Source organism: Nocardioides ureilyticus (assembly GCF_051280745.1).
Lineage (GTDB): Bacteria > Actinomycetota > Actinomycetes > Propionibacteriales > Nocardioidaceae > Nocardioides.
On sequence record NZ_JBNCOG010000008.1, the window covers coordinates 1 to 55,799 of the forward strand.

Sequence of the window (55,799 nt, forward strand, 5' to 3'; positions counted from 1 at the left end):
GCGGCCGGCATCTCCTGATGGACGCCACGACACAGGTGCCGGCCGGGGACGAGGTCGTCCTCTCCCTGGCCGGCATCACCAAGCGGTTCGGAGCCGTGCAGGCCCTCTCCGACGTCTCGATCGACGTCCGGGCCGGCGAGATCGTCGCCCTCGTCGGTGACAACGGAGCCGGCAAGTCGACGCTGGTCAAGGTGATGGCGGGGGTCTACCAGCCCGACGCCGGCGACATCACCTTCGACGGCCGGAAGGTGAGCATCGCCGGTCCGGGCGCGGCCAAGGAGCTGGGCATCGCCACCGTCTTCCAGGACCTGGCGCTGTGCGACAACCTCGACGTCGTCGCCAACCTCTTCCTCGGCCAGGAGCGCCGTCACGGTCCGGTGCTCGACGAGATCGCGATGGAGAAGGAGGCGTGGCGGCTGCTGCGCAGCCTCTCGGCCAAGATCCCGTCGGTGCGGATCCCGATCGCGGCGCTCTCGGGCGGCCAGCGCCAGACCGTCGCCATCGCCCGGTCCCTGGTCGGCAAGCCCAAGGTCGTGATGCTCGACGAGCCGACCGCCGCCCTCGGCGTCGCGCAGACCGCCGAGGTGCTCAACCTCGTCGAGCGGCTGCGGGAGACCGGGCTGGGCGTCGTCCTGATCACCCACAACATGGCCGACGTCCAGGCGGTCGCCGACCGGATCGTCGTCCTCCGGCTGGGCCGCAACGCTGCGGAGTTCCACGCCCAGGACGTCACCAGCGAGGACCTGGTGGCCGCGATCACCGGCGCCTCCGAGAACGCCGTGACCGCCCGGGCCCAGCGGGCGAGCGCTGCAGCCGCGAGCGCCGGAGCAGCACGGGGAGGGAGTTCTTCATGAGCGAGCGCACACTCGAGGGCACGCCGCCGCAGGTGGCCGCCGACGCGGAGGACGAGCGCCTCATCCGCGACGTCGGCCTGTCCGGCCAGCTGCGTGCCTTCTGGGGCCGGGTCAAGAGCGGAGAGCTCGGCATGCTCCCCGTGATCCTGGGGCTGATCGTCATCTGCGTCGTCTTCCAGCTCAACGAACCGACCTTCCTCTCCAGCAAGAACCTGGTGTCGATCACCCAGTTCGCCGCGCCGACCGGCGTCATCGCGCTCGGGATCGTGCTGGTCCTGCTGCTCGGCGAGATCGACCTGTCCGTGGGCTCGGTCTCCGGGTTCGCCGCGGCATCGATGGCGGTGCTCGTCGTCAACGAGGGTGTCCCCCTGGCGCTGGCGATGCTCGCGGGCACCGGCATCGGCCTGGCGATCGGCTGCTTCTACGCGTTCCTCTACGTGAAGCTGGGCGTCCCGAGCTTCGTCTTCACCCTGGCGGGGCTGCTGGCCTTCCAGGGAGCGCTGCTCTACGTGCTGGGGCGCCAGGGCACGATCGTGCTGCCGCAGGACTCCGGGCTGCGGGAGTTCGCCCGCAACAGCTTCCTCACCGACGCCCAGGCGTACGCCCTCGTGGCACTGGTGGTGCTCGTGTACGTCGCGAGCCAGCTGGTCGGCATCCGCCGGCGTGCCGCTGCCGGCCTGACGCCGGGCAGCCCGGTCGCGGTCGCGGTGAAGGCGGTGCTGCTCGCCGCCGGCCTGGGGTTCCTCACCTACTACCTGGGCATCGACCGGGGGTGGAGCTACCTGCCGGTGCTCTTCGTGCTGCTGGTGGTGGTGATGGACTTCGCGCTGCGCCGCACCCGCTGGGGACGGCACGTGTTCGCCACCGGTGGGAACGAGGAGGCCGCGCGCCGCTCGGGCATCAAGGTGACCCGCGTCTACGTCTCGGTCTTCGCGCTGACCTCGTCGTTCGCGGCGCTCGGCGGCATCCTCCTGGCCGGGCAGCTGACGTCGGTCTCGCAGAGCAGCGGCACCACCGACACCAACCTGACCGCCATCGCGGCAGCCGTGATCGGCGGGACCAGCCTCTTCGGCGGTCGCGGCTCGGCGTACTCCGCGCTGCTCGGCATCATCGTGCTCCAGGCCATCCAGAGCGGACTGAACCTGATGAACGTCGACTCCTCGGTGCGGTTCATCGTCACCGGGCTGGTGCTGCTGCTGGCGGTGGCGATCGACTCGGTCTCGCGCCGGCTCCGCTCCTCCAGTGGTCGGGGTTAGCGCCCGGGCCGGCTCAAGACGACGAGACCCCCGCAGGCACCAGCCTGCGGGGGTCTCGCCGTGTGAGGTCGATCGTCAGGCAGGAGCCTGCGTGCCGACCGGGCCGTCCAGCTTCTTCTTGCCGATGAAGCCGAGCGCGAGCATCGCGGCGGCCAGGAAGAAGTGCAGCCAGTTGTCAGCGGTGTTGAGCGGCACGAAGTTCGCCGTGCTCTCGTGTCCGATGACGAGGCCGTAGATCCACAGCAGGGCGTAGATGGCCCCGCCCCAGATCAGGTAGTGGGCGGCAGCCCGGGGGTTCTTCGCGACGGCGAGGCCGACGATGCCGAAGAGCAGGTGGACGATGTTGTGCAGGATCGAGACCTGGAAGAGGCCGATGAGCATGGCCTCGCTCTCGTGGCCCGCGAACTGCATCTGGTCGTAGTTCGTGGTGATGCCGGGGATGAAGCCGGCGATGCCGACCAGCAGGAAGACAGCGCCGAACAGCATGGCGACGGTCTTCAGGAAGCGGGCGGCGTCGTCGTTGTGGCCGCGTCCGGTGTGAGTGGCGTCCATCGCGGTTCCTTTCGTGAGGGAGCAGTGCACTCCGGGTACCCACTTCCGGGGATGAGAGCCCTCTGGCTCGTCCAATTGGGCGAGGCAGTCCTCACGCGGATGCCGGTCGCCGATCGTGGGCACTACGTGGAGGTACGGGAACGCAACGCGACGACCGTCCCCTCGACGGTGCAAGGAGAACGGCATGCCACAGCTGGTCCTCTGGCTCTGGGCGGCGACCGCCTTCGTCGGCGCCTACATGTTCAGCTTCACGCTCGGCGCCGCCCGGTCGCGTGCTGAGGCGGAGCCGGGCCAGCCGACGAGCAAGCTGCCTCCGCTCGTGCTCTTCGTGCACCCGTTCTTCGGCCTCACCGGCCTCGCGACCTGGATCGGCTACCTCGCCACCGGTGACCGGGCCCTGGCCTGGACCACCCTGGGCGTGCTCGTCGCGGGCGCGGGCATCGGCGACGTGCTGCTGGCCAAGACGGTGCGGTCGCGCAAGGAGGCCGGGGTCACGGTCGAGGACCGCATCCCCACGGTGGCGATGGTGAGCCACGGCCTGCTCGCCACGGCCACCATCGGCGTCGTCCTCCTGGTCTGCCTCGGTGTCGGCAACGGGCCGGAGGTCGCCGACCACGACTACGGCGAGGGCGCCGCGGTGGGCTCGGTGCGCTGAGACGGCGCTGAGACGGTCCCGACGGCTGAGACGGCTCAGGCGCCGGGGGCCCCGGCGCCCACCTCCTCCAGGGCGGCGGCCACCGCGTCGATCCCACGCTCGACCTCCGCGAAGCCGGTGCTCAGCGGCGAGAGGCCGATGCGCAGGCCGGCCGGCGGGCGGAAGTCCGGGATCACGCCGTCGCGCCACAGCACCGCGGTGACCTCCCGGAAGGCCGGGTGCTCGAGCATCACGTGCGCGCCCCGCGCGGCGGGGTCCCGCGGGCTCGCCAGCCGGACGCCGTACGCCGCGAGCCGCTCGTCGGCCAGCGCGACCGCGTGCGCGGTCAGCGCCATGCCCTTGGCCCGGACCGCCGCGATCCCCGCCTCCTCGAGGAGGTCGAGCATCGCCTGCATCGGCTGCATGGCCAGCACAGGTGGCGTGCCGGTCAGCAGTCGCCGGACCGTCGGCGCCGGCTCGTAGGACGGACCCATCGCGAACGGGTCGGCGTGGCCCATCCACCCCCACAGCGGCTGCTGGAGGTGGGGCAGCAGCGCCGCGCGGACGTAGGCGAACGCCGGTGAGCCCGGCCCGCCGTTGAGGTACTTGTAGGTGCAGCCCACGGCCAGGTCGACGCGCCAGGCGTCGAGCTCGACCGGCACCGAGCCGACGGAGTGGCTGAGGTCCCAGACCACGAGTGCCCCGGCCTCGTGGACGAGGGCCGTCAGTCCCTCGACGTCGGCCACGTGCCCGGAGCGGAAGGCGACGTGGCTGAGCAGCACCAGCGCCGTCTCCTCGCCGAGCGCCGGTGCCAGGTCGTCGGCGGTCACGCCGCCCTCGGGATCCGCCTCCACCCACCGGACGTCGAGGCCGCACTCGGCGGCCACGCCCTCGACGAGGTACCGGTCGGTCGGGAAGTTGTCGCGGTCGACGACCACCTCGCGGCGGCCCGGTCGCGCCGCGACGCCGGCGCGCAGCAGCTTGTAGAGCAGCACCGACGTGGAGTCGCCGACCACCACCTGGCCGGGTCCGGCGCCCAGCACCACCCGGCCCAGGCGGTCACCGACCCTGGTCGGCTCGTCCATCCAGGCCTCGTCCCAGCTGCGGATCAGCCGGTCGCCCCACGGTCCGGCGACGAAGTCGCCGAGCCGCCCGGCGACGTCCGCGACCGGCCGGCCCAGCGAGTTCCCGTCGAGGTAGGCGACGACGGCCGGGTCGTCCGAGCCCACGAAGCGCGAGCGGTACGACGCGAGCGGGTCGGCCGCGTCGAGCTCGGCGGAGCGGGACCGGGCCGGGCCGCTCACGAGCCGACCTCGCCGCGCACGGCGTACAGCTCGGGGAAGAAGGTGAGGTCGAGCGCCCGGCGGAGGAAGTCGACGCCGGAGGAGCCGCCGGTGCCGCGCTTGAAGCCGATGGTGCGCTGCACGGTGCGCAGGTGGCGGAAGCGCCACTCCTGGAAGTTGTCCTCCAGGTCGACGAGGTCCTCGCAAGCCTCGTAGAGACCCCACGGCAGGTCGCGCTCCTCGTAGATCCGGCGGAAGACCGGGACCAGGTCGGGGCGGTACTCCCACGGCTGGCGGACGTCGCGCTCGAGCACGTCGGCGGGCACCTCGAGCCCGGCGCGGGCGAGCAGCCGCAGGAACGCGTCGTAGAGGGTGGGCTCCTCCAGCAGCCCGCCGAGCAGGGCGTGCGCCTCCGGCTCGGACTCGAAGACCTTGAGCATGGCCGGGGCCTTGTTGCCGAGCACGAACTCCACGGCGCGGTACTGCGCGGACTGGAAGCCCGAGCTGCTGCCCAGCGCGCCGCGGAACTCGGCGTACTCGCGGGGGGTGAGGGTGGCCAGCACCGACCACTGCTGGATGAGGGTCCGCTGGATGGCCTTGACCCGGGCGAGGCACTTCAGGGCGGGTGCGAGGTCGTCGCGGTCCATGAGCGCGCGGGCCTCGCGGAGCTCGTGGAGCACCAGCTTGAGCCAGAGCTCGCTGGTCTGGTGCTGCACGATGAAGAGCAGCTCGTCGTGGTGCTCGGGGTCGCTGAGCGGGTGCTGGGCCGAGAGCAGCCGGTCGAGGTCGAGGTAGCGCCCGTAGCTCATGGCGGCGCGGAAGTCGGTCCGGACCCCCTCCTCGAGCGGGCGGTGCGACGGTGGGCGGCTCATGGCCCGACGGTAGCGCGGCCGGAGACCTGCTCAGGCGTGGCCGCGGGCCGCCCAGCCGTCCAGCTCGGGGTCGTGCACGACGTCCGCCCGCAGGCCGGCCGCCTCGAGCAGGGCGCGGCTCCCGGCGGCCTGCTGACGGCTGGTCTCGAGCAGGACCGTCGCGCCCGGCGAGAGCCACGGCGACAGGGCCGCGGCGATCCTGCGCTGCACGTCGAGGCCGTCCGGTCCGCCGTCCAGCGCGATCCGGTCCTCGTAGTCGCGGGCCTCGGGCGGCATCAGGGCCACCTGCCCGCTCGGGACGTACGGCGCGTTGGCCACCAGCACGGCGACCCGGCCCCGCAGCGTGGCGGGCAGCGCGTCGAGCAGGTCACCCTCGTGGACCCGCTGCGGATCGAGGTTGCGCCGGGCGCACCGGACGGCGGCCGGGTCCACGTCGGCCGCGTGCACCTCCAGGTCCGGGCGCGCCGCCACCACGGCCGCCGCCACCGCGCCGGAGCCGCAGCACAGGTCGACGACCACGGCGCCGTGCTCGTCGGGGGCGGCCTCGAGCGCCAGCCGCACCAGCAGCCCGGTGCGGCGCCGTGGGACGAAGACCCCGGGGTCCAGGCGGACCCGCACCCCGCCGAGGTCGGCCCAGCCGAGCACGTGCTCCAGCGGCAGGCCGCGGGTCCGGGCGGCGACGAGGCGCTCGAGGTGCTCGGCGTCGGTGGCGGCCTCGACCAGGAGCGCCGCCTCCTGCTCGGCGTACACACAGCCGGCCGCACGCAGCCGCTCGACGGTTCCCACGGGACAGGATGATCGCGGACGGCGGTCCCGGCGGGTGGCTACGGTGCGCCGATGGCCGCCCCCGACGTCTTCTCGCCGACCACGCTCGGCCCGGTCCGCCTGCGCAACCGCACGGTCAAGGCCGCCACCTTCGAGGGACGCACGCCGTACGGGCAGGTGACCGACGAGCTCGTCGACTACCACCTGGCACCCGTGCGGGGCGGGGTCGGGCTGACGACGGTGGCCTACCTCGCGGTGGCGCCCGAGGGGCGGACCCACCGGGAGGTGATCGTCGTCGGCGACGACACGCTGCCCGGGCTGGCCCGGCTGGCCGACGCGGTCCACGCCGAGGGAGCCGCGATCGCCGGCCAGGTCGGCCACGCCGGTCCGGTCGCGAACGGCCGCTCCAACGGCGTCCCCGCGATCGCCGCCAGCCGGATGCCGAGCCCGCTGTCGATGCAGCTGGTGCGCCCGGCGAGCGAGGCGGACCTCACCCGGGTGACCAAGGCGTACGTCGCGGCGTCGCGCACCCTGGTCCGCGCCGGCTTCGACGTGCTCGAGCTGCACATGGCGCACAGCTACCTGATCTCCTCCTTCCTCGCGCCGGGGCTCAACCGGCGCCGGGACCGCTGGGGCGGTTCGCTGGAGAATCGCGCCCGGCTGGCCCGCCAGGTCGCCCGTGCCGTGCGTGAGGAGGTCGGCGACGAGGCGGCCGTGACCGCGAAGGTCTCCCTCTCCGACGGGTTCAAGGGCGGCGTCACCACCGATGCGGGGCTCGAGGTCGCCCGGCTGCTCGAGGCCGACGGCCACCTCGACGCCCTCCAGCTCTCCGGCGGCAGCTCGCTGATGAACCCGATGTACCTGTTCCGCGGCGGCACCCCGGTCGAGGAGTTCGCCGCCGCGATGCCGCTGCCGGTGCGGCTGGGCATGCGCACGCCGGTGGGCCGCGGCTTCATGAAGTCCTACGACTTCACGGAGGCCTACTTCCGCGACAAGGCGCTGCGGTTCCGCGAGGAGCTCTCGATCCCGCTGATGCTGCTCGGCGGCATCACCAAGCTGGAGACGATGGAGCAGGCGATGGCCGACGGCTTCCAGTACGTCGCGATGGGCCGCGCCCTGCTCCGCGAGCCCGACCTCCTCAACCGGCTGCAGGCCGGTCGTTCGGTGGAGGGCGTCTGCATCCACTGCAACCGGTGCATGCCGACGATCTACGCCGGCCCCGGCACCCACTGCCCCGTCGCGCTCGAGGTGACGGCGGGGCGGGACGCGACCCTTCCGCAAACCTAGAACGTGTTCTAGGTTGACCGGCATGTCCCAGGTCATCCCCGAGAAGCCCCTGCGCGTCGTCGTCTGGTCCACCGGCACCATCGGCCGCCACGCGATCGCCGGCATCGACGCCCACCCGGACCTCGAGCTGGTCGGCGTCTGGGTCTCGAACCCCGCCAAGGACGGCAAGGACGCCGGCGAGCTGGCCGAGCTCGGTCGGGAGCTGGGCATCCCGGCGACCACCGACCGGGAGGCCCTCGTCGCCCTCGCGCCCGACGCCATCGTGCACACCGCGATGGCCGACGACCGGGTCTTCGAGTGCATCGAGGACCTGATCGCCTTCGTCGAGGCCGGGATCAACGTCACCAGCAGCGGCCCGGTGCTGCTGCAGTGGCCCGAGGGGATCCTCCCGCCGGAGTTCATCGACCGGATCGAGGACGCCTGCCGCCGCGGCGGCGCGAGCATGCACGTCAACGGGATCGACCCCGGCTTCGCCAACGACGTGCTGCCGCTGGTGATGACCAGCCTGTCGCGGCGCATCGACGAGGTGCGGGTGATGGAGATCTGCGACTACTCCACCTACTACCAGCCGGTGGTGATGAACGAGCTGTTCGGCTTCGGCAAGCCGATGGACGAGCCCGGCATGCTCTGGGCGCCCGGCATCCTCGGCATGGCCTGGGGCAGCGTCGTCCGGCAGATCGCCGCGGGCCTCGACCTCACCCTCGACGAGCCGCTCACCGAGGAGGTCGACCGGCGGCCCGCCGCCCGCGACACCGCCTCGGTCTCCGGCGACATCGCCGCGGGGACGATGGGTGCGGTCCGGTTCCAGGTGATCGGCAAGGTCGACGGTGTGCCGCGGGTCGTCCTCGAGCACGTCACCCGCACCGACGCCTCCGAGCACGACGACTGGGAGCGCCCGCCGGCGGGCACCGACGGCTGCTACCGGGTGCGAATCGCCGGCGAGCCGATGATGCAGGTCGACTTCCTCCACCACGGCGAGCACGGCGACCACAACGTCAGCGGCATGATCACCACCGCGCAGCGGATCGTGAACGCCGTGCCCGCGGTCGTCGCGGCCGAGCCGGGCATCGTCCGTGCGCTCGACCTTCCGCTCGTCACCGGGCGCGGCCTGGTCTCCACCGCGCCCCGGCAGGCGGTCGACGCATGATCCTCGACCGGTTCCGCACCACCGACCAGGTCGCGGTGGTCACCGGTGCCGGCCGCGGCATCGGAGCCGCCACCGCGATCGCCCTTGCGGAGTCCGGCTCGGACGTGGTGATCTCCTCGCGCACCGCCGGCCAGCTCGAGGAGGTCGCCGAGCGGGTCCGCGCCACGGGACGCCGGGCGCTCGTCGTACCTGCCGACCTCAGCGACACCGAGGCGGTCGCAGGCCTGGCGCACGCGGCGTACGACGAGTTCGGGCGGCTCGACACGGTCGTCAACAACGTCGGTGGCACCATCCCGAACGCGTTCCTCGACACCACCGTCGACTACCTGGAGGAGGCCTTCCACTTCAACGTCTCCACCGCCCACGCGCTGAGCGCCGCCGCCGTGCCGCTGATGCTCAAGGGGCCGGACCCTTCGACAGGCTCAGGACAGCGGGGGCAGAAGAGCATCACCTGCATCAGCTCGATGATGGGCCGCTCCGCCGGCCGTGGCTACCTCGCGTACGGCACCGCGAAGGCCGCGCTCGCGCACTGGACCCGGCTCGCCGCCACCGACCTCGCCCCCCGCATCCGGGTCAACGGCATCTACGTCGGCTCGGTGATGACCAGCGCGCTGGAGTTCGTCGCGGGCGTGCCGGAGATGATGGACCAGCTGGAGACCAAGACGCCCCTGGGGCGCGTCGGCGAGGCCGAGGACATCGCGGCGGCCGTGGTCTACCTCAGCTCGCGCGCGGGGCAGTACGTCACCGGCAAGATGCTCGAGGTCGACGGCGGCATCCAGGCGCCCAACCTCGAGCTCGGTCTCCCCGACGTCACCGCCTGAGGCCGGCCGTAGAGTCCGCTCGGTGATCCCTCCCAGCGCCTCCGTCTCCACCGCGCACGCCGTCTCGCCGGACTCCGGTGAGCACTGGACCGCGGAGGGCGCGTGGCCGGTGGCCGAGGGCATCCACCGGATCCCCCTGCCCCTGCCCATGGACGGGCTCAAGGCGGTCAACGTGTACGTCGTCGTGGCCGACGACGGGCTGACGCTGGTCGACGGCGGCTGGGCCATCCCGGCGGCCCGGGACCTGCTCGACCGGTGCCTGCGCTCGGTCGGCGCGGGCTTCGGCGACATCCGGCGCTTCCTGGTCACCCACGTCCACCGTGACCACTACACGCTGGCGCGGGTGCTCGGCACCGAGCTCGGCGTGGACGTCACCCTCGGGCGGGACGAGCAGCCGGCGCTGGCGCTGCTCAACGACGTCGACTCGCTGGAGGAGAACCCGTTCGTCGCGACCCTGCGCACCGCCGGCGCGGCCGAGATCGCCGAGGAGTGGCAGGCCGGCGACGACGGCGAGCGGCCGGACCCGGCGCTGTGGGCGTTCCCCGACACGTGGCTCGAGGGCGACCAGCGGCTGACGGTCGGCGCTCGGACGCTGGACGCCGTGCACACGCCCGGCCACACGCCCGGCCACTACGTCTTCGCCGAGCGCGACGCCGGCCTGCTCTTCGCCGGCGACCACGTGCTGCCGACGATCACGCCGTCGATCGGCTTCACGATGCCGGCGGTCGACCAGCCGCTCGGGGACTTCCTGGCCTCGCTCACCAAGGTGCGTGCGCTGCCCGACCTCACGATCCTGCCCGCCCACGGCCCCGTCGCGCCGTCCTCCCACGCCCGGGTCGACGAGCTGCTCGCCCACCACGAGCAGCGCCTCGCCGACAGCCTGGCCGCGCTGGCCTCGGGGCCGTCGACGGCCCACCAGGTCGCCGGCCACCTCGGCTGGACCCGCCACGAGCACGCCTACGACACCCTCGACGTCTTCAGTCGGGGCATGGCGGCGATGGAGACCAAGGCCCACCTCGAGCTGCTCGTCGCCCGCGGCCAGGCGACCCGCGCCGAGACCTCTGACGGGGTCGCCTTCGGGGCAGTGTGAGGGTTGTCAGCATCCCAAGTTCACTTGGGATGCTGACGCCTCTCGGCTGTTGCGATGGCAGGGAAGCGTCAGGATCCCAGGTTAACTTGGGATCCCCCGCGTCACACAGGCACCACCAGCCACACCAGTCACACGAGTCGTCGCATCGGCACGTGGGGGATGCCGTCCTCCAGGAACTCCGGCCCGTCGACGACGAACCCGAACGTGGCGTACCACCCGGCGAGGGGCGCCTGGGCGTCCAGCACGATGTCGCGGCCGGGGCAGGCCGACAGTGCCGCCTGCATCACCGGGTCGGCCAGGCCGCGGCCGCGGGCCGGGACGTCGAGCAGCACTCGACCGATCCGCCACAGCTCCCCGTCGTCGAGCACCCGGGCGTAGCCCAGGAGCGTGTCGCCGTCGCGGAGCAGCACGTGGCGGGTGCCCGGCTCGAGGTCGCGCCCGTCGAGGTCGGGGTAGGGGCAGGCCTGCTCGACGACGAAGACCTGCTGCCGCAGCTGCCACAGCCAGTACGCCGTGCGCGGGTCGAGCTCGTCGAAGGTGTGCACCGTCGTGTGGGTCATCGCAGGAACTCCTCGGTACGCCGCCACGCGGCGCGCGCCTCCGGCACGAGCGGCAGGAGGGGGTAGACGTGGAGCAGGTCCGGCTCCTCCACGTAGGTCAGGTCCCAGCCGGCCTCGGCCGCCCGCCGGACCAGCAGCCGGGTGCCGGGCGCGAGCAGGTCGAGCGTGCCCTGGAAGACCAGGGCGGGGGGCAGGCCGGCCAGCTCGGCCAGCGCGGGGGAGACCTCGGGGCGGCCGAGGTCGTCGGCCGAGCCGGCCCACCACGCGGCGTAGGCCTCGAGCTTGCCCGGGAAGAGCCACGGGTCGCGCTCGGCGAACTCCGCGGTCTCGGGCGTGCTCGTCGTGAGGTCCACCCATGGCGCATGCAGCACCATCCGCGCCGGCTGCGGCAGGCCGCGGTCGCGCAGCGAGAGCGCCACGGCCAGGGCCAGCCCGCCGCCGGCGGAGTCGCCCCCGAGCACCAGCCCGCCGGGCGAACGGTCGGCCCAGCCGGCGACGAGGTCGACCAGGGCGTCGTGGGAGTCGCGCCAGGTGTGCTCGGGCGCGAGCGGGTAGTCGGGCAGCACGACCCGCGCACCCAGCCGCGACGCCAGCCTCGCGGCGTACCGCACGTGGAACGGGTCGAAACCGGCGACGAAGCCACCGCCGTGCACCCACACCACCGTCCGGGTCGGCGCGACGCCCCGCGCCGTCAGCTCGTACGACGGGAACGGTGCCGTGCCGGCGCCGCGGACCTCCGTGCGCACCACCGAGAAGCGCCGGCCGAACCGCGGCACCGCGGCCGTCGGCAGCCCGGCGTCGCCCACCCGCGCGTGCCAGCGCTCGAGGCGCGCCCGCTCGGCCTCGACCGAGTCGAGCTCGCGGGAGCGACGCAGGCGGGGGAGGGCACAGGCGAGGAGCCGGTGGCGACGGGACGGCACCGGCCCACTCTCACACGAGACGCCGGCGACCTGTCACAGCCGTCCTGTCACACGGGCTTGTCACACGGGCCCTGTCACAGCCGGGGGCCGGCCGGTGTCTTCATGGTCGACAACCCGACCCGTCCCCAGGAGCACGCCATGCCCAGCACCTTCCGCATCCCCCGCGCCACCGTCACCGGTCTCTACGGCCGGCTGCTCGAGGCCTACGCCCGCCGGACCTACGGGCAGGTCCCCGACACCGCCTACGTCCTCTGGCACCACCGCCGGGCGCTCAGGGCGGTGCTCTCCTTCGAGTCCAAGGTGGCCCGCTTCGACTCCCTCGACCCGCACCTGAAGTCCTACGCCCTGCTCGCCAGCGCCGCCACGATCGGCTGCAGCTGGTGCCTGGACTTCGGCTACTTCCTCGCCCACGACGAGGGGCTGGACACCGCGAAGGTCCGGGAGGTGCCCCGCTGGCGGGAGTCCGACGCCTTCACGCCGCTCGAGCGGGCGGTCATGGACTACGCCGAGGCGATGAGCGAGACGCCGCTGCGGGTGACTGACGAGATGACGGCCGGCCTGCTGGAGCAGCTCGGCGTCGAGGCGGTCGTCGAGCTCACCGAGATGGTGGCGATCGAGAACCTGCGCTCGCGGTTCAACGCGGCCGCCGGCCTGCAGAGCCAGGGGTTTTCCGACGTGTGCGGCCTGCCCCTGGCCGTAGCCTCCGACGCGTGAGCCACACCGACCCCTTCGTGCGCCACCGCGACCTGCTCTTCACGGTGGCCTACGAGATGCTCGGCTCCGCCGCCGACGCCGAGGACGTCCTCCAGGAGGCGTGGCTGCGCTGGGCGGAGGTCGACCTCGCCGGCGTCCGCGACCACCGCGCCTACCTCGTGCGCGTGGTCACCCGGGTCGGCCTCAACCGGCTCCGGACCCTCGCCCGCCGCCGCGAGACCTACGTCGGCCCGTGGCTGCCCGAGCCGCTGCTGACGGCCCCCGACGTCGCCGAGGACGTCGAGCTCGCCGACAGCGTCTCGACCGCCATGCTGCTGGTGCTCGAGACGCTGTCGCCGACCGAGCGGACGGTCTTCGTGCTCCGCGAGGTCTTCGACGTGCCGTACGACGAGATCGCGGCGGCCGTGGACAAGTCACCGGCGGCGGTGCGGCAGGTCGCGCACCGGGCTCGAGGGCACGTCGAGGCGCGGCGGCCGCGGGTGCAGGTGAGCCGCGACGAGCAGCGTGCGGTCGTCGAGCGGTTCCTCGCGGCGGCGGCCACCGGCGACCTCGGCTCGCTGCTCGAGGCGCTCGCCCCGGACGTCGTGCTCACCAGCGACGGTGGCGGCCTGCGCTCGGCGGCGCTGCGCCCCATCACCGGGCGCGACAAGGTGCTGCGCTTCCTGCTCGGCGTGATGCCCACCGAGGGCGACGTGCAGGTGGACGCCGTCGAGGTCAACGGGGCTCCCGCCCTGCGCTTCGTGATCGACGCCGTGCTCGACACGGTCGCGACGGTCAGCGTCGAGGACGGCTCGGTGACCGGCATCTACGTCGTCCGCAACCCCGAGAAGCTCGGACACCTCGACGGGCCGGTGCGACTGGCGCGCTAGGGTCGGACCCACATGACAGGGGAGCACGCGTCGGCGTGCTGAGAGTGCGGACCAGCCGCAGACCCTCCGAACCTGCTCCGGCTAGCACCGGCGAAGGGAGTCCGACGATGACCGTGCGCGCGCGCACCACCGCCCTCCTCACCATGGGCCTCGCAGGCCTCGCCGTCACCACGGTGTCCTGCTCCCTGACCGGGGGAGGTGAGGACGAGCCGACCGTGGCCGGGGAGCCGGGGGAGGTCGTCCTCGTCACCCACGAGTCGTTCAGCCTGCCCGAGGAGGTGCTGACCGGCTTCGAGGAGGAGACCGGCCACCGCCTCGAGGTCCGCAGCGCGGGCGACGCCGGCTCGCTCACCAACCGGCTGGTGCTCACCAAGGACGACCCGATCGGTGACGCCGTCTTCGGGATCGACAACACCTTCGCCTCCCGCGCGGTCGAGGAGGGCGTGCTCGCCGACGTCGACGTCGAGCGCCCGGCCGGCGCCGCGGCGTACGACCTGCCGGCCGAGGCCGGCGAGGGCAGCGACGACCTGGTCCCGGTCGACACCGGGAACGTGTGCGTCAACGTCGACACCACCTGGTTCGAGCGCGAGGGGCTCGCCCCGCCGGAGACGCTCGAGGACCTCACCGAGCCCGCGTACGAGGACCTGCTCGTGGTCCCCGGTGCGACGACCAGCTCGCCGGGCCTGGCGTTCCTGCTGGCCACCGTCGCCGAGTACGGCGAGGAGTGGCCGGCGTACTGGGAGCGGCTGATGGCCAACGGCGCCAAGCTGACCGACGGCTGGTCGGACGCCTACCAGGTCGACTTCACCCAGGGTGGCGGCGAGGGCGACCGGCCGATCGTCGTCTCCTACGACTCCTCGCCGGCCTTCACCGTCGACGGCGAGGGCGGCACGACGACCAGCGCCCTGCTGGACACCTGCTTCCGGCAGGTCGAGTACGCCGGGGTGCTGGCCGGCGCCGCGAACCCCGAGGGCGCCGAGGAGCTGGTGGAGTACCTCCTCTCGCCCGAGGTGCAGGCGGCCCTGCCGGAGTCGATGTACGTCTTCCCGGTCCGCGACGACGTCGAGCTGCCCGCCGACTGGGCGAGCTTCGCCGAGCAGCCGGAGTCGCCGTACACGGTCGACCCGGCGGAGATCGCCGAGAACCGTGACGACTGGCTGCGCGAGTGGAGCGACATCACGACCCGATGAGCGGGTCCCCCCGGCGGTCGAGCTCGTCCCCTCGGTGGTCGAGCTTGTCGAGACCACTCGCGCTGCTGGCGCTGGCCCTCGGGCCGGTGCTGGTGCTCGGCGTCTTCTTCGTGCTGCCGGTGGCGGGGATGATCGCCCGTGGGTTCTGGCCCGACGGCTCGTTCGACCCCGGGGGCGTCTTGGAGGTCCTGACCCGGCCGCGCACCGGTCGGGTCGTGTGGTTCACCGTCTGGTCGGCCGCGGTGGCCACGGTGGTCTCGGTGCTGCTCGGCCTGCCGGCGGCCTACAGCCTGCACCGGCTCGCGCTGCCCTGGCGCCGGGGGATCCGGGCCGCGCTGCTGGTGCCGTTCGTGCTGCCGACGGTGGTGGTGGGCGTGGCCTTCCGCGAGCTCCTCGGCGAGGCCGGCCCGCTGGGGTTCCTCGGACTCGACGGGACCCCCGTGGCGATCGTGGCGGGCCTCGCCTTCTTCAACGTCGCGGTCGTGGTGCGCACCGTCGGCGCGGCGTGGGAGTCGCTCGACGTGCGGCCGGCCGAGGCCGCGGCGGCCCTCGGCGCCTCGCCGGCGCAGGTGCTGCGGACCGTGACCCTGCCCGCCCTGCGGCCGGCGATCGTCTCCGCGGCGAGCGTGGTCTTCCTGTTCTGTGCCACGTCCTTCGGCGTGGTGCTGACCCTCGGCGGCCTGCGGTACTCCTCGGTGGAGACCGAGATCTACCTGCTCACCACCAACCTGCTCGACCTCCAGGCCGCCGCGGCGCTCTCGATCGTCCAGCTGACGGCGATCACCGTCCTCCTCGCCCTGGCCGCCCGGCTCCGTGCCGTGCCGGACCCCACCGTCGCGCGGCGTACGGCGCCCGCGCGGCCGCTGCGGCGCTCGGACTGGCCCCAGGTCGCCGCCACCGTGCTCCTGCTCGTCCTCGTCGCCACCCCGATGCTGACCCTCCTGCTGGGCTCGTTGCGGGTGGGGGACACGTGGAGCCTGGCCAACTACCGGGCGCTCGACTCCACCGGCGACCACCGGGCGCTCGCCGCCCCCGTGACCGAGGCGCTGGTGGTCTCGCTGCGCACCGCGGTCGACGCGACGTGGATGTCGCTCCTGCTCGGCGGCCTCGTCGCCGTCGTCGTCACCCGCCGGTCCCGCACGCCGGCGGAGCGCCGGGTGCGCTCGGCCCTCGACGGCTTCTTCATGCTGCCGCTGGGCGTCTCGGCGGTCACCCTCGGCTTCGGCTTCCTCATCACCCTGGACCGGCCGCCGGTGGACCTGCGCGACACCGCGCTCCTGGTGCCGGTGGCCCAGGCGTTGGTCGCGCTGCCCCTGGTGGTGCGCACCCTCGTGCCGGTGCTCGCCGGCATCGACGACCGGCAGCGGCAGGCCGCGGCCTCGCTGGGCGCCGGACCGCTCCGGGCGATGCTCACCGTCGACCTGCCGGCGGTGTGGCGACCCCTGCTCGCCGCGGCCGGCTTCGCCTTCGCCGCCTCGCTCGGCGAGTTCGGCGCGACCGCCTTCCTCGCCCGGGACGAGCGGACGACGGTGCCGGTCGTGATCTTCCGGCTCATCGGCAGCCCCGGGGAGATGAACTACGGCATGGCGCTGGCCGCCTCCGTCGTCCTGGCCGCGACCACCGCGCTGGTCATGCTGGCCGTGGAGCGGCTCCGCGTGCCGTCGCTGGGCGTCGTCTGATGGAGTGGCGCTGATGTTGTCCCTGACCGGCGTCTCGGTGGCCTACGACGGCGTGCCCGCCGTCCGCGAGGTCTCCCTCGAGCTGCCCGACGGCGAGGTCCTGGCCGTGCTCGGCCCCTCCGGCTGCGGGAAGTCCACGCTGCTCCGCGGGGTCGCCGGCCTCGAGCCGACCGCCGGCACCGTCGCCTGGGACGGCGAGGACGTCTCGCGGGTCCCGACGCACCGGCGCGGCTTCGCGCTGATGTTCCAGGACGGCCAGCTCTTCGGCCACCTCACCGTCGAGCGGAACATCGCCTACCCGCTGCGCCTGCGCCGCCGCCCCGCCGCCGAGCGCGCAGCGCGGGTCGCCGAGCTGCTGGCGCTGGTCGGCCTCGAGGGGTACGGCGACCGGCTGCCGGCCACCCTCTCCGGCGGGGAGCGCCAGCGGGTCGCCCTGGCCCGCTCGCTGGCCGTCCAGCCGCGGCTGCTGCTCCTCGACGAGCCGCTCTCCGCCCTCGACGCCGGCCTGCGCGAGCGGCTCGCCGGTGAGCTCCGCGACATCCTCCGCGCCGCCGGCACGACCGCCCTGATGGTCACCCACGACCACGAGGAGGCGTTCACGGTCGCCGACCGGCTCGCGGTGATGCGCGCGGGCCGGGTGGTCCAGCAGGGGCCGATCGGCGAGGTGTGGCGGCGGCCGGTCGACCGCGAGACCGCGCTCTTCCTCGGCTACGCCCGCGTGCTGGAGGGGCCGGCCGCCGCGCTGGTGCTGGGGCAGGCGGCGCCCGCGGGACCGGCGCCGGCGGTCGCCGTACGCCGCTCCGCGCTCGTGGTCGACGACGCCGGCCCGCTCACCGCGACGGTGCGGTCCGCGCGGGCCACACCGACCCAGGTGCGCCTGGTGGTCGACGTCCCCGGCCTGGGTGAGGTGGATGCCGTCTCTCCGCTCGACCGGCACCCCGGGCCCGGCACCGCGGTGCGGCTGCGGGTCGACGCCTCGCGGCTCGCCGTGGTGGGCGCGGCATAGGGGGGCGTCCTACCTACACTGGCCCCCATGCATCGCCGCGCCTACGCCCTCCTTCTCGCGACGGCGCTGGTGATCGGCACCTGGGCGGTGGTCACCGCCCTCATCATCGACCGGCCGCTGATCGACCCCGAGGGCAGCTTCCTCGGCCCGTCGTGGCTCCGGCTGCCCTTGCTCTGCATCGGCGCGCTCCTGGCCGACCTCCTGCCCCGGGCGCTGTGGTTCTCCCGCGGGCGGGTCCGGGAGATGCCCGGCATCGTCCGCGAGCGGCTGCGCAGCCACTGGAACCGGGACCGGGTGCTGCTGGTGATGCTCGGCATCACCGCCTTCTACGTGATCTACGTCTGCTACCGGAACCTCAAGTCGTTCCTGCCGCTGGTCAGCGACCGGATGTACGACCGCGAGCTGCACATGCTCGACCGGGTGCTGTTCTTCGGCCACGAGCCGGCCATCGTCCTCCACGCCGTGCTGGGGGACACCGTCGTCGCGCACCTGCTCTCGACGTTCTACCTGCTCTTCATCCCGATGGTCGCGATCCTCGTGACCGTGTGGCTGGTGTGGTCGCGCAACATCAGCTTCGGCTGGTGGTTCGTCACCTCCCAGGGCCTGGCCTGGACGCTGGGGACGGTCTCCTACTACGCGCTGCCGACGCTCGGGCCCGGGCTGGAGTACTACTGGCTCTACGAGGGCCTGGCGCCGACCGGCACCACCGACCTGATGAACTCCCTGGTCAACGCACGGCAGGGCGTGCTCTGGAGCGACGGGCAGGCGCAGACGGTGGCCGGGTTCGCCAGCCTGCACACCGCCATCACGCTGCTGTGGGCCCTGATGGTGCAGTACACCGTGCGGAGCCGGGTGCTGCGGATCCTGTTCTGGGTCAACTTCGGGCTGACCGTGGTCGCCACGCTCTACTTCGGCTGGCACTACGTGGCCGACGACGTGGCCGGCGTGCTCATCGCCCTGGTCTCCTTCTACGTCGCCGGCGTGGCGACGGGGCAGAAGTTCGACCACCACGGGCTCGCCTCGCACCCGACGACCACGACGTCCGCGGTGCCCGTCGACCGCGAGTGACCGAGGCCCGCCCCCGCCCCGGGAGCCGGGTGGTCCGGACCGGCGCGTGAGCCTGCTCCCACGACGACTGGCCATCGTCCCCGCGGGTAACTTGGCAGGCATGGCGACCGACACCGTCCCGCCCTCCTCCGCCGACGACGTGCCCGGCGAGCCCGGCGCCGCGCCGGAGACCGACACCGACGCGCGCGTCGACTCGCGGTCCGGCTACCGCCGGCCCGAGGTCGACGTCGCCGCCCTCACCCGGCTCCTCGACGGCCGGTACGCCGAGATCCGCAACCTCGTGCGCACCAACCTCGCCGAGTCGGCCTCGATCCTCGAGGACGCCGAGACCATGTCGACCGCGGACTTCCGCGAGCGGGTCAAGGAGGTCGTCGTGGAGATGGCCTCCACCGGCCAGACCGGCATGGGCTTCCCGGAGGAGTACGGCGGCGGCGGTGACCTCGGCGCCTCCATCGCGGCCTTCGAGACCCTCGCGTACGGCGACCTCTCGGTGCTGGTGAAGGTCGGCGTCCAGTTCGGCCTCTTCGGCGGCGCGATCCTGCAGCTCGGCACCGAGCGCCACCACGACGCCTACCTCGCCGACCTGATCACCGGGCGGCTGATGGGCTGCTTCGCGATGACCGAGTCCGGCCACGGCTCGAACGTCCAGGCGCTCGGCACCGTCGCCACCTACGACCTCGCCACCCAGGAGTTCGTCATCACGACGACCCGCGAGGAGGCGCGCAAGGACTACATCGGCAACGCCGCCGCCCACGCCCGGCTGGCCGTCGTCTTCGCCCAGCTCGAGGTCGGCGGCGAGGGCCGGGGCGTGCACGCCTTCGTGGTGCCCGTCCGTGACGAGGACGGCGCCGTGCTGCCCGGCGTACGGATCGAGGACGACGGGCTCAAGATGGGGCTGAACGGCGTCGACAACGGCCGGATCTGGTTCGACGAGGTGCGGGTCCCGCGCGAGAACCTGCTCAACCGGTTCGCCGACGTCACGCCCTCCGGCGTCTACGAGAGCGCGATCGAGAACCCGAACCGGCGCTTCTTCACGATGCTCGGCACCCTGATCCAGGGCCGGGTGTGCGTGGGTGGGGCCGGCATCAACGCGGCGAAGGTCGCGCTCACGATCGCGGTGAAGTACGCCCTGCGCCGCCGGCAGTTCGAGGCCACCGACGACGGCCAGGAGGAGCTGCTCCTCGACTACGGCCTGCACCAGCGCCGGCTGCTGCCGCTGCTCGCCCGGACCTACGCGCTGCACTTCGCCCAGGAGGAGCTCGCCCTCCAGCTGCACGACGTGCTCTCCGGCAGCCTCGCGGAGGGCGAGGAGGGGGAGCGCGCCCAGCGCGAGCTCGAGGCGCGGGCCGCGGGGACCAAGGCGCTCGGCACCTGGCACGCCACCCGGACGATCCAGGAGTGCCGCGAGGCGTGCGGCGGCGCCGGCTACCTGGCGGAGAACCGGTTCGCCGCGCTCAAGGCCGACACCGACGTCTTCACCACCTTCGAGGGCGACAACCACGTCCTGCTCCAGCTGGTGGCCAAGGGGCTGCTCACCGACTACGCCAGCGAGTTCCAGGACATGGACCAGCTCGGCATGGTCCGCTTCGTCACCGGCCTCGCCGTCGAGACCGTCATCGAGAAGACCGCGGTCAACAAGCTGGTCGAGCGCATCCGTGACGCGCTCCCCGGAGGGGACGAGTGGGACCAGGAGGCCGGCCTGCTCGACCCCGACTACCAGATCGCGATGCTCCGCTTCCGCGAGGAGCACACCGTCTCGGGGGCGGCCCGCCGGCTCAAGCGGGGGATCGACCGGGGGATGAACCCCGGCGAGGTCTTCTCCCGGGTGCAGGACCACGTCATCGCCGGGGCGCGGGCGCACGTCGAGCGGCTGGTGCTCGAGGCGTTCGTCGCCAAGCTCGCGACCCTGCCCGACGGCGACGAGAAGGTCGCGCTCACCCTGTTGTGCGACCTGCACGCGCTCTCGACGATCGAGGCCGACCGGGCGTGGTTCATGGAGCACGGCCGGCTCTCGGTCTCGCGGTCGAAGGCGATCAGCCGCGAGATCGGCAGCCTGTGCCGCAAGGTCCGCCCACTCGCCGACGACCTCGTGGACGCGTTCGCCGTGCCGCCGGAGATGCTCCGCTCGCCCGGCCTCCTCGGCTGGCCGCCGGCGTGAGCCGCTGACCGGCCCAGCCGACCGCCCCAGCCCGGAGCCCCCCAGCCCCGACGCACGAACCGCCCGCACCCCTCGCGGGGACGGGCGGTTCGTCGTACGTCGGGAGCGGTGCAGGACCGCAGGGGCTCAGTGGCCCCCGTTCTCCTTGTGCCGGGCGAACGAGGCGTGCACCTCGGCCTCGGCCTCGGCGCGGCCGACCCACTCGGCACCCTCGACGGACTTGCCGGGCTCGAGGTCCTTGTAGACCTCGAAGAAGTGCTGGATCTCCAGGCGGTCGAACTTGGAGACGTGGCTGATGTCGCGCAGGTGCTCCAGGCGCGGGTCGGTCGAGGGCACGCAGAGGACCTTGTCGTCACCGCCCGCCTCGTCGGTCATGCGGAACATGCCGATCGCGCGGCACTTGATGAGGCACCCGGGGAACGTCGGCTCCTGGAGGATGACCAGCGCATCGAGCGGGTCGCCGTCCATGCCGAGGGTGTCCTCGATGTAGCCGTAGTCGGCCGGGTACTGCGTCGAGGTGAACAGGGTCCGGTCGAGCCGGAGCCGCCCGGACTCGTGGTCGACCTCGTACTTGTTGCGTTCACCCTTCGGTATCTCGACCAGGACGTCGAACTCGAGCACGCTGTCTCCTCCGCAGGCTCCGGGGCTGTTGTGTTCAGCTGGGAAGGCCCACGACGGGGCCGATGCGCCAGTGTCCCGCACAATGGCGGCCCACGCTCATCCGGATGGGGGGAACATGGCGCGACGTGACGCACGCCACTCCCGTGTGCTCGTGGTGCTGGTGCTCCTCGTGGCGGTCGCCGCGGGTACGGCGGGCGCCTGGCGGTACGGCGCGCTGGACCCCTGGCTCGGCCCGGCGACGCCGACCGACCCCGCACGGGTGGCTCCGCCCGAGGGCCTCGACCTGCCCGCCGTGGTGGACCCCCCGGAGGTGGCCGGCCCGCCGTCGGCGCCCGGGCCGGCCACCGCCCGCGCGGTCCGGCGGGCGCTGGCGCCGTACCTCTCCGACGAGGACCTCGGCCCGCACGTCCTCGCCGCCGTGGCGCCGCTCGACGGGGCCGGCGTGCTGCTCCGCAGCGGCCGCGGGAGAGGCGAGCTCGCCATCCCGGCGTCCACCACGAAGGTGGTGACCGGTGCCGCCGCGCTCCTCGCGATGGATCCGGGGACCCGGTTCGAGACCAGCGTGGTCACCGACGGGCGCGGCGCGGTGAGCGGGGTCGTGCTCGTCGGTGGCGGCGACCCGTTCCTGGCCCGGCGTCCCGCCGCGCCCGACGAGCCCACCTGGCCCGAGCGCGCCGACGTGGCGACGCTCGCCCGGGAGACCGCCGCCGCGCTGGTGGCCGAGGGGCGGCGCCGGGTGCGCGTGGGGTACGACGCCTCGCTCTTCACCGGTCCGGCGGAGAGCCCGCGCTGGCGCGCCGACTACGTGCCCGACGGGATCGTGTCGCCGGTCAGCGCGCTCTGGGTCGACGAGGGACGGCCGACCGAGGGCTCGGGCCGCGTGGCCGACCCCGCCCGTGCGGCCGCCGGCGCCTTCGCCGCCGCCCTGCGCCGTAGCGGGATCGAGGTGGCCGGCGCCCCGCAGCCGCGCGAGGCGCCCGCGGACGCCGAGCAGCTGGCCGTGGTGCGCAGCGCCCCGCTCGGGCAGGTCGTCGAGCAGGTCCTCGCGGTCAGCGACAACGAGGCGGCCGAGGTCCTGCTGCGCCACGTCGGCCTCGCGGTCGAGGGCGAGGGCTCCTTCGCGGCCGGCCGGCGCGGCGTCGAGCGGGTGCTGGCGGGGGCGGGGGTCGACCTCGGTCGCAGCGTGCTCTGGGACGGCAGCGGGCTCTCCCGGGAGAGCCGGCTCGACCCGGTGGCCCTGCTCGACGTGCTCCGGCTGGCCGGGTCGGAGGAGGAGCTGCGCCCGGTGCTCACCGGGCTCCCGGTTGCCGCGTTCACGGGGTCGCTCGCCGACCGGTTCCAGACCGCGCCGCCGGCCGGGCGCGGCCGGGTGCGGGCGAAGACCGGGACGCTGACCGGCGTCACCTCCCTCGCGGGCACCGCCACCGACCTCGCCGGCCACACCTTCGTCTTCGCGCTGATGGCCGACCGGGTCCGCGAGGAGGACACGCTCGAGGCCCGGGACGCGATGGATGCCGCTGCGGGCGCGCTGGGCGCTTGCCGCTGCGGCTAGTTTCGCCCCATGGGTGAGCGCGTGGAGACCATGGTCGACTGGGGACTCGCGGTCTCGCTGGGCGCGCGGATCGCGGGTGAGGGTCCGGAGGTACCCCGCGAGCAGGCGGCCGCCGCGGTCGCCGAGCTGCGCGCCGGTGCCGACCGCTCGACGGGCCTGGTCCGCGACTTCACCGGCCTGGTGGCGCAGGAGCGCACCGCCCCCGTGCTGGTCGTCGACCGCGCCGGGTGGGTCCAGGCGAACGCCGACGGGTTCCGGACCGTGCTGGCGCCGGTCGTCGACAAGCTCACCGAGAAGAAGCCACCGGGCGCCCTCGCGCAGGCGGTCGGCTCCAAGGTCACGGGCGCGGAGGTCGGCGGCCTGCTGGGCTTCCTCGGCAGCAAGGTCCTCGGCCAGTTCGACCCCTTCCACGCCCCCCACGGCCGGCTGCTGCTCGTCGCGCCGAACATCGTCCACGTCGAGCAGGAGCTGGGCGCGGACCCCAGCGACTTCCGGCTCTGGGTCTGCCTGCACGAGGAGACCCACCGGGTGCAGTTCACCGCGGTGCCGTGGATGCGGGACCACCTCTTCTCGCAGGTCGAGGCGCTCGCCGACACCATGGAGCCCACCAAGCTGCTCGACGACGGCCTGCGCCGGGTCACCGACGCGCTGCGCCAGGGGGTGGGCCAGGGCGCGGGCGGCAGCCTGCTCGACATCGTCGGCAGCCCCGAGCAGAAGGAGATCCTCGACCGGGTGACCGCGGTGATGTCGCTCCTCGAGGGCCACGCGGACGTCGTCATGGACGGCGTCGGACCGACCGTGATCCCGAGCGTCGCCCGGATCCGGGCGAAGTTCGACGAGCGGCGCAAGGGGGTCGGCACGCTCGACCGGATCCTGCGCCGGCTGCTCGGCCTGGACGCCAAGATGGCGCAGTACCGCGACGGCGCCCGCTTCGTCCGCGGGGTCGTCGACCAGGTCGGCATGGCGCAGTTCAACGCGGTCTGGGAGCGGCCGGAGAACCTCCCGACGCCGGCTGAGGTCGCCGACCCGGCCCTCTGGGTCGCCCGCGTCCTGTGAGGCCCTGAGTGGCGCTGCACCCCTCCGTGGCCGCCGTACGCCGCGGCGTCCGCGCCGCGCTCGCCCGGGTGGAGCCGGGCGCGCCGGTGGTCGTCGCCTGCTCCGGCGGCGCCGACTCGCTGGCACTGCTGGCGGCCACGGTGTTCGAGGCCCGGGCCGGCAGCCACCGGGTCGTCGGTGCCGTCGTCGACCACGGCTTGCAGCCCGACTCCGCCGCCCACACCGCCCGCGTGGTCGACCAGATGGCCGGGCTCGGCGCCGACGAGACGCTCTCGGCGCGGGTCCAGGTCGAGCCTGCGGGGCTCGGGGTGGAGGCGGCCGCGCGCCGGGCCCGGTACGCCGTCCTCGAGCAGGTCTCGGCGCACGTCGGCCGGGCCGGAGGGGAGACCGGGGACGCCACCGTGCTCCTCGGCCACACCCGCGACGACCAGGCCGAGACCGTCCTGCTCGGCCTCGCCCGCGGGTCGGGCGGCCGCTCGCTGGCCGGGATGCGCCGCGCCTTCGGGCCGTTCGTCCGCCCCCTGCTCGACGTCGGCCGGGTCGACACCGTCACCGCCTGCCAGGTCGAGGGCATCACGCCGTGGGAGGACCCGCACAACACCGACCCCGGCTACACGCGGGTGCGCGTGCGGCAGGCCGTGCTGCCGGTGCTCGAGGAGCAGCTCGGCCCGGGCGTGGCCAGGACGCTGGCCCGGACCGCGGACCAGGTCCGCCTCGACGTCGACCACCTCGACGACCTCGCCGAGGCCCGGTACGCCGGGCTCGCCGGCCGGGCCGAGGGTGGGGACGAGGGGCGGGACGAGGACCAGGACGAGGGCCGGGACGGCGCGCTGCCGGTCGACGCGCTGGTGGCCGACCACCCCGCCGTACGCCTCCGGGTGCTGCGCCTGGCCGCCCTCGCGGCGGGCTCGCCGGCCTCGGAGCTCTTCCACGAGCACGTGCTGGCCGTCGACGCGCTCCTGACCGACTGGCACGGCCAGAAGTGGGTGGACCTGCCGGGCCACGTGCGGGCCCGCCGGGAAGGGGGACGGCTCGCCCTGGCGCGGGTCGCCCCGGGCGAGGGCCCTCGGGAGGCGCGGCCCCCGGGGTAGCCCACCGAGTAGCCCGTCCGGGCAGTCCTGCGCGCCGGACGTACGGTTCCGCGCCGTTCGACGGCCGGGCGGTCGGCGGCGGTCCTACCGTCATCGGGTGCTGACCCCCCGCCGCGGCCTCGCCGCCCTCGCCGCCACCGGTTCGCTGCTCGCCGCCCTGCCGCTCGGCGCAGGCGCCGGCACGAGCGCCACGGCCGTCCCCTCCACCGCCGCCCCCGCCGGGGCGTCGTCCGCCGCGGCGGACGCCCAGCCGCCCGCGGGGAAGGCCTGGCTCGAAGGCTGGGTCCTCGACCGCGCCGGTGACCCGCAGCTCGACGTGGTGGTCGCGGCCTACCGGCCCTCCGACCTCGGCAAGCCGGTGGCCACCGCGCTCACCTACGCCGGTCCGAACGTCCACGGCGACGAGGTCGACGGGTACTTCCGCCTGCAGGTGCCGAAGGGTCGCTACGTGATCCGGTTCGGGAGCCTCCCCGACGCCGACGACCCGTTCCGGTCCACGTGGGCCGACGGGAAGGCGCCGGTCCGGGTTTCCGGCGGCACCGTCGAGGTCGTCGGCGACGTCGCCCTGACCCGGGTCCGCAAGGTCGCGCCGCGGACCGGCATCGAGCTGGACCGCACCCGCGTCAAGCCGCGCCAGCGAGGGGAGGTGACCGTCACGGTCTCGAACCCCGAGGTCCGGCCGGTCACGGGCGCGGTGCGGGTGACGGTCGACGGCCGCCGCGTGGGTGACGTCGCGCTGCGGCGCGGCGCGGCGACCGCGGACCTCCCGAGGCTGGGCCTCGGGACCCACCGGGTGTCGGCGCAGTTCCTCGGCAACGACGCCGTCCGGGCGGGCAAGGTCGTGACCACGACCCTCAAGGTCGTCCGCCGCTGACCGGCCGCGCCCGCCCGCGCCCGCACCACCTACGCTGAGCCCATGGACGCAGCCCACGTGTCGGACGACCTCGTCAACGTGCTCTACACCGAGGCCCAGATCCAGGACCGGATCAAGGAGCTCGCCGCCGAGATCGAGCGCGACTACGAGGGCAAGGACCTGCTCATCGTCGGCATCCTGCGTGGCGCGGTCATGGTGATGGCCGACATGGCCCGCAGCTTCAGCCGCCACGTCGAGATGGACTGGATGGCGGTCTCCTCCTACGGCTCGGGCACCCAGTCCAGCGGCGTCGTGCGCATCCTCAAGGACCTCGACACCGACATCTCCGGCCGGGACGTGATCGTGGTGGACGAGATCATCGACACCGGGCTCACCTTGTCCTGGCTGACCTCCAACCTCACCAGCCGGAGCCCGGCGAGCGTCGAGATCTGCACCCTGCTGCGCAAGCCCGAGGCCCTGCAGATGCCCGTCGACGTCAAGTACGTCGGCTGGGACATCCCCAACGAGTTCGTCGTCGGCTACGGCCTCGACTACCGCGAGCGCTACCGCAACCTGCGCGACATCGGCACCCTGGCGCCGCACGTCTACTCCTGAGCGGTCCCCGAGCCGGGGATGACGGTTCGCTGAGCCGCGCGGACCGGCCCCACCGCCGTTGCCGCGGACCTGTACCGTCAGAGGTTCAAGACGAGCGTCGGAAGAAGCCTGTGAAGCGCATACTCAAGGGTCCCTGGGTCTGGATCGTGGTCGCCGTGGTCGGCGTCCTGCTGGCCCTGCAGTACCTCGCCCCCAACGGCGGGTACGACGAGGTGAGCACCTCCCAGCTGGAGCAGTACATCGCCGACGGCGACGTCGAGGAGATCACCTTCATCGACGGCGACCAGAAGATCGAGGCCACCCTCGACGAGGGCGTCCGCGAGGAGGGCGACCAGGTCACGGCCAGCTACGTGCTCGGCCAGCAGGTCGACATCATCGACGCCGTCGACGAGCAGGTCGCCGCGGGCACCATCAAGACGTCGAACTCCGAGAACCCCAAGCCCAGCCTGCTCGGCTCGATCCTGGCCACCCTGCTGCCGTTCGCGCTGATCATCCTGCTCTTCCTGTTCCTCATGAACCAGGTGCAGGGCGGCGGCGGCCGCGGCGTCATGCAGTTCGCCAAGTCCAAGGCCAAGCTCATCTCCAAGGACATGCCGAAGACGACGTTCAACGACGTCGCCGGCGCCGAGGAGGCGATCGAGGAGCTCGGCGAGATCAAGGAGTTCCTGCAGGAGCCCGCGAAGTTCCAGGCGGTGGGCGCGAAGATCCCCAAGGGCGTCCTGCTCTACGGCCCCCCGGGCACCGGCAAGACGCTGCTCGCCCGCGCCGTCGCCGGCGAGGCCGGCGTGCCGTTCTACTCCATCTCCGGCTCCGACTTCGTGGAGATGTTCGTCGGTGTCGGCGCCAGCCGCGTCCGCGACCTCTTCGAGCAGGCCAAGGAGAACGCCCCGGCCATCGTCTTCATCGACGAGATCGACGCCGTCGGCCGCCACCGCGGCGCCGGCATGGGCGGCGGCCACGACGAGCGCGAGCAGACCCTCAACCAGCTGCTCGTCGAGATGGACGGCTTCGACGTCCGCGGCGGAGTCATCCTCATCGCGGCCACGAACCGGCCCGACGTCCTCGACCCCGCGCTGCTGCGCCCCGGTCGCTTCGACCGCCAGATCCAGGTCGACGCGCCGGACCTCGCCGGCCGCCACCAGATCCTGAAGGTGCACAGCCGCGGCAAGCCGATGTCGGAGGACATCGACCTGCTCTCGGTCGCGCGCCGGACGCCGGGCTTCACCGGTGCCGACCTCGCCAACGTGCTCAACGAGGCCGCGCTGCTGACCGCGCGCAGCAGCCAGAAGCTGATCACCGACGCCTCCCTCGACGAGGCGATCGACCGGGTCATCGCCGGGCCGCAGCGCCGCACCCGCCTGATGAGCGAGAAGGAGAAGCTCATCACCGCCTACCACGAGGGCGGGCACGCCCTCGTCGCGGCGGCACTTCCGGGCACCGACCCGGTCCACAAGATCACGATCCTGCCCCGCGGCCGGGCGCTGGGCTACACGATGGTCCTGCCCGACGAGGACAAGTACTCCCAGACCCGCTCCGAGATGCTCGACAAGCTGGCCTACATGCTGGGCGGCCGCGCGGCCGAGGAGATGGTCTTCCACGACCCGACCACCGGCGCGGGCAACGACATCGAGAAGGCGACCAACCTCGCCCGAGCGATGGTCACCCAGTACGGCATGACCGACAGCCTCGGCGCGATCAAGCTCGGCGAGACACAGGGCGAGCCGTTCCTCGGCCGGGACATGGGCCACTCGCGCAACTACTCCGAGGACGTCGCGGCCAAGGTCGACGAGGAGACCAAGCGGTTCCTGGCGACCGCGCACCAGGAGGCCTTCGACATCCTGGAGGAGAACCGCGACGTGCTCGACGCGCTCGTCCTCGCCCTGCTGGACAAGGAGACGCTCGACAAGGCCGAGGTGGCGGCGATCTTCGAGCCGCTGCGCCGGCGGCCGGCCCGTCCGGCGTGGACCGGGTCCCCGCACCGGAACCCCTCGGAGATCCCGCCGATCGAGATCCCGCAGGAGATCCGCGACCGCGCCGCGGCGACCAGCGCCGCCAACGGCAACGGGTCGGGCGGCTCGATCATCACGCCGCCCGGGGCCGGCGGCGACATCCACGGCGGCCCCGGCGGCGGCCCGGTCGGACCGACCGAGCCCCCCGTGCCACCCAGCCCGGGCGCATGACGGACCGGATCAGCCAGGTCGACCGCGACCCGGACGAGGTGCCGGCGTTCGACCAGCCCCGGGCCGAGGCCGCGGTGCGCGAGCTCCTCGCGGCCATCGGTGAGGACCCGGAGCGGGAGGGTCTCCTGGAGACCCCCGCTCGGGTGGCCCGCGCCTACGCCGAGGTCACCGCGGGCCTGCGGATGCGGCCCGAGGAGGTGCTGACCACCACCTTCGACCTCGGGCACGACGAGATGGTGCTGGTGCGCGACATCGAGCTCTGGTCGATGTGCGAGCACCACCTCGTGCCGTTCACCGGCGTCGCGCACGTCGGCTACATCCCCGCGGAGAGCGGCAAGATCACCGGGCTGTCCAAGCTGGCCCGGCTGGTCGACGTCTACAGCCGCCGCCCGCAGGTCCAGGAGCGGCTGACCACGCAGGTGGCCGACGCCCTGGTGCGCATCCTCGAGGCGCGTGGCGTCATCGTGGTCATCGAGGCCGAGCACCTGTGCATGACGATGCGCGGGGTCCGCAAGGCCGGCGCCCGGACGATCACGTCCGCGGTCCGCGGCACGTTCCTGACCGAGCCGGCCACCCGCGCCGAGGCGATGGCCCTCATCCGCGGGACGCACTGACCGCCGTGCCCGCTCCCGGCTCGCTCCTCGTCCCCCTCGGACGCCCCCGCGTCATGGGGGTCGTGAACGTCACGCCGGACTCGTTCTCCGACGGGGGCCGGTACGTCGAGCCGCAGGCGGCCGTCGCCCACGGCCGGCGGCTGCTGGCCGACGGCGCCGACCTGCTGGACGTCGGCGGGGAGTCCACCCGCCCCGGGGCGACCCGTCCGCTGGTCTCCGAGGAGCTGGACCGGGTGGTCCCGGTGATCCGGGAGCTGGCGCAGGAGGCCGTCGTCTCGGTCGACACCATGCGTGCCGAGGTCGCCGAGGCGGCGCTGGCCGCTGGGGCGAGCGTGGTCAACGACGTGTCGGGCGGGCTCGCCGACCCCCGGATCCTCGACGTCGTCGCCGCGTCCGGCGCGACGTACGTCGCCATGCACTGGCGCGCCCACAGCGCGCGGATGGCCGACTTCGCGACGTACGACCACCCCGGTGGCGTCGTGGCCGCGGTCGCGGCCGAGCTCGCAGAACGCGTGGAGGCGATGCTGGCGGCGGGGATCGACGCGCCGCGCATCGTGCTCGACCCGGGCCTGGGCTTCGCCAAGCGCGGCGGGCACAACTGGGAGCTGCTCCGCGACCTCGACCCGATCGCCGCCCTCGGCCACCCGCTGCTGGTGGGCGCGAGCCGGAAGTCCTTCCTCGGCCGGCTGCTCGCCGGCCCGGCGGGCCCCCGGCCGGTCGAGGAGCGGGAGCACGCGCACAGCGCGCTGGTCGTCCACCTGGCCCGGCAGGGCGTGTGGGGCGTCCGTGTGCACGACGTGCGCGCCACCCGCGACGCCCTCGCCGTGGTCGCTGCGCTGGCCGGCCGGCCAGCGGGGGAGCCGGCGGGGGAGCCGGCGGGGGAGCCGGCGGGGGATGGGGAGCGATGAGCACCGACGAGATCACGGTCACGGGGCTGGAGTGCTGGGGCCACCACGGCGTCTTCGACTTCGAACGGCGCGAGGGCCAGGCCTTCGTCATCGACCTCACCCTGGGGGTCGACACCGCCCCGGCGGCCGCCACCGACGACTTGCGAGACACCGTGGACTACGGAAGTCTCGTCGCGGCGGCCAAGGCCGCCGTGGAGCAGGACCCGGTCGACCTGATCGAGACCCTGGCCCAGCGGATCGCGGACGTCTGCCTCGCGGACGCCCGGGTCGACTGGGCGAGGGTCACGGTCCACAAGCCGGACGCACCCGTCGACGCGACGTTCGCCGACGTCGCACTCACCATCACCCGGAGGGCCCACCGTGACTGAGACCCCCAATCCGCACATCATCGACGCCGACACCCTCACCGGTGAGATGCGCCCGATCCGCCGTGCGGTCCTGGCTCTGGGGTCGAACCTCGGCGAACGGATGGTGAGCCTGCAGGGCGCGGTCAACGCGATCGCCGACACCCCCGACGTCTGGGTGACCGGGGTGTCCCCGGTCTACGAGACCGAGCCGGTCGACTCCCCGCCGGAGGCCGAGAACTACCTCAACGCCGTGGTGCTCATCGACACCACGCTCGCCGCGACCCGCCTGATGGACCGCGCCCTGGCCATCGAGGACGCCTACGAGCGCGAGCGCGGCGACGTCCCGAACGCGCCCCGCACGCTCGACGTCGACCTGATCGTGGTCGGGGACCGGCGCAGCGACGAGCCGAGCCTGCGCCTGCCGCACCCGCGCGCACACCAGCGCGCCTTCGTGCTCAAGCCCTGGTTCGACCTCGAGCCGGACGCGGCGCTGCCCGGCCACGGACCCATCTCCGAGCTCCTCGCCGGCCTCGGCACCGACGGCCTCACCCTCCGCGAGGACCTGACCCTCGAGGTGGAGTGACCGAGCGATGACGGCGGCGCCGGGCGGGCCTGGAGACCCGGGGGGCCCCGGCCGCGGCGACGAGCCGCCCGGTGCCCTGCGGCCCACCTCGCCGGCGGTGCTGACGGCCTGGGCGGTCGTCGGCCTGGTCGGCGGCTGGCTGCTCAACCCGATCGGCGACCGGCTCGGCACGCCGCCCCTCGTGACCTGGCCGCAGCCGCTCGCCCTCGTGCTGGTCGCGGCGATCCTCGGGTCCACGGCGTGGGTCACCTGGCGTCAGGTCCACGTGCGGCGCGAGCGGCTGGAGCCGCACCGGGCGGTGAACCGGCTGGTCCTGGCCCGGGCCTGCGCCTACGTCGGCGCGCTCGCGGCCGGCGGTTACCTCGGGTACGCCGTCTCCTGGCTCGGCGTCCCGGCCGAGTTGGCCGAGCAGCGGGCGTGGCGCTCGGGCGTCGGCGCCGTCGCCGGCGCGGCCGTGGCGGTGACCGGGCTGCTGCTGGAACGAGCGTGTCGCGTCCGTTCCGACGGCGAGGAGCCCTAGCCTGCGGGCATGGCTTCCCCCGCAGCACCGACGGCATCATCCGCCACACCCGCCTCGCGCCGCCGGCAGCGCTCGACGCGGCTGACCGTGGCGGTCACCCTGCTGCTGCTCGGTGCGGTCGCCGTCGCGGCCGCCGTGGCGACGGGCTCGTGGGCGCTCACCGTCGGCGCGGCCGTGCTCTCCGTCGTCCTCGGTGCGGCGGCGACCCGGATCACCCACTCCGAGCTGGTGCAGTCGCGGCGCGACGCGGCACGCGACCGGGCCGAGCAGGCGCAGGCGTACCGCGTCCTCAGCGAGGAGCGGTCGGCCGAGCACGCGGCGTACGTCGCGACGGTCGAGCAGCGCATCGCCGAGCGGGAGGCCTCGATCGCGGAGCTGGAGAGCGGCCTGACGGCCGCCCAGCAGTGGGTCGCCGACACGACGCTGAAGCTGGGCACCGAGGCGCGCCGCGCGGACGCCGCCGAGCGGGCCCGCACCGACCTCGCCGCGGACCTCGACGCGGCGGAGGGCCGGGCCGCCGAGGCGATCGTGCGGATGGCCGAGCTGGAGCAGGAGGTCGAGGTGCTCCGGGCCGAGCTGGAGGTCGTCACCGGGGCGTGGCGCGAGGCCGAGGCGGCCCGCAAGCGCGCCTGACGCTTGCACCTGCGCAAGCGCGCCAGGAGCGGATACGGCACAATCCCCTGCCGTGATCCCAGAGGACTCCCGATTCGAGGCTGATCCCGAGGAGATCGTGGCGGAGACGCCCGGGCTCCCCGACGGCTGGGAGGTCGGGACCCCGGACCCTTCCGACCGGTTCGACGTCGCCCGGCTGACCCAGCTGCTCCGCGCCCACGAGCGGCACGGCCGTGGCTGGGCGGGCGCCGGCGTCGACGACGTCCTGGTCGAGGTCTCCGAGCACGGCATGCGGATGCGGCAGAACGTCGTCGTGCGCGACGAGGCGGGGGAGATCCGGGCCTGGGCGAGCGCCCACGACCGCGCCGCCGGGCGGATGCTCTTCGTCCACATCGTCGAGCACGGGCTGCCCGACCGGGTCGCCGACGCCTGCTCCGACGTGCTCTTCGAGTGGGGGCGCGGCCAGGCCAAGGTCCTGGGGGCGGCCCGCGGGCTGCCGACCCAGCAGATCGACACCGGCGCCTTCGCCGAGGACGAGCGGCAGCACCGGTGGCTGGCCGCGGCCGGCTTCGAGCGGGTCCGCACCTGGTGGCAGATGAGCCGGCCCGTCGAGCCCTCCGAGGCCGACCTCGTGCCCTCCCCCGACCGGTGGGAGCGCAAGGGCGTGGTGTTCCGCCGCGTCCGCCGCGCCGACGGCGGGATGCCGGACGAGAACGACCTGCGTGAGCTCCACGAGGTGCTCGAGGGCGCCTTCGTCGACCACTTCAACCACTTCGAGGAGACCTTCGAGGAGTTCCTCCACCGGCTGCGGGAGGACCCGGGCCACCGCTGGGACCACTGGTGGCTCGCCGAGCTCGTCGAGGACGAGGGGCGCACGCCCGTCGGCTGCCTGGTCGGCGCGGTCTCGGAGAGCTCCGGTGGGCCGGACGGGTCCTACGTCGACTACCTCGGCGTCCTGGAGGCCGCGCGCGGTCGGGGAGTGGCCAAGGGCCTGCTGCGGACGATCATCGCCGACGCCGCCCGCCGCGGTCGCGACCGCGTGGGTCTCGAGGTGGACGCGGACTCCTCGACCGGGGCCGACGGCCTCTACACCTCGATGGGCTGGAAGACGAAGTACGTCACCGAGTCCTGGCACCTCGACGTCCCCGTCGACTGATCGGCTCCGGCCGGGCCTCCTGTGGCCCGGGTGGCCGGCGGCCAGAGCAGCGGCCAGAGCAGCGGCCGGACGCCCTCAGGCGTCGAGCGAGGCCCGCAGGGCCCGGTGCACCCCGTCGGGGGTGAGGACGCCGATCAGCTGCGGCCCCCGGCGTACGCCGACCATGCCGCGGTCGCTGCGCAGCATCGCGGCGAGCGCCTCCTCGAGGGTCGCGGAGGCGTCCACCGTGCCGCCGAGGTCGCCGGCCCGCACGCCGTCCACCGGCTGGAGCCGGGCCACGTCGATCGGGGTGACCGAGAGCCGGCGCAGGCCCCGCTCGGAGCCGACGAAGTCCGCGACGAAGTCGTCGGCCGGCCGGGCCAGGAGCTCGGCGGGGGTGGCGTACTGGGCCAGCCGCCCGCCGGCCGCGAAGACGCCCACCCGGTCGCCCATCCGCACCGCCTCGTCGATGTCGTGGGTGACCAGCAGCACCGTCTTGCCCAGGTCGCGCTGGAGCCGGAGGAACTCGTCCTGCAGGTGGACCCGCACCACCGGGTCGACCGCGCCGAACGGCTCGTCCATCAGCAGCACCGGCGGGTTCGCCGCCAGGGCGCGGGCCACGCCGACCCGCTGGCGCTGGCCACCGGAGAGCTGGTGGGGGTAGCGGTCGCCGTACGTCTCCGGGTCGAGCCCGACCAGCTCGAGCAGCTCGCGTGCGCGGGCCCGCGCGGTCGAGCGGGACTCGCCGTACAGCAGCGGCACCGTCATCACGTTCCGCAGCACCCGCTGGTGGGGGAAGAGGCCGACCTGCTGGATGACGTAGCCGATGCCCCGCCGCAGCTCGACCGGGTCCGACCGGGTGACGTCGACGCCGTCGATCTCGATGGTGCCGGTCGAGGGCTCGATGAGCCGGTTGACCATCTTCAGCGTCGTCGACTTGCCGCAGCCCGACGGGCCGACCAGGCAGACCAGCTCACCGGCGGCGACCTCGAGGTCGAGGGAGTGGACCGCCACCGTGCCGTCGTCGTAGGTCTTGCCCACGCCGGAGAGCCGGATCATCGCGGTGCCGCCCGCGAGACCACCCGAGGGGCCGGTAGCGTCCATGCGGTGACCCTACTGGCGCAGCCCGCGGCGGCAGCGGAGCCGAGCTGCTACAGCAGCACGACCAACGAGTGGGTCTGCTGGCAGTACGTCGAGGACCGGCGCGAGGAGATCGTCGACGCGGCGGTGCAGCACGTGGGGATCACCGTCTCGGCGATCGCGCTGGCCGTGCTGATCGCCTTCCCCCTGGCGCTGCTGGCCCGCCGCGCCCCGCGCCTCGAGTCCTCGATCCTCGGCGTCAGCACCGGCCTCTACACGATCCCCTCGCTCGCGCTCTTCCCGCTCTTCCTGCCCTTCACCGGCCTCAGCGCGACCACGGTGGTGCTGGGCCTGGCCCTCTACGCGCTCACGGTCCTGGTGCGGGCGATGCTCGACGGGCTGCGCTCGGTGCCCGAGGACGTCCGGGAGTCGGCCACCGGTCTCGGCTACGGCCCGACGCGCCTGCTGCTGCGGATCGAGCTCCCGCTCGCCCTGCCGGTGTTCATGGCCGGGCTCCGGGTGGCGGCGGTGTCGACGGTCGCCCTGACCACGGTCGGCGTCCTGGTGTCCTACGGCGGGCTGGGGAACCTCATCCAGCACGGCGTGGCCCGCAACTTCCGCGCCGAGCTGCTCACCGCATCGGTGCTGTGCGTCCTGCTGGCGCTCGTCCTCGACGTCGTCATCGTGGCGCTGCAGCGGGCACTGACCCCCTGGACCCGGGGGGCCCGGGCATGACCGTGCTGGCCGACACGTGGGAGTACCTGCTCGACCCATCGAGCTGGAGCGGCCGCAACGGCATGCTGGCGCTGCTCCTCGAGCAGCTGCTCCTCACGGTCACCGCCCTCGTGGCGGCGGCCGCGGTGGGCCTGCCCGTCGCGCTGGCGCTGGGTCACCGGGGCCGCGGCGGCTTCCTCGCGATCAACGTCTCCAACATCGGGCGGGCGGTCCCCACCTTCGCGCTGCTGGCGGTGCTCGTCGCCGCGGACTGGCCCGGCACCGCCCAGCTCGGGCCGTACGGGCGCGCCGGGTTGGCCACGCTGATCGCGCTCACGCTCTTCGGGCTCCCGCCCATCATCACCAACGCCTACGTCGCGATGCGCGAGGTCCCGGCCGAGGTGACCCAGGCCGCCGTCGGCATGGGGATGACCGGGTGGCAGCTCTTCCGCCGGGTCGAGCTGCCGCTCGCCCTGCCGCTCGTGGTCTCCGGGCTGCGGCTGGCGCTGGTCCAGGTGTGGGCGACGGCCACGATCGCCGCCCTGGTGGCGGGTCCCGGCCTGGGCCGGGTGATCACCGACGGCTTCGCGGCCAACTACTACGGCAAGGGCATCGCCGGCGCCGTCGTGGTCGCGGTGGTGGCCCTGGCCCTCGAGGGCTCGTGCGCGCTGCTGCAGCGCACGGTCGACCCGCTCCGCCGCGCGGAGCGCGACCGGTCCGGCCGGGAACGGGGTGCCCCGGCTGGGGAGGACCTGCCTACAGTGGCAGGCGCGACCGGGTCTGCCGGTCGCTGAAGCAGCGGGATCTGCCCGTCTGCACCGGACACGCGCGGGCCCCGCCCGCGGGACACAGAAGGTGGATCCATGCAGCTACGACGTACCGTCCTGTCCCTCGCCGCCGTCGGCACCCTCACCCTGGCCACCGCCTGCGCCGGGGACGACCTCTCCGAGGACGCGCAGGACGGCGGGCAGTCCCCGTCCGGGGGCGGCGCGGTGACCCTGGCGACGCAGAGCTTCGACGAGGCGGCCCTGGTCGGCGCCATGTACGCCGCCGTGCTCGAGGACGCCGGCTACGACGTGACCACCCAGGAGGTCGGCCGCCGCGACGTCTACGTGCAGCAGATGCCCGACGAGGTCGACCTGGCCCCGGAGTACGTCGGCGGCATCGCCGACTTCATGAACACCACCGTGAACGGGCCCGACGCGGAGCCGATCACGACGACCGACACCGAGGAGACGATCGGCAACGTCGAGCCGCTGCTGGAGGAGCGCGGCCTGACCCTCCTCGAGCCGTCGCCCGCCACGTCGCAGAACGCCTACTTCGTCACCCAGGAGTTCTCCGAGCAGGAGGGCGTCACCAAGCTCTCCGACCTCGAGGGCCGCTCGGTGGTGCTCGCCGCCAACGAGGACTGCCCGGGCCGGTCGGACTGCGAGGCCGGCCTCGAGGAGGTCTACGGCATCGACGTCACCGAGGTGCTCCCGCTGGGCTTCGCCTCCCCGCAGACCTACCAGGCCGTGCTCGAGGGCGAGGCGGAGGTCGGCCAGACCGGCACCCTCGACGGCACCCTCGAGGAGCAGGGCCTCGTCCTCCTCGAGGACGACCGGTCGATCCAGCCCGCCCAGAACCTGGTCCCGCTCGTCTCCCAGCCGTTCCTGTCCGAGAACGAGGACGTCGAGGGTCCGCTCAACGACCTCATGGCCGCGCTCGACAACGAGACCCTCGCCGAGCTGATCGCCCGGGTCACCGTCGACCGGGAGCAGGCCGAGGACGTGGCCCGCGACTTCCTCGAGGAGGAGGGCCTGCTCTAGTCCCTCACACCTCGTGCGGGCGCAGCTCCAGGGCCGCGGGTGCGACGGTGCCGGTGTCGATGACCGGTACGTCGATCCGCGGCCCTGCGTCCGTCCGGACCCGGGGCAGCGGGCCGCCGGCCTGGGCGGCGTACGCCATCACCGCGGCCGCGTCCGCGCGCCGGCCCTGCTCGACCAGCCAGCCGGTGAGCCGGTGGACGGGCGGCAGCCCGGAGTGGACGAGCGATCGCTCGCCGAAGAGCTCCTGCACGCCCCCGCGCAGCAGCTCCCACCACTCGTCCGAGCAGCCGGGGATCTCCACGAAGTAGCGGTGCAGGTCGCCGGCGAGCACCCGGTCACGGAAGACCTCGGTCACCTCCGGCGAGCCGTGCGCCTCGACGCTGGCCAGCGCCATCTGCTTGGTCGTCCACCGGTCCCGCAGGTCCTCGAGCGAGGAGCGCTGCTGGGTGATCGAGGTGCCCTCGCCGCGGATCCGCCAGTGGTAGACGACCTCGGGGAGCACGTCGAACCGCCGCGCACGCAGGTAGGCCTCCGTGGTCGTCGGCTGGTCCTCGTAGCGGACCCCCTCGGGCCAGGCGAGCCCCGCCGAGTCCCAGAAGCCGCGGCGGAAGAGCTTGTTCCAGGCGAAGACGTCGCCGAGGACCTCGGGGTGCTCCTCGACCGTGACGGTGCGGCGCTCGCGGTGCAGCCGCGCCATCCACGGCGGCTCGGTCAGCCGGTCGGCTCCTCGCGGGTCGGCCTCCCAGCGCACGATCGAGCCGGTCGCGAAGTCGCTGCCGCTGCGCCGCAGGGCCCGCACCAGCACGTCGTACGCCCCGGGTGGGACCACGTCGTCGGAGTCGGCGAAGGTGACCAGGTCGCCGGTGGCGTGGCGCAGCCCCTCGTTGCGGGCCGCCCCGAGGCCCCGGTTCTCGGTGTGGACGACCCGGACCCGCGGGTCCCGCTCGGCGTAGGAGTCGGCGATCGCCCCGGAGTCGTCGGGGGAGCCGTCGTCGACGACGACCACCTGCAGGTCCACGACCCGGGAGGCCTGGGCGAGCACGCTGTCGAGGCAGGCGGCGAGGTACGCCTGCACGTCGTACACCGGGACCACCACGCTCACCCGGGCCCGGCGTCGCAGCTGCATGCGCCGACAGTAGTGAGCGATAGGCTCACCGGTCGTGACCGACCCCGCAGCCCACCCGCCCGTGGACCCGTCCGCCGTCGACCCCGCCTCGATCGACCCCGCGCACTACCCGCGCAAGGTCCTCTTCGTGGCCGGCGCGGGCCGCAGCGGCACCAGCACCATGGCCGGGCTCATGCAGATCCTGGGGCTGCACGTCCCGCAGCCCGAGGTGGTCGCCGACGAGACCAACCCCAAGGGCTTCGGCGAGCCGGCCTGGGCCGTCGAGCACCACGACCGGCTGCTCAAGGACGCCGGGGTACAGGTGAGCGACGCGCGGCCCGACGCGTGGTTCGAGACCGGCCGGGTCTCCACCCGTGAGCAGGAGCGGATCACCACGGCCGAGTGGCTCGAGGGCCACTTCGGCGTGAGCAGCGAACTGGTGGTCAAGGACCCGCGGCTGGCCTGGTTCCTCTCGCTGTGGCGGGTCGCGGCCGTGCGCACGGGCGCGACGCCGGTCTTCGCGACGATGCTGCGGCCGCCGGCGGAGGTGGTGGGCTCCAAGCAGACCTATTACAAGAACCGGCTCGGGTCGGCCCACCTCGCGGCCTCCTGGCTCAACATGCTGCTGCACACCGAGCGGGCCACCCGCGCCTCGGTGGACTCCGGTGCCGACGGCGCGGCCGACGGCAGTGCCCGCGTCTTCGTCCGGTACGCCGACCTCCTCGACGACTGGACCCGGGTCTGCATGCACGCCGGCGAGACGCTCGGCCTCCAGCACGTCCTGCACGCGCGCAGCGAGCAGATCCGCGACGGCCACCGCTTCGTCGACCCGTCCCTGCGCCGGGTCACCCAGTCCCTGGAGGACCTCGCCCTGCCCCGCCGCCTCCACGACCTCACGGCCGAGACCTGGGCCGAGCTGAACAAGCTCGCCGACCCCGGTGGCGACACCCCGCAGGTGCACCAGGCGCTCGACCAGCTCCGCGAGGCCTACGTCGAGCTGTACGAGGAGTCCGAGGCGATCAGCCGCTCGTCGGTGGTGGCCGCCGAGCAGCGCACCCGCCGCGAGGTCAAGGGCCGCGACGCCAAGCGGGGCCGTCCGGGCCCGCCGGCCGCCCAGGACCCGCGCGACGCCGCGGCTCCCGAGCGCGCCCTGGCCGACCGCATCCCGCACGGCGTGCGTGCCGCCATCCCGCCGTCGGTACGACGCGGCCTGCGCAAGGCCGCGGGCAAGACCCGCCCGTGACCGCGCACCTGGGCCGCACCGGCCTGAGCAACCTCGAGGGCCACACCGACTTCGACATCACGTGGCCGTGGGCGCGGCCCGAGGGGCTGCGGCCGGGCACGACCGCGGTGCTGCGCGTGAAGAACGAGGCGCCCTCCCTGCCGTTCGTGCTGCCGCCCCTCCTGCGGGCCTGCGACCACGTGCTCGTCGTCGACAACGGGTCGACCGACGGCACGCCCGACGTGGCCCGCGAGACCGCGGAGCGGCACGGCCGCGCGGACCGGCTGACGCTGGCGTCGTACCCCTTCGCGGTCGCGCGCGCCGGTGCCGAGCACCTGGCGGTCCACGAGCTGTCGGTGCACTCGCTGTCGTACTTCTACAACTGGTGCTTCGCCCAGGTCGGCACGCGCTACTCGTGGAAGTGGGACGGCGACATGGTGCTCACCACCGAGGGCGAGGTCTCCCTCGCCGACCTCGGCTGGCAGGTGGGCGACGTGCAGACGATCATCCGGGTCCCCCGCCACCCGCTGTTCATCGCCTCCGACGCCAAGGGCTACCTCGACCTCGGCCTGCGCAACGCGGAGGAGTGGGGCTTCCCGATCGGGCCGGACTTCGTCTACACCAAGGCCTTCGAGTGGGAGATCCGCACGACGCCGGTGGGCGTCCGCTCGATCGGCCTGCCGTTCGGGCTCTGCGTGGAGCTGAAGTACCTCGACGGCGACGAGTTCGCGCACTGGACCGACCCGGCCTCCTTCGCCACGTCCTGGCGCAACAAGCGCAAGCGGCGCGAGTGGGAGGTCTTCAACGCCCTCCGCGAGGGGACCGTCCCCGCCGGCGTGGTGGAGATCGACGCCCCCGCCGGCACCCACGTGGTCGACCACGTCACCCACGAGTGGCTCCCGCGCGCCCCGCGCCCGCTCGACGTGGGCCCGCAGCGCCGCTGACCCTTCCGACCCAGTGGCCGCGCGTGTCGTCCGGCTCCGGTCGGCGAGACCCAGGTCACGCCTGGGAACCGTTCTCCCGGAGGTCTGGACCGGCGTACCGTTGCCGCGCTGGCCCGGCGCACGATGGGTACAGCAGGACAACACAGGCAACGAGCACACGTCCGGTACCCACACCGGCCCGCACCCGGCGACGGGGGCGGGTGGTCGGAGGGACTGGAACGAAAGGTTCGACACCATGACGCACCGACCCCTCGGGGTGGGCGTCGTCGGCGCAGGTCGCGTCGGCGCCGTCCTCGCCGCCGCCCTCCGCTCCGCCGGCCACCGCGTGGTCGCGGCCGCCGGCGAGTCCGACGCCTCCCGCGCACGGATCGCCGAGCTCCTGCCCGGCGTGCCGAACGAGAAGCCGTCCGCGGTCGCCCGCGCCTGCGACGTGCTGCTGCTGACGGTCCCCGACGACATGCTCGGGAACGTCGTCTCGATGCTCGCCGCGTCCGGGGCCCTCCACGAGGGCCAGTACGTCGTGCACACCTCCGGCCGCCACGGCCTCGCCGTCCTCGAGCCGGCCCGCGCGGTCGGCGCGCGGGTGGTCGCCATGCACCCCGCGATGACCTTCACCGGCACCGGCGTCGACCTCGGCCGGCTCGCCGCCGACGGCGGCTGCGTCTTCGGGCTGACCGCCGGGCCGGCCGAGCGGGAGCTCGCCGAGGGGCTGGTCGCCGACCTCGGCGGCCGGCCGATGTGGGTGCCCGAGGAGATGCGCACGCTCTACCACGCGGGCCTGGCCCACGGCGCGAACCACCTGGTCACCCTGGTCACCGAGGCGATGGAGATGCTCGCCGCCGCCGGTGCCGACGACCCCGCCGGCACGCTCCGCCCGCTGCTGACCGCCGCGCTCGACAACGCGCTGGCTCACGGTGACGCCGCCCTGACCGGCCCGATCGTCCGTGGCGACGTCGGCACGGTGTCCGCGCACCTCGACGACCTGGTCGCGAACGCCCCGCACACGCTCCCGTCGTACGTCGCGCTGGCCCGCGCCACCCTCGGCCGGGCCGTCACCGACGGCCGGCTGCTGCCCATCCGGGCGATGAAGATCCACGAGCTGCTCGAGTCGGCCGTCGCCGAGGCGCCCGGCGCCGGTGCGACCGCCAGCGGGCGCGCACGCCGCTGATGACCACCGCCCCGGTCCTCGCGTCCACGCGCGAGGAGCTCAGCGACCTGCTCCTGGCCGCCCGGCGCGCCGGCCGGCCCGTCGGCTTCGTCCCGACCATGGGTGCCCTCCACGAGGGCCACGCGAGCCTCGCCCGCGAGGCCCGCACCCGCGTCGGCGACGGTCCCGTCGTGGCGTCGGTCTTCGTCAACCCGCTGCAGTTCGGCCCCGACGAGGACCTGGACCGCTACCCCCGCACGCTCGACGCCGACCTGGAGGTCTGCGCCCGCGAGGGGGTCGACGTGGTCTTCGCGCCGAGCGTCGCGGAGCTCTACCCCGGCGGCGTCCCGACGGGCGCCGGCGGCACGGCCGACGGGGCCGTGACCGTCGACCCCGGCCCGCTGGCCGACGTGCTCGAGGGGCGCACCCGGCCCGGCCACTTCCGGGGCGTGCTGACCGTGGTCGCGAAGCTCTTCGGCCTGGTCCGGCCCGACGTGGCGGTCTTCGGCCAGAAGGACTACCAGCAGCTGGTGCTGGTGCGCCGGATGGTCGCGGACCTGTGCCTGGGCGTCGACGTCGTCGGCGCCGAGACGGTCCGCGAGGTCGACGGGCTGGCGCTCTCCAGCCGCAACCGGTACCTCGACGCCGAGCAGCGCGAGGAGGCGCTGGCGCTGAGCCGGGCGCTCTTCGCCGCGCGGGAGGCTGCGCCGTACGGCGTCGCCGTCGCGCTCGACGCGGCGCGCGCGGAGCTGCGTCGGGGCAAGGCGGTCGACCTGGACTACCTCGAGGTGACGACGCCCGACCTGGACCCGCTGCCCGAGGCCGTGCCGTCCGGCACCCCCGCCCGGATCCTCGTGGCGGCCCGCGTCGGCAGCACCCGGCTGATCGACAACCTCCCCCTCGTCCTGGGCGACCCGGGCGACGACTCCAGCACCGACCCCAGCACCGACCCCAGCACCGACCCCAGCACCGACCGAGAAGAGCGCTGATGCTCCGCACCATGATGAAGAGCAAGATCCACCGGGCCACCGTCACGCAGGCGGACCTGCACTACGTCGGCTCGGTGACCGTCGACGCGGACCTCCTCGACGCCGCCGACCTGCTCCCCGGCGAGCTGGTCCACATCGTCGACATCACCAACGGGGCGCGGCTGGAGACCTACACCATCGCCGGCGAGCGCGGCTCCGGCGTCATCGGCATCAACGGCGCGGCGGCCCGCCTGGTCCACCCCGGCGACCTGGTCATCCTGATCGGCTACGGCCAGATGGAGACGGCCGAGGCCCGGGAGCACCAGCCGCACGTCGTCTTCGTCGACGCCGACAACAAGATCATGGCGACCGGCTTCGACCCCGCCGAGACCTTCGACGGCCCCGGTCTGGTCCGGGGCGACGCGACCGCCGGCCGCTAGCCTGCGACGATGCAGACCCCGGCGGCGGTACGCCGCGCCGTCCCGCTCCCGGGCCGCCTCGCGGCGCCCGAGCCGGGCTGGACGACCCGCGCCGACGTCGTCGTCATCGGCTCCGGCATCGCCGGCCTGACCGCGGCCCTCCGGCTGCGCGAGCACGTCGGCAAGGTCCTCGTCGTCACCAAGGACGTCCTCTCGGCCGGCTCCACCCAGTGGGCGCAGGGCGGGATCGCCGCCGCGCTGGGTGAGGGGGACACGCCGGAGGAGCACGAGGTGGACACCCTCGTCGCCGGCGCCGGCGCGTGCGACCTCGACGCCGTGCGGGTCCTGGTCGGCGAGGGCCCGGAGGCGGTGCGCGAGTTGATCGCGCTGGGCGCCCGGTTCGACGTCGACGCCTCAGGCCTGCTCGCGCTGACCCGCGAGGGCGGCCACCACCGGGACCGGATCGCCCACGCGGGCGGCGACGCCACGGGCGCGGAGATCCAGCGCGCCCTGGTCGCCGCCGTCGAGCTCGCGGCCGACATCGAGGTCGTCCAGCACGCCCTGGCCGTGGACCTGCTCCTCGCCGGGGACGGCGGGGTGGCGGGGGTGACGCTGCACGTGATGGGCGAGGGGGAGCGCGACGGCATCGGTGCGGTGCACTGCCGGGCGGTGGTGCTGGCCAGCGGCGGCCTGGGGCAGGTCTTCTCCCAGACCACGAACCCAGGGGTCGCCACCGGCGACGGCATGGCCCTGGCCCTGCGGGCGGGCGCGACCCTCCGCGACCTGGAGTTCGTCCAGTTCCACCCGACCGTGATGTACCTCGGCCCCGACTCCCGGGGCCAGCAGCCGCTCATCTCCGAGGCCGTCCGCGGCGAGGGCGCCTTCCTGGTCGACGGCCCCCCGGAGGCCGGCGGCCGCCGGCTGATGCAGGGCGTCCACCCGCTCGCCGACCTCGCGCCACGCGACGTCGTCGCCAAGGCGATCACCCGGCGCATGCACGAGACCGGACGGCCGCACCTGTGGCTCGACGCCCGCCACCTCGGCGCCCCCGGTGACGGGGAGGAGTACTGGCGGCGGCGGTTCCCCACCATCCTCGCCACCGCCCGCCGGCACGGCGTCGACCCGGTCACCGAGCTGCTGCCGGTGGCCCCCGCGTGCCACTACGCCTCGGGTGGGGTCCGCACCGACCTGTGGGGCCGCTCGGACGTGCCCGGCCTCTACGCCACCGGCGAGGTCGCGTGCTCGGGCGTGCACGGGGCCAACCGGCTGGCCTCGAACTCGCTGCTCGAGGGGTTGGTGTTCTCCCGCCGGATCGCGACCGTGCTGCCCGGCGAGCTCCGGCCGTGGTCCGAGCCGGCGCCGGACCCGCGCGCTCCCGGGCTGGTCGCCGGGTCGGCCCGCCGTGAGCTCCAGGAGCTGATGACCGACCGGGTGGGCGTGCTGCGCAGCGCCGAGGGCCTCGCTGCCGCGGGCGCGGCCCTCGCCGACCTGGCCGGCCGTCCGGCCGAGCTCGTCGACCTCGCGTCGTGGGAGACCACCAACCTGGTGACCGTCGCGACCGCGCTGGCCGGTGCGGCCGCGCGCCGAGAGGAGACCCGCGGGTCGCACTGGCGGGAGGACCACCCCGAGCGCGACGACGGGAGGATGGCCGGCCACTTCGACGTCACCCTCGTCGGTGGTGTGCCCTCGATCGACTTCCATCCCGCTCCTGCGACCGACGGAGACCTCGTCCGATGATCACGACCACGCCGTACGACGCCCTGCCGACCGACCTGCTCGCCGAGCTCGAGGCCGGCGGGCTCGACCCGCGGGCCGTGCACGCCCACGTCCTCCAGGCGCTAGCCGAGGACGTGCCGACCGAGGACGTCACCAGCCTGGCCACCATCGGCCCCGACACCCGGGCCGTCGGCGACGTCGCCGCCCGAGAGGCCGGGACGGTGGCCGGTCTCGGCGTCGCGGCCCTCGCCCTCCACCTGGTCCTGGGCGACCAGGTGCAGGTCACCGGCCGGGTGCCGGACGGCACGCGGGTGCGCCCCGGCGACGTGGTGATGCGGGTGGCCGGCCCGGCCCGCGGCCTGCTGACCGCCGAGCGGACCGCCCTCAACTACGCCAGCCACCTCTCCGGCGTGGCCACGGCGACGGCCGCCTGGGTCGAGGCCCTCGAGGGCACGGGAGCCCGGGTGCTCGACACCCGCAAGACGCTGCCGACGTACCGGTCGCTGCAGAAGTACGCCGTGCGCTGCGGCGGCGGCCTCAACCACCGCACCAGCCTCTCGGACCGGGCGATGGTCAAGGACAACCACGTCGTGGCGGCCGGCGGCGTGGTGCCCGCCTACCGCGCGGTCCGCTCGACGTACCCCGAGCTGAGGGTCGAGGTGGAGGTGACCGACCTCGACCAGCTCCGCGAGGTGCTCGACGCCGGTTGCGAGGAGGTGCTCCTCGACAACATGCCCACCGAGGTCATGGCCGAGGCGGTGCGGCTGGTCGACCGGCTGGGGCTGGCGGGCCGGGTGACGCTCGAGGCGTCCGGCGGGCTCACGTTCGACCGGGCCCGCGAGGTGGCCGCGACCGGCGTCGACTACATCTCGGTCGGTGCGCTGACCCACTCGGTGCGCGTCTTCGACCTCGGGCTGGACCTGCACGAGGAGGGGTAGCCGTGCCGTTGCTGGTCGCCGACATCGGCAACAGCCACACCGTCCTGGGGCTGGTCCAGGACGGTGAGGTCTCCGCGCACTGGCGCGTGAGCACCGGCGAGGGGCGCACGGCCGACGAGTGGGCGGTCCTGCTCCGCGGCCTGCTGGGCGGGCTGCCCGAGCGCGCGGCGGCCGGGGTGGAGGGCATCTCGGTCTGCTCGACCGTCCCCTCCGTGCTGCACGAGTGGCGCGACATGCTCGTGCGCCACTTCCCCGGGCTGCCGTGCCTGGTGGTCGAGCCGGGGGTGCGCACCGGCGTGCCGGTGCTCATGGACAACCCCCGCGAGGTCGGCACCGACCGGATCATCAACGCACTGGCCGCGGCACGGCTGCACGGGGGGCCGGCGATCGTCGTCGACTTCGGCGGGACGGCGACGACCTTCGACGTCGTGAGCGCCGCCGGGCAGTACGTCGGGGGTGCCATCGCACCCGGGCTGGAGCTCTCCCTCGAGGCGCTCGGCCGGCGCGGCGCCCAGCTCCGGGAGGTCGAGCTCGCCCGCCCGAGGTCGGTGATCGCCAAGAACACCGTCGAGGCGCTGCAGTCCGGCATGGTCTTCGGCGTCGCCGCGCAGGTGGAGGGGCTCGTGACGCGGATGACCGCCGAGCTCGGCGTTCATCGCGACGATATGAAGATCATCGCGACCGGGCACCTCGCGCCCTTGGTCCTCGTTGAGTGCGCGGTATTCACGGCCCATTCTCCATGGCTCACGCTGCAGGGTTTGGAACTGGTCTTCCGGCGCAATTCATGAACGGCGCCACGTCTTTACCCGAATAGGAGATCGAAGGAATTGGCCTAAACGAAACAACCTGGCAGGATCCATGGCGCCGGAATCATCCATGCCGGTCATCCACCGTCCGGTGACGTCAGTGAGGAAAGAATCATGGCGCAGAAGATCCACATCGTCCTCGAGGACGATCTCGACGGCAGCGAAGCGACCGAGACCGTCTCTTTCGCCCTCGACGGGACGTCGTACGAGATCGACCTGAACGACGAGAACGCCGACAAGCTCCGCGGTGTGCTCGCGCCGTACGTCGGCCACGCGCGCAAGGTGGCTGCGTCCCGTCGTGGCGGCGGCCGTCGCGGCTCGGGGTCGGGCAGCAGCGCGGGCAGCTCCTCGGGCTCCAGTGCCAAGGAGATCCGTGAGTGGGCCAGGAACAACGGGTACGAGGTCCCGGACCGGGGCCGCGTGTCGGCCGAGGTCCGCGAGGCCTACGACGCCGCCCACTGAACCTCGCTGACCCCTCAGCACCACCCGACGTCCCGGGGCGTCCGCTCGAGCGTGTTCGCTCACAGCGGATGCCCCGGGCGCGTTGTGAGGGAACGCGTAGGCTGTCGACGGGGTTGAACCGAATGTCCCGCCCGCCCCGGATGGTGGCGGACGGTCCCCCCAGAAACTCGAGGAGCGTGCATGTTCGAGCGGTTCACTGACCGAGCTCGCCGGGTGGTCGTGCTGGCCCAGGAAGAGGCCCGCATGCTCTCCCACAACTACATCGGGACCGAGCACATCCTGCTCGGCCTGATCCACGAGGGCGAGGGGGTCGCGGCGAAGGCGCTGGAGAGCCTCGACATCTCCCTCGAGGCGGTCCGTGCCCAGGTCGAGGAGATCATCGGCCAGGGGCAGCAGGCCCCGAGCGGGCACATCCCGTTCACCCCCCGCGCCAAGAAGGTGCTCGAGCTGTCCCTGCGCGAGGCGCTGCAGCTCGGCCACAGCTACATCGGGACCGAGCACATCCTGCTCGGCCTGATCCGCGAGGGCGAGGGCGTGGCGGCCCAGGTGCTCCAGAAGCTCGGCGCCGACCTCAACCGGGTGCGCCAGCAGGTCATCCAGCTGCTCTCCGGCTTCCAGGGCAAGGAGTCCTCGCAGTCGGCCGCGGCCGCCACGGGCGCCGGGGGCGACGCCCCGTCGTCCTCCCTGGTGCTCGACCAGTTCGGTCGCAACCTCACCCAGGACGCCCGCGAGGGCAAGCTGGACCCGGTGATCGGCCGGGAGCAGGAGATCGAGCGGGTCATGCAGATCCTCTCGCGGCGCACGAAGAACAACCCCGTGCTCATCGGTGAGCCCGGCGTCGGCAAGACCACGATCGTCGAGGGACTCGCGGCCGACATCGTCAAGGGCAACGTGCCGGAGACGCTGAAGGACAAGCAGATCTACACCCTCGACCTCGGCGCGCTGGTCGCCGGGTCCCGCTACCGCGGTGACTTCGAGGAGCGCCTGAAGAAGGTGCTCAAGGAGATCCGCACCCGCGGCGACATCGTGCTGTTCATCGACGAGATCCACACCCTCGTCGGCGCCGGCGCCGCCGAGGGCGCGATCGACGCCGCCAGCATCCTCAAGCCGATGCTGGCCCGCGGCGAGCTGCAGACCATCGGTGCGACCACCCTCGACGAGTACCGCAAGTACCTCGAGAAGGACGCGGCGCTGGAGCGGCGCTTCCAGCCCATCCAGGTCGCCGAGCCGTCGATCGCCCACACCATCGAGATGCTCAAGGGCCTGCGCGACCGCTACGAGGCGCACCACCGGGTCACCATCACCGACGAGGCCCTCGTCTCGGCGGCGACCCTGGCCGACCGCTACATCTCCGACCGGTTCCTGCCGGACAAGGCGATCGACCTGATCGACGAGGCCGGCTCCCGGCTGCGGATCCGCCGGATGACCGCCCCCTCCGACCTGCGCGAGTACGACGACAAGATCGCCGACGTGCGGCAGCGCAAGGAGGCTGCGATCGACGGCCAGGACTTCGAGGCCGCCGCCCGCCTGCGCGACGAGGAGAAGCAGCTCATCCTCGCCAAGTCCGAGCGCGAGAAGCAGTGGCGTGCCGGGGACATGGACGAGGTCGCCGAGGTCGACGAGGAGCTCATCGCCGAGGTGCTCGCCGTGGCGACCGGCATCCCGATCGTCAAGCTGTCGGAGGAGGAGTCCACCCGGCTGCTCAAGATGGAGGACGAGCTCCACAAGCGCGTCATTGGCCAGGACGAGGCCGTCAAGGCGCTCTCGCGGGCCATCCGTCGTACCCGTGCCGGCCTGAAGGACCCGAAGCGCCCCGGCGGCTCGTTCATCTTCGCGGGCCCCTCGGGTGTCGGCAAGACCTGGCTGTCCAAGACGCTCGCGGAGTTCCTCTTCGGCGACGAGGACGCGCTGATCCAGCTCGACATGTCGGAATTCGGCGAGAAGCACACCGTCTCCCGCCTCTTCGGCTCGCCTCCGGGTTACGTCGGTTACGAAGAGGGTGGCCAGCTCACCGAGAAGGTGCGCCGCAAGCCGTTCTCCGTGGTGCTCTTCGACGAGGTCGAGAAGGCCCACCCCGACATCTTCAACAGCCTGTTGCAGATCCTCGAGGAAGGCCGCCTGACCGATTCCCAGGGCCGGGTCGTGGACTTCAAGAACACCGTCATCATCATGACCACCAACCTCGGTACCCGCGACATCGCCAAGGGCATGAACCTCGGTTTCGCCGGCGCCGCGGGTGGTCCCGGTGACTACGACCGGATGAAGAACAAGGTCTCGGAGGAGCTCAAGCAGCACTTCCGTCCGGAGTTCCTCAACCGTGTCGACGAGGTCATCGTCTTCCCGCCGCTCTCGCAGGACCAGATCATCTCGATGGTCGACAACATGATCGCCTCCGTGGAGGTCCGCCTCCGCGACCGCGACATGAAGCTCGAGCTCACGCAGAACGCCAAGAACCTGCTCGCCGTGCGGGGCTTCGACCCCGTCCTCGGTGCGCGGCCGTTGCGGCGCACGGTGCAGCGCGAGATCGAGGACGTGCTCGCGGAGAAGATGCTCTTCGGCGAGGTCGGCCCGGGCATGATCGTGCTGGTCGACGCCGAGGGCGAGGGCCCGGAGGCGACGTTCACCTTCGACGGCCAGAAGGTCGGCGACCTGCCGGACCTGCCCCCGTTCGAGACTGCCGGCGTGGAGTCCGGAATCGAGTCGACGCCGGTCGAGGGCGAGGGCCCGAACGACGACGCCAGCGGCACCGACGTGCCGAGGTCCGGCGACTGACCGACGACCGCAGCACCACCCGCCACGGGCGGCACCCCTCGGGGTGCCGCCCGTGCGGCGTCCTACGGCGGCTCGTGGACCAGGCCCGACCCTTGCTGTGACTATCCCGTCGGGACCACCCCCTAGGCTGGCGACCGTGCTCCTCACCGTCAGCACCGTCAAGGACACGCTGCCCAACCTCCAGCGGTTCGTGGAGGGCAACCTCAAGGGCGGCGTCGACCACCTCGTGGTCTTCCTCGACGCCGGAGATCCCGAGGTCCGCGCCTGGCTCGACGACCATCCGAGGGTGAGCTGTGTGCGCACCGACTCCACCTGGTGGCGTGGCGAGCGACCGGCGGAGCTCAACGTGCGCCAGCGGATCAACGCCAACGTGGTCAAGGCGCTGCTGAGCCGCTGCGGCTGGGCGGAGTGGATCTTCCACGTCGACGCCGACGAGATCCTCCAGGTGGACCGGGAGGTGCTGGCTGCGGTGCCGGCCGAGACCCGCGTCGTGAAGCTGGCCCCGCTCGAGGCGGTCAGCCGCAAGCACTGGGACGGCGACCCCACCCACTTCAAGCGGCTCCTCGGGAAGCCGGACCTCACCCTGCTGCAGACCCTCGGCGCCATCGACCGGCCCGCCAACGGGGCCTACTTCCACGGCCACGTCGACGGGAAGTCCGGCGTCCGGCCCGCCACCGACGTGTGGCTGACCCTCCACCACGGGGTCGACGCCGCCAAGGATGAGCTGCCGGCGTACGCCGACGCGGAGCGGTTGCGGGTGCTGCACTACGAGTCCTTCTCGGGCGAGGACTTCGTCCGGAAGTGGACCTCCATCCTGGCCGCCGGACCGATGGCGAACTTCCGGCCCGCCCGGGAGCCCACCGCGGTCGCGCTGCGGGCGCTCCTCGACAAGGGGCTCACCGAGGAGCAGGCGGCGCCGTACCTGATGCGGATCTTCGAGCGCACGACCGAGGACGACTTCGAGACCCTCCGCGACCTCGGGCTCCTCGTCGAGGCCGACCCCCGCGCGGGCACGCACGTCCCGCTGGAACCTCCGGCCGGTGCGATCGACCAGCTGCGCGCGCTGCTGGAGCGGGTCCGGGACGAGCCGAAGCGCCTCTTCCACCCCGGCGAGCCGGCGGCGGCCGTCGAGCAGGTCCTGGACCGGGTCACCGCCGGCCAGGCCGGGGCGCAAGCCACGGACCAGGTCAGGGGAGCGCGTAGCTTCCTGCGTCGGTCCTGACCGCCAGGCCGTCGGCCACCAGGCCCGCCAGGCAGCGCCGGCGCTGGGCCTCGTCGGCCCAAGCGGCCTCGAGGATGCTCGGGTGGACCGCTCCGGTCGCGTCGCGCAGCACCGCGAGCAGCCGCCCGCGGCACTGCCGGTCGGTGCCGGCCCAGGTCTGCGTCCGCCGCGGCGGCCCGTCGTACGCCGGGTGGCCGGCCGCGCGCCACGCGCACAGGTGGGCGACGGGGCACGCAGGGCAGGCCGGCCGGTTCGCGGTGCACACGAGCGCGCCCAGCTCCATCACGGCGACCGCCCACGTCGCGGCGGTCTCCTCGTCGTCGGGGAGGACGCCGGTGGCCAGCTCCCGCTCCGCCTTCGTCACGTGCTGGGCGGGCAGCTCCACACCGCCGAGCGTGCGGGCCAGGACCCGGCGCACGTTGGTGTCGAGGACGACGTGGCGCTGGCCGAAGGCGAAGCTGGCGACGGCGGCCGCGGTGTACTCCCCGACGCCGGGCAGCGCGAGCAGGTCGGCGTGGTCGGTGGGCACCTCGCCACCGTGCCGCTCGACGATGGCGGTGGCGGCCGCGTGCAGCCGCAGCGCGCGCCGGGGGTAGCCCAGGCGGCCCCACATCCGGACCGCCTCGCCGGTCGGCTCCGCCGCGAGGTCGGCCGGGGCGGGCCAGCGCTCCAGCCACTGCTCGTGGACGGGGAGGACGCGGGCGACGGGGGTCTGCTGCAGCATCAGCTCGGAGACGAGCACCGACCAGGCCGACGCCTCCGGGCGACGCCACGGCAGGTCCCGCGCGTGCGCGGCGTACCACTCCAGGATCGGCTCGTGGAGGTCGCTCACCGGCCCATTCTCGCCTCCCACCACCCGCCGGCGCGCTTCGGCGGGGGCGTCCCCGGTGTGGCACCCGAGCTGCGGCGGCCGCGCTGACTAGCCTGCTGGCCATGACGTCGCTGACGCGTGGGCCGCTGCCGCCCTCGGTGTACTGGCGGCGCCGTCTGGTGGTGCTGTCGCTGGCCCTGGTGGTCGCGCTGGGGGTCGGCAGGCTGGTGTCCGGGGGGAGCGACGGCTCCGAGGCCGACCGGGCCAGCACCGTGGCAGCCGACGCGTCGACGCCGGCCCCGACCCCGACTCAGCCCGGGACGGGGACGGGCACGGAGACGGGCACGGAGACGGGCACCGTGCTGCCGTCCACCGGACCCGCTCCCGGCCAGGCCGCCGGCGGTACGACCGGCGAGGCGGACCCGAAGCAGGGCAAGCGGGGAAAGAAGGCCGCGCCGCCCGAGCCGGTCCTGACCGAGCCCGAGGGCCGGTGCGACAGTGCCGACGTGGCCGTGACCCCGGAGGTTCCCGAAGCGGTCGCCGGCCGTCACGTCGAGGTGGTGCTCAACCTCCGCACCGTGCTCAGCCCGGCCTGCACCTGGCGGGTCTCGCCGTCCAACCTGACGCTCAACATCACCTCCGGCAGCGACGACATCTGGTCGACGCGGGAGTGCCCCCGCGCGCTCCCCGCCGAGGACGTGGTGATCCGCAACAACGCGACCACGGCCGTGTCCGTCACCTGGCGGCGGGCTGCCCGGATGGACGACGAGTGCAGCCGGATCGTGGAGTGGGCCATGCCGGGCTACTACCACGCGACGGCGGCCGCCCTGGGTGGGGAGCCGAGCGACGTGCAGTTCCGGCTCGAGCCGCCGAGCGGCCCGTCGGCGTCGGGCGGGGCAGGCGGCGCGGACAAGCCGAAGCGCCGCTGAGCGCGCTCGCCGGCTGGCTCAGACGTACCGCTCGAGGATCGTCGACTCGGCCAGCCGCGAGAGCCCCTCACGCACGGAGCGGGCGCGCAGCTCGCCGACCCCGTCGACGGCCTGCAGGTCGTCGATGCCGGCCGAGAGCAGCTTCTGCAGCGTGCCGAAGTGCTCCACGAGGCGGTCGACGACCGGCCCGGGCAGGCGCGGGACCTTCGCGAGGAGCCGGTAGCCGCGGGGCGCGACCGCGCCGTCGAGGTGCTCCGCGGTGCCCAGGCCGAGCACCCGGGCCGTCGACGCGGGGTCGACGAGCTCGGTGGGGGAGAGCGCCTCGAGCTTCGCGATCACGTCCTCCGGGCTCTTGCTGCGCTTGCCGGCGGGCAGGTAGTCGCGGATGACCAGCTCGCGCTCGGCGTCGACGCCGGTCACCAGCTCCTCCAGCTGCAGCGAGAGCAGCCGGCCGTCGGTGCCCAGCTCGAGGACGTAGTCCTCGATCTCGCGGGCGATCCGGATGACCATCTCCAGGCGCTGGGCGACCACGGCCACGTCGCGGACGGTCACCAGGTCCTCGATCTCGAGCGCCGAGAGGGTGCTCGCGACCTCGTCGAGGCGGAGCTTGTACCGCTCCAGGGTGGCCAGCGCCTGGTTGGCCCGGGAGAGGATCTGGCCGGAGTCCTCGAGGACGTGGCGGGTCTCCCCGACGTACGCCGCGATGATCTGCATCGACTGGGACACCGAGATGACGGGGAAGCCCGTCTGCCGCGCCACCCGGTCGGCCGTCCGGTGCCGGGTGCCGGTCTCCTCCGAGGGGATCGTGTGGTCGGGCATCAGGTGGACCGCCGCCCGCAGGATGCGGGTGAGGTCCTTGTCGATGATGATGCCGCCGTCCATCTTGGCCAGCTCGCGCAGCCCGGTCGCGGTGAAGGGCACGTCGAGCACGAAGCCACCCGTGGAGATCGACTCCACGACCTTGTCGTTGCCCAGCACGATCAGCGCGCCGGTGCGGCCGCGCAGGATCCGCTCGAGCCCGTCGCGCATCGCGGTGCCGGGAGCGATGGAGGCCAGCGTGGCCCGCAGGCGGAGGACGTCCTCGGAGCGGTCGGTGGCCACGCGCGTCCTTCCGGGTCGGGCCCCCTCCGGGGCGGTCAGCGGCGCGTCCGGCCGCACGAGCACAGCGTAAGGCCAACCGGCCCCGCGGTCGGCGGTGGCGCGTCAGTCCAGCGCGTGCAGGGCGCGTGCCTGCTCCGCGGTGAGCCGGAGCAGGTGGAGCGCGGCGGCCACGCCGGGCACCTCGACGACCTTCATCCCCTCGACCTCGCGGTGCGCCCCGCCCCGCGGGCCGGCAGGCGCGCCGGCCGGCCGGGGCACGATCGCGACCTGGAATCCGAGCCGGGCCGCCTCCGCCAGGCGGAGCTCGAGGTCGCGGACCCGGCGCAGCTCGCCGGAGAGGCCGATCTCGCCGATGGCGACGGCCCCGGTCGGTGGTGGCGAGGCCAGCGTGGCCGAGGCGAGGGCGACCGCGAGGGCGAGGTCGGCGGCCGGCTCGTGGAGCCGCGCGCCACCCACGGTGGAGGCGAAGACGTCGTGCCCGTGCAGCCGGAGGCCGACGTGCTGCTGCAGCACGGCGAGGACCATCGCCATCCGGGAGGAGTCGAGCCCGGAGGTGGTGCGCCGCGGCCGCTCCTGCGAGGACGGCGTCACCAGCGCCTGCACCTCCGCCAGCAGGGGGCGGCGCCCCTCCATGGTCACGGCCACGCAGGTGCCCGGCACGCGGACGTGGTGGTGCTCCACGAAGAGGCCCGTCGGGTCCGCCACGGCGCTGATGCCCTCGGAGCCCAGGTCGAAGCAGCCGACCTCGTCGATGGGGCCGAACCGGTTCTTCACGGCCCGCACCATCCGGAACCGCGAGCCGCGGTCGCCCTCGAAGTGCAGCACGACGTCGACGAGGTGCTCCAGGACCCGAGGACCGGCGATCGAGCCGTCCTTGGTGACGTGCCCGACCAGCACGGTGGTGATGTTGCGGGTCTTGGCCATCCGCACCAGCGCGGCCGCGACCTCCTTGACCTGGGTGACGCCGCCGGGGACCCCCTCGACGCCGGGCGCGCCGATGGTCTGCACGGAGTCGACCACCAGCAGCGTGGGGCGGACCTGCTCGATGTGGGTCAGCACCGCACCCAGGTCGGTCTCGGCCGCGAGGTACAGCTCCTCGTGCACGCCCCCGGTGCGGTCGGCCCGCAGGCGCACCTGCGAGGCCGACTCCTCCCCGGTGACGTAGAGCGTGCGGTGCTGGTAGCGCGCGGTCTGGGCGGCGACCTCGAGCAGCAGCGTGCTCTTGCCGACGCCGGGCTCGCCGGCGAGGAGGATCGCGGCGCCGGGCACCAGCCCGCCGCCGAGCACCCGGTCGAGCTCGGGCACGCCGCTGCTGCGGGAGGCGGCGTCCTCGACCGACACCTCGCCGATCGGCACGGCCGGGCGCGTCACCGGGCTGGCCGTCGTGCGGCCGACCGGGGTGGCGCCCTCCGCGACCGAGCCCCACGCCTGGCACTCCCCGCACCGGCCCACCCACTTGGCGGTCTCCCACCCGCACTCGGAGCAGCGGTACGACGGTCGCGGTTGCTTGGGCATGCCCGAACGCTAGGCGAGGGCGCCGACAGTGGCCCGCGGCCGCGCCGCAGCGGGGCCCGGTCGGCCGGCGGGCCGGCGCTCACTCCCGGGACGAGGGCCCGAGGGCGCCGACCGTCGTTTATCGTGGGGATTGGAACGATCAAGTCGAGGCGACGCGGCGGTGCCGAAGGGTCCGCCGAGGATGCGCCGGAGGTGCTGATGACGCGGGTCCCCGGGCGGACGCCCACGGCTCCGCCCACCCTCGCCGACGTGGCCGAGCGCGCGGGCGTCTCGCGCCAGACCGTCTCCAACGCCGTGAACAACCCCGACCTGCTGCGTGCCGACACGCTGCTGCGGGTGCAGCAGGCGATCGAGGAGCTCGGCTACTCGCCCAACCGGGCGGCCCGCAACCTGCGCACCCGGGCCTCCCACCTGGTCGGCCTGCGGATCGGCCCGGTGCTGGAGGGGACGGCCAGCGCGGTCATGGACCGCTTCGTCCACTCGCTGGTCGAGACGTCCCGGGAGGCCGGCAAGCACGTGCTGCTCTTCGCCGGCGACCACCTCGACCCGCTGGCGGGGTACGACGACCTCCTGCGCTCCACCGCGGTCGACGCGTTCGTCGTCACCGACACCTACCTCGGCAATCCCCAGGCCGCGTGGCTGGGCGCCAAGCGCGCGCCGTTCGTCGCCTTCGGTCGCCCCTGGGACAACCCGGCCGCCGGCCACCCG

At 73.7% G+C, this 55,799-nt stretch carries 55 protein-coding genes and 1 riboswitch (1 of these 56 running past the window's edge); of the genes, 43 read left to right on the forward strand and 12 right to left on the reverse strand.

The genetic code is table 11. From position 1 onward, the window contains the following. The first annotated feature begins 17 nt into the window (after window positions 1-17). Window positions 18-854, forward strand: coding sequence for an ATP-binding cassette domain-containing protein (locus ACSMHG_RS06065; RefSeq protein WP_435742955.1), 837 nt, complete (start codon window positions 18-20; stop codon window positions 852-854). Beyond that, entirely contained in the window at window positions 851-2,110 is a 1,260-nt protein-coding gene (locus ACSMHG_RS06070; protein ID WP_435742670.1) for a sugar ABC transporter permease, read from the forward strand. Before ACSMHG_RS06065 ends, ACSMHG_RS06070 begins: the two co-directional genes overlap by 4 nt. Before the next feature lie 75 nt (window positions 2,111-2,185). Here ACSMHG_RS06070 and ACSMHG_RS06075 read toward each other — a convergent pair whose 3' ends face one another. Then, window positions 2,186-2,662, reverse strand: a complete 477-nt coding sequence (locus ACSMHG_RS06075; protein ID WP_435742672.1) for a DUF4383 domain-containing protein — start codon at window positions 2,660-2,662, stop codon at window positions 2,186-2,188. A 184-nt stretch (window positions 2,663-2,846) separates the two neighbouring features. On the opposite strand from ACSMHG_RS06075, the gene ACSMHG_RS06080 reads away from it, so the two are divergent. Further along, window positions 2,847-3,317 (forward strand): hypothetical protein, encoded by a 471-nt coding sequence (locus ACSMHG_RS06080; protein WP_435742675.1) that lies wholly within the window; start codon window positions 2,847-2,849, stop codon window positions 3,315-3,317. Between the two features lie 35 nt (window positions 3,318-3,352). Here the strand turns inward: ACSMHG_RS06080 and ACSMHG_RS06085 are convergent, their stop codons facing one another. From ACSMHG_RS06085 to ACSMHG_RS06095, 3 genes are read right to left on the reverse strand one after another with little or no spacing between them, the layout of a single operon-like run. Next, window positions 3,353-4,600, reverse strand: coding sequence for a kynureninase (locus tag ACSMHG_RS06085; RefSeq protein ID WP_435742678.1), 1,248 nt, complete (start codon window positions 4,598-4,600; stop codon window positions 3,353-3,355). Next, window positions 4,597-5,451, reverse strand: a complete 855-nt coding sequence (kynA, locus tag ACSMHG_RS06090; protein WP_435742680.1) for a tryptophan 2,3-dioxygenase — start codon at window positions 5,449-5,451, stop codon at window positions 4,597-4,599. Before kynA ends, ACSMHG_RS06085 begins: the two co-directional genes overlap by 4 nt. Before the next feature lie 30 nt (window positions 5,452-5,481). Then, window positions 5,482-6,237: a putative protein N(5)-glutamine methyltransferase gene (locus ACSMHG_RS06095; RefSeq protein ID WP_435742682.1), complete on the reverse strand. Its 756-nt coding sequence runs from the start codon at window positions 6,235-6,237 to the stop codon at window positions 5,482-5,484. Between the two features lie 51 nt (window positions 6,238-6,288). Between ACSMHG_RS06095 and ACSMHG_RS06100 the strand changes: the two genes are divergently transcribed. Genes ACSMHG_RS06100 through ACSMHG_RS06115 form a run of 4 tightly spaced genes read left to right on the forward strand, consistent with a single transcriptional unit; the run spans window position 6,289 to window position 10,561 of the window. Next, complete coding sequence (locus ACSMHG_RS06100) at window positions 6,289-7,503, forward strand: NADH:flavin oxidoreductase (RefSeq protein ID WP_435742684.1); 1,215 nt, start codon at window positions 6,289-6,291, stop codon at window positions 7,501-7,503. A gap of 22 nt (window positions 7,504-7,525) precedes the next feature. After that, window positions 7,526-8,650: an NAD(P)H-dependent amine dehydrogenase family protein gene (locus ACSMHG_RS06105; protein WP_435742686.1), complete on the forward strand. Its 1,125-nt coding sequence runs from the start codon at window positions 7,526-7,528 to the stop codon at window positions 8,648-8,650. Then, complete coding sequence (locus ACSMHG_RS06110; RefSeq protein ID WP_435742688.1) at window positions 8,647-9,471, forward strand: SDR family oxidoreductase; 825 nt, start codon at window positions 8,647-8,649, stop codon at window positions 9,469-9,471. The genes ACSMHG_RS06105 and ACSMHG_RS06110 overlap by 4 nt, the downstream gene beginning before the upstream one ends. A gap of 22 nt (window positions 9,472-9,493) precedes the next feature. After that, window positions 9,494-10,561 (forward strand): MBL fold metallo-hydrolase, encoded by a 1,068-nt coding sequence (locus ACSMHG_RS06115; RefSeq protein ID WP_435742690.1) that lies wholly within the window; start codon window positions 9,494-9,496, stop codon window positions 10,559-10,561. A gap of 128 nt (window positions 10,562-10,689) precedes the next feature. On the opposite strand, the gene ACSMHG_RS06120 is transcribed toward ACSMHG_RS06115, so the two are convergent. Both ACSMHG_RS06120 and ACSMHG_RS06125 read right to left on the reverse strand, forming a co-directional pair. After that, window positions 10,690-11,121, reverse strand: a complete 432-nt coding sequence (locus ACSMHG_RS06120) for a GNAT family N-acetyltransferase (protein ID WP_435742692.1) — start codon at window positions 11,119-11,121, stop codon at window positions 10,690-10,692. Next, window positions 11,118-12,041, reverse strand: a complete 924-nt coding sequence (locus ACSMHG_RS06125; protein ID WP_435742694.1) for an alpha/beta hydrolase — start codon at window positions 12,039-12,041, stop codon at window positions 11,118-11,120. The genes ACSMHG_RS06120 and ACSMHG_RS06125 overlap by 4 nt, the downstream gene beginning before the upstream one ends. A gap of 138 nt (window positions 12,042-12,179) precedes the next feature. On the opposite strand from ACSMHG_RS06125, the gene ACSMHG_RS06130 reads away from it, so the two are divergent. The 7 genes from ACSMHG_RS06130 (at window position 12,180) to ACSMHG_RS06160 (ending at window position 20,725) form a co-directional block, all read left to right on the forward strand. After that, window positions 12,180-12,755 carry a carboxymuconolactone decarboxylase family protein gene (locus ACSMHG_RS06130; protein WP_435742696.1) on the forward strand — a complete coding sequence of 192 codons (576 nt, stop codon included), beginning with the start codon at window positions 12,180-12,182 and terminating at the stop codon, window positions 12,753-12,755. Window positions 12,756-12,811: 56 nt separating this feature from the next. Then, a complete protein-coding gene (locus ACSMHG_RS06135) occupies window positions 12,812-13,624 on the forward strand; it encodes an RNA polymerase sigma-70 factor (protein WP_435742957.1) in 813 nt (270 codons plus the stop codon). 7 nt (window positions 13,625-13,631) lie between these two features. Next, a riboswitch (TPP riboswitch) is annotated at window positions 13,632-13,740 on the forward strand. Then, window positions 13,732-14,814 carry a thiamine ABC transporter substrate-binding protein gene (locus ACSMHG_RS06140; RefSeq protein WP_435742698.1) on the forward strand — a complete coding sequence of 361 codons (1,083 nt, stop codon included), beginning with the start codon at window positions 13,732-13,734 and terminating at the stop codon, window positions 14,812-14,814. (Overlaps the previous riboswitch by 9 nt.) A 44-nt stretch (window positions 14,815-14,858) precedes the next feature. After that, on the forward strand, window positions 14,859-16,493 hold the full coding sequence (locus ACSMHG_RS06145; RefSeq protein ID WP_435742700.1) for an ABC transporter permease: 1,635 nt from the start codon (window positions 14,859-14,861) through the stop codon (window positions 16,491-16,493). Window positions 16,494-16,506: 13 nt separating this feature from the next. Further along, window positions 16,507-17,499 carry an ABC transporter ATP-binding protein gene (locus tag ACSMHG_RS06150; RefSeq protein WP_435742702.1) on the forward strand — a complete coding sequence of 331 codons (993 nt, stop codon included), beginning with the start codon at window positions 16,507-16,509 and terminating at the stop codon, window positions 17,497-17,499. Window positions 17,500-17,526: 27 nt separating this feature from the next. Beyond that, window positions 17,527-18,567 (forward strand): phosphatase PAP2 family protein, encoded by a 1,041-nt coding sequence (locus tag ACSMHG_RS06155; RefSeq protein ID WP_435742704.1) that lies wholly within the window; start codon window positions 17,527-17,529, stop codon window positions 18,565-18,567. Between the two features lie 100 nt (window positions 18,568-18,667). Then, window positions 18,668-20,725, forward strand: a complete 2,058-nt coding sequence (locus ACSMHG_RS06160; protein WP_435742706.1) for an acyl-CoA dehydrogenase family protein — start codon at window positions 18,668-18,670, stop codon at window positions 20,723-20,725. A gap of 126 nt (window positions 20,726-20,851) precedes the next feature. Here ACSMHG_RS06160 and ACSMHG_RS06165 read toward each other — a convergent pair whose 3' ends face one another. Beyond that, on the reverse strand, window positions 20,852-21,346 hold the full coding sequence (locus ACSMHG_RS06165; protein ID WP_435742708.1) for an inorganic diphosphatase: 495 nt from the start codon (window positions 21,344-21,346) through the stop codon (window positions 20,852-20,854). 115 nt (window positions 21,347-21,461) lie between these two features. Here ACSMHG_RS06165 and dacB point away from each other — a divergent pair, with 115 nt between their 5' ends. From dacB to ACSMHG_RS06230, 13 genes are all read left to right on the forward strand, one after another. Next, window positions 21,462-22,898: a D-alanyl-D-alanine carboxypeptidase/D-alanyl-D-alanine endopeptidase gene (gene dacB, locus ACSMHG_RS06170; RefSeq protein WP_435742710.1), complete on the forward strand. Its 1,437-nt coding sequence runs from the start codon at window positions 21,462-21,464 to the stop codon at window positions 22,896-22,898. Window positions 22,899-22,907: 9 nt separating this feature from the next. Continuing rightward, window positions 22,908-23,954: a zinc-dependent metalloprotease gene (locus ACSMHG_RS06175; RefSeq protein WP_435742712.1), complete on the forward strand. Its 1,047-nt coding sequence runs from the start codon at window positions 22,908-22,910 to the stop codon at window positions 23,952-23,954. Window positions 23,955-23,962: 8 nt separating this feature from the next. Continuing rightward, window positions 23,963-25,045, forward strand: coding sequence for a tRNA lysidine(34) synthetase TilS (gene tilS / locus ACSMHG_RS06180; protein ID WP_435742714.1), 1,083 nt, complete (start codon window positions 23,963-23,965; stop codon window positions 25,043-25,045). Window positions 25,046-25,142: 97 nt separating this feature from the next. Continuing rightward, a complete protein-coding gene (locus tag ACSMHG_RS06185; RefSeq protein WP_435742716.1) occupies window positions 25,143-25,919 on the forward strand; it encodes an Ig-like domain-containing protein in 777 nt (258 codons plus the stop codon). A 42-nt stretch (window positions 25,920-25,961) separates the two neighbouring features. Continuing rightward, on the forward strand, window positions 25,962-26,513 hold the full coding sequence (gene hpt / locus ACSMHG_RS06190; RefSeq protein WP_435742719.1) for a hypoxanthine phosphoribosyltransferase: 552 nt from the start codon (window positions 25,962-25,964) through the stop codon (window positions 26,511-26,513). A 110-nt stretch (window positions 26,514-26,623) separates the two neighbouring features. Then, window positions 26,624-28,693, forward strand: coding sequence for an ATP-dependent zinc metalloprotease FtsH (gene ftsH / locus ACSMHG_RS06195; RefSeq protein WP_435742720.1), 2,070 nt, complete (start codon window positions 26,624-26,626; stop codon window positions 28,691-28,693). Continuing rightward, entirely contained in the window at window positions 28,690-29,307 is a 618-nt protein-coding gene (folE, locus tag ACSMHG_RS06200) for a GTP cyclohydrolase I FolE (RefSeq protein WP_435742722.1), read from the forward strand. Before ftsH ends, folE begins: the two co-directional genes overlap by 4 nt. A gap of 53 nt (window positions 29,308-29,360) precedes the next feature. Beyond that, window positions 29,361-30,215 (forward strand): dihydropteroate synthase, encoded by an 855-nt coding sequence (gene folP, locus ACSMHG_RS06205; protein WP_435742959.1) that lies wholly within the window; start codon window positions 29,361-29,363, stop codon window positions 30,213-30,215. Then, window positions 30,212-30,583 (forward strand): dihydroneopterin aldolase, encoded by a 372-nt coding sequence (gene folB, locus ACSMHG_RS06210; protein ID WP_435742724.1) that lies wholly within the window; start codon window positions 30,212-30,214, stop codon window positions 30,581-30,583. Before folP ends, folB begins: the two co-directional genes overlap by 4 nt. Further along, window positions 30,576-31,145, forward strand: a complete 570-nt coding sequence (folK, locus tag ACSMHG_RS06215) for a 2-amino-4-hydroxy-6-hydroxymethyldihydropteridine diphosphokinase (protein WP_435742726.1) — start codon at window positions 30,576-30,578, stop codon at window positions 31,143-31,145. Before folB ends, folK begins: the two co-directional genes overlap by 8 nt. A gap of 7 nt (window positions 31,146-31,152) precedes the next feature. Further along, window positions 31,153-31,665: a DUF3180 domain-containing protein gene (locus ACSMHG_RS06220; RefSeq protein ID WP_435742728.1), complete on the forward strand. Its 513-nt coding sequence runs from the start codon at window positions 31,153-31,155 to the stop codon at window positions 31,663-31,665. 9 nt (window positions 31,666-31,674) lie between these two features. Next, on the forward strand, window positions 31,675-32,298 hold the full coding sequence (locus ACSMHG_RS06225) for a hypothetical protein (protein WP_435742730.1): 624 nt from the start codon (window positions 31,675-31,677) through the stop codon (window positions 32,296-32,298). A 52-nt stretch (window positions 32,299-32,350) separates the two neighbouring features. Continuing rightward, window positions 32,351-33,433, forward strand: a complete 1,083-nt coding sequence (locus ACSMHG_RS06230; RefSeq protein WP_435742732.1) for a GNAT family N-acetyltransferase — start codon at window positions 32,351-32,353, stop codon at window positions 33,431-33,433. A gap of 75 nt (window positions 33,434-33,508) precedes the next feature. Here the strand turns inward: ACSMHG_RS06230 and ACSMHG_RS06235 are convergent, their stop codons facing one another. Next, window positions 33,509-34,516: an ABC transporter ATP-binding protein gene (locus ACSMHG_RS06235; protein WP_435742734.1), complete on the reverse strand. Its 1,008-nt coding sequence runs from the start codon at window positions 34,514-34,516 to the stop codon at window positions 33,509-33,511. Window positions 34,517-34,519: 3 nt separating this feature from the next. Here ACSMHG_RS06235 and ACSMHG_RS06240 point away from each other — a divergent pair, with 3 nt between their 5' ends. The 3 genes from ACSMHG_RS06240 (at window position 34,520) to ACSMHG_RS06250 (ending at window position 37,014) form a co-directional block, all read left to right on the forward strand. After that, window positions 34,520-35,227, forward strand: a complete 708-nt coding sequence (locus ACSMHG_RS06240; protein ID WP_435742737.1) for an ABC transporter permease — start codon at window positions 34,520-34,522, stop codon at window positions 35,225-35,227. Next, window positions 35,224-36,000: an ABC transporter permease gene (locus ACSMHG_RS06245; RefSeq protein WP_435742739.1), complete on the forward strand. Its 777-nt coding sequence runs from the start codon at window positions 35,224-35,226 to the stop codon at window positions 35,998-36,000. The genes ACSMHG_RS06240 and ACSMHG_RS06245 overlap by 4 nt, the downstream gene beginning before the upstream one ends. A gap of 69 nt (window positions 36,001-36,069) precedes the next feature. Beyond that, on the forward strand, window positions 36,070-37,014 hold the full coding sequence (locus ACSMHG_RS06250) for an ABC transporter substrate-binding protein (RefSeq protein WP_435742742.1): 945 nt from the start codon (window positions 36,070-36,072) through the stop codon (window positions 37,012-37,014). Window positions 37,015-37,018: 4 nt separating this feature from the next. On the opposite strand, the gene ACSMHG_RS06255 is transcribed toward ACSMHG_RS06250, so the two are convergent. Continuing rightward, on the reverse strand, window positions 37,019-38,140 hold the full coding sequence (locus ACSMHG_RS06255) for a glycosyltransferase family 2 protein (protein ID WP_435742745.1): 1,122 nt from the start codon (window positions 38,138-38,140) through the stop codon (window positions 37,019-37,021). Between the two features lie 34 nt (window positions 38,141-38,174). Between ACSMHG_RS06255 and ACSMHG_RS06260 the strand changes: the two genes are divergently transcribed. From ACSMHG_RS06260 to ACSMHG_RS06310, 11 genes are all read left to right on the forward strand, one after another. Then, window positions 38,175-39,362, forward strand: coding sequence for a sulfotransferase family protein (locus ACSMHG_RS06260; protein WP_435742748.1), 1,188 nt, complete (start codon window positions 38,175-38,177; stop codon window positions 39,360-39,362). Further along, window positions 39,359-40,285 (forward strand): hypothetical protein, encoded by a 927-nt coding sequence (locus ACSMHG_RS06265; RefSeq protein WP_435742751.1) that lies wholly within the window; start codon window positions 39,359-39,361, stop codon window positions 40,283-40,285. Before ACSMHG_RS06260 ends, ACSMHG_RS06265 begins: the two co-directional genes overlap by 4 nt. 235 nt (window positions 40,286-40,520) lie before the next feature. Next, window positions 40,521-41,453, forward strand: coding sequence for a Rossmann-like and DUF2520 domain-containing protein (locus tag ACSMHG_RS06270; RefSeq protein WP_435742754.1), 933 nt, complete (start codon window positions 40,521-40,523; stop codon window positions 41,451-41,453). Next, window positions 41,453-42,421, forward strand: a complete 969-nt coding sequence (gene panC / locus ACSMHG_RS06275; protein WP_435742757.1) for a pantoate--beta-alanine ligase — start codon at window positions 41,453-41,455, stop codon at window positions 42,419-42,421. Before ACSMHG_RS06270 ends, panC begins: the two co-directional genes overlap by 1 nt. Continuing rightward, window positions 42,421-42,840 carry an aspartate 1-decarboxylase gene (gene panD, locus ACSMHG_RS06280; RefSeq protein ID WP_435742760.1) on the forward strand — a complete coding sequence of 140 codons (420 nt, stop codon included), beginning with the start codon at window positions 42,421-42,423 and terminating at the stop codon, window positions 42,838-42,840. Before panC ends, panD begins: the two co-directional genes overlap by 1 nt. A 9-nt stretch (window positions 42,841-42,849) precedes the next feature. Beyond that, the gene (locus tag ACSMHG_RS06285; RefSeq protein WP_435742763.1) at window positions 42,850-44,556 is read left to right on the forward strand and encodes an L-aspartate oxidase; all 1,707 of its coding nucleotides are present in this window, start codon (window positions 42,850-42,852) and stop codon (window positions 44,554-44,556) included. Then, window positions 44,553-45,473 carry a carboxylating nicotinate-nucleotide diphosphorylase gene (nadC, locus tag ACSMHG_RS06290; RefSeq protein ID WP_435742766.1) on the forward strand — a complete coding sequence of 307 codons (921 nt, stop codon included), beginning with the start codon at window positions 44,553-44,555 and terminating at the stop codon, window positions 45,471-45,473. The genes ACSMHG_RS06285 and nadC overlap by 4 nt, the downstream gene beginning before the upstream one ends. A gap of 2 nt (window positions 45,474-45,475) precedes the next feature. Further along, window positions 45,476-46,261, forward strand: a complete 786-nt coding sequence (locus tag ACSMHG_RS06295) for a type III pantothenate kinase (RefSeq protein ID WP_435742769.1) — start codon at window positions 45,476-45,478, stop codon at window positions 46,259-46,261. 132 nt (window positions 46,262-46,393) lie between these two features. After that, the gene (locus ACSMHG_RS06300) at window positions 46,394-46,741 is read left to right on the forward strand and encodes a histone-like nucleoid-structuring protein Lsr2 (protein WP_435742771.1); all 348 of its coding nucleotides are present in this window, start codon (window positions 46,394-46,396) and stop codon (window positions 46,739-46,741) included. Window positions 46,742-46,921: 180 nt separating this feature from the next. Continuing rightward, a complete protein-coding gene (locus ACSMHG_RS06305) occupies window positions 46,922-49,513 on the forward strand; it encodes an ATP-dependent Clp protease ATP-binding subunit (protein ID WP_435742774.1) in 2,592 nt (863 codons plus the stop codon). A gap of 136 nt (window positions 49,514-49,649) precedes the next feature. Beyond that, on the forward strand, window positions 49,650-50,735 hold the full coding sequence (locus tag ACSMHG_RS06310) for a glycosyltransferase family 2 protein (RefSeq protein ID WP_435742777.1): 1,086 nt from the start codon (window positions 49,650-49,652) through the stop codon (window positions 50,733-50,735). On the opposite strand, the gene ACSMHG_RS06315 is transcribed toward ACSMHG_RS06310, so the two are convergent. Beyond that, the gene (locus ACSMHG_RS06315) at window positions 50,701-51,567 is read right to left on the reverse strand and encodes an HhH-GPD family protein (protein WP_435742780.1); all 867 of its coding nucleotides are present in this window, start codon (window positions 51,565-51,567) and stop codon (window positions 50,701-50,703) included. The two genes, ACSMHG_RS06310 and ACSMHG_RS06315, sit on opposite strands and share 35 nt — an antisense overlap. Window positions 51,568-51,668: 101 nt before the next feature. Between ACSMHG_RS06315 and ACSMHG_RS06320 the strand changes: the two genes are divergently transcribed. Continuing rightward, window positions 51,669-52,475, forward strand: a complete 807-nt coding sequence (locus ACSMHG_RS06320) for a hypothetical protein (protein WP_435742783.1) — start codon at window positions 51,669-51,671, stop codon at window positions 52,473-52,475. Between the two features lie 18 nt (window positions 52,476-52,493). Here the strand turns inward: ACSMHG_RS06320 and disA are convergent, their stop codons facing one another. After that, window positions 52,494-53,576 (reverse strand): DNA integrity scanning diadenylate cyclase DisA, encoded by a 1,083-nt coding sequence (disA, locus tag ACSMHG_RS06325; RefSeq protein WP_435742785.1) that lies wholly within the window; start codon window positions 53,574-53,576, stop codon window positions 52,494-52,496. A 102-nt stretch (window positions 53,577-53,678) separates the two neighbouring features. After that, window positions 53,679-55,091 (reverse strand): DNA repair protein RadA, encoded by a 1,413-nt coding sequence (radA, locus tag ACSMHG_RS06330; protein ID WP_435742787.1) that lies wholly within the window; start codon window positions 55,089-55,091, stop codon window positions 53,679-53,681. A 198-nt stretch (window positions 55,092-55,289) separates the two neighbouring features. Between radA and ACSMHG_RS06335 the strand changes: the two genes are divergently transcribed. Beyond that, window positions 55,290-55,799: the 5' end (the start) of a LacI family DNA-binding transcriptional regulator gene (locus tag ACSMHG_RS06335; protein ID WP_435742790.1), read on the forward strand. The gene runs 561 nt beyond the window's last position; the window shows 510 of its 1,071 coding nt (coding positions 1-510); the start codon lies at window positions 55,290-55,292; the stop codon falls past the right edge of the window.

Coding starts and splice junctions, on each gene's coding strand:
- ACSMHG_RS06065 (WP_435742955.1), top strand. CDS start 18: ATGGACGCCACGACACAGGTGCCGGCCGGGGACGAGGTCGTCCTCTCC.
- ACSMHG_RS06070 (WP_435742670.1), top strand. CDS start 851: ATGAGCGAGCGCACACTCGAGGGCACGCCGCCGCAGGTGGCCGCCGAC.
- ACSMHG_RS06075 (WP_435742672.1), bottom strand. CDS start 2,662: ATGGACGCCACTCACACCGGACGCGGCCACAACGACGACGCCGCCCGC.
- ACSMHG_RS06080 (WP_435742675.1), top strand. CDS start 2,847: ATGCCACAGCTGGTCCTCTGGCTCTGGGCGGCGACCGCCTTCGTCGGC.
- kynA (WP_435742680.1), bottom strand. CDS start 5,451: ATGAGCCGCCCACCGTCGCACCGCCCGCTCGAGGAGGGGGTCCGGACC.
- ACSMHG_RS06100 (WP_435742684.1), top strand. CDS start 6,289: ATGGCCGCCCCCGACGTCTTCTCGCCGACCACGCTCGGCCCGGTCCGC.
- ACSMHG_RS06105 (WP_435742686.1), top strand. CDS start 7,526: ATGTCCCAGGTCATCCCCGAGAAGCCCCTGCGCGTCGTCGTCTGGTCC.
- ACSMHG_RS06110 (WP_435742688.1), top strand. CDS start 8,647: ATGATCCTCGACCGGTTCCGCACCACCGACCAGGTCGCGGTGGTCACC.
- ACSMHG_RS06120 (WP_435742692.1), bottom strand. CDS start 11,121: ATGACCCACACGACGGTGCACACCTTCGACGAGCTCGACCCGCGCACG.
- ACSMHG_RS06130 (WP_435742696.1), top strand. CDS start 12,180: ATGCCCAGCACCTTCCGCATCCCCCGCGCCACCGTCACCGGTCTCTAC.
- ACSMHG_RS06135 (WP_435742957.1), top strand. CDS start 12,812: ATGCTCGGCTCCGCCGCCGACGCCGAGGACGTCCTCCAGGAGGCGTGG.
- ACSMHG_RS06140 (WP_435742698.1), top strand. CDS start 13,732: ATGACCGTGCGCGCGCGCACCACCGCCCTCCTCACCATGGGCCTCGCA.
- ACSMHG_RS06150 (WP_435742702.1), top strand. CDS start 16,507: ATGTTGTCCCTGACCGGCGTCTCGGTGGCCTACGACGGCGTGCCCGCC.
- ACSMHG_RS06155 (WP_435742704.1), top strand. CDS start 17,527: ATGCATCGCCGCGCCTACGCCCTCCTTCTCGCGACGGCGCTGGTGATC.
- ACSMHG_RS06160 (WP_435742706.1), top strand. CDS start 18,668: ATGGCGACCGACACCGTCCCGCCCTCCTCCGCCGACGACGTGCCCGGC.
- dacB (WP_435742710.1), top strand. CDS start 21,462: ATGGCGCGACGTGACGCACGCCACTCCCGTGTGCTCGTGGTGCTGGTG.
- ACSMHG_RS06175 (WP_435742712.1), top strand. CDS start 22,908: ATGGGTGAGCGCGTGGAGACCATGGTCGACTGGGGACTCGCGGTCTCG.
- hpt (WP_435742719.1), top strand. CDS start 25,962: ATGGACGCAGCCCACGTGTCGGACGACCTCGTCAACGTGCTCTACACC.
- folE (WP_435742722.1), top strand. CDS start 28,690: ATGACGGACCGGATCAGCCAGGTCGACCGCGACCCGGACGAGGTGCCG.
- folP (WP_435742959.1), top strand. CDS start 29,361: ATGGGGGTCGTGAACGTCACGCCGGACTCGTTCTCCGACGGGGGCCGG.
- folB (WP_435742724.1), top strand. CDS start 30,212: ATGAGCACCGACGAGATCACGGTCACGGGGCTGGAGTGCTGGGGCCAC.
- ACSMHG_RS06220 (WP_435742728.1), top strand. CDS start 31,153: ATGACGGCGGCGCCGGGCGGGCCTGGAGACCCGGGGGGCCCCGGCCGC.
- ACSMHG_RS06225 (WP_435742730.1), top strand. CDS start 31,675: ATGGCTTCCCCCGCAGCACCGACGGCATCATCCGCCACACCCGCCTCG.
- ACSMHG_RS06235 (WP_435742734.1), bottom strand. CDS start 34,516: ATGGACGCTACCGGCCCCTCGGGTGGTCTCGCGGGCGGCACCGCGATG.
- ACSMHG_RS06245 (WP_435742739.1), top strand. CDS start 35,224: ATGACCGTGCTGGCCGACACGTGGGAGTACCTGCTCGACCCATCGAGC.
- ACSMHG_RS06250 (WP_435742742.1), top strand. CDS start 36,070: ATGCAGCTACGACGTACCGTCCTGTCCCTCGCCGCCGTCGGCACCCTC.
- ACSMHG_RS06255 (WP_435742745.1), bottom strand. CDS start 38,140: ATGCAGCTGCGACGCCGGGCCCGGGTGAGCGTGGTGGTCCCGGTGTAC.
- ACSMHG_RS06270 (WP_435742754.1), top strand. CDS start 40,521: ATGACGCACCGACCCCTCGGGGTGGGCGTCGTCGGCGCAGGTCGCGTC.
- panC (WP_435742757.1), top strand. CDS start 41,453: ATGACCACCGCCCCGGTCCTCGCGTCCACGCGCGAGGAGCTCAGCGAC.
- panD (WP_435742760.1), top strand. CDS start 42,421: ATGCTCCGCACCATGATGAAGAGCAAGATCCACCGGGCCACCGTCACG.
- ACSMHG_RS06285 (WP_435742763.1), top strand. CDS start 42,850: ATGCAGACCCCGGCGGCGGTACGCCGCGCCGTCCCGCTCCCGGGCCGC.
- nadC (WP_435742766.1), top strand. CDS start 44,553: ATGATCACGACCACGCCGTACGACGCCCTGCCGACCGACCTGCTCGCC.
- ACSMHG_RS06300 (WP_435742771.1), top strand. CDS start 46,394: ATGGCGCAGAAGATCCACATCGTCCTCGAGGACGATCTCGACGGCAGC.
- ACSMHG_RS06305 (WP_435742774.1), top strand. CDS start 46,922: ATGTTCGAGCGGTTCACTGACCGAGCTCGCCGGGTGGTCGTGCTGGCC.
- ACSMHG_RS06320 (WP_435742783.1), top strand. CDS start 51,669: ATGACGTCGCTGACGCGTGGGCCGCTGCCGCCCTCGGTGTACTGGCGG.
- radA (WP_435742787.1), bottom strand. CDS start 55,091: ATGCCCAAGCAACCGCGACCGTCGTACCGCTGCTCCGAGTGCGGGTGG.